The sequence below is a fragment of the Hymenobacter sp. BT188 genome (genome assembly GCF_014333585.1).
In the GTDB taxonomy this organism is placed as follows: Bacteria; Bacteroidota; Bacteroidia; order Cytophagales; family Hymenobacteraceae; genus Hymenobacter.
On record NZ_JACSCW010000001.1, the window covers coordinates 749,729 to 806,401 of the forward strand.

A 56,673-nucleotide genomic window follows, 5' to 3' on the forward strand; every position below is an offset into this window, starting at 1 on the left:
CTCAGACCGTTACTGAAAGGCCAAATCACACTGCACTCCATCCCCCATCGAGTGGCATAGCAATACCGGTGATCGTCGCCGCCTGCTCGGACGCTAAAAACAGGGCCGTCTGAGCAATAAGCTCCACGGGGATGAAATCCTTGATAGCCTGCTTCTCCAACATTACCTTCGCAATTACGTCCCGTTCGGATAGCTGGTGAACTTTGGCCTGGTCAGCAATCTGCTTTTCTACCAGGGGGTACGGACGTAGCCCGGGCAAATCGCATTGGCCGTGATGCCCAGCGGCGCGCCTTCCAGGGCAATGGTTTTTGTAAAGCCTACAATCCCGTGCTTAGCGGCCACGTAGGCACTTTTGTAAGGGGAAGCGAACAAGCCGTGCGCCGAGGCGATGTTGATAATGCGCCCAAAATGATTCTACTGCATCGTCGGTCATACCGCTTTCGTGAGATGAAAGGCCGCAGTCAGGTTGATGGCCAGAATAGTGTCCCACTTCGCTTCCGGAAATGTTTCAACGGCTGCCACGTGTTGGATACCTGCGTTATGGATGGCGGCCTCTATACTACCAAAAACACCAAGCACCTCGGTTACCATCACGCGAATCGCAGCTGGCTCCATCCTGTTAGCGGGCGAAAACTGGTGATTGACGCCGTACTAGCTGGCCACCCACCTGATGGGCAATCGCCGCACCATCTGACTCCAGGCCATTAAACACTAGATTGTAGCCCTGGGCGGCAAAGGCTTGGGCACTGCCTAACCCGATGCCGCTGGTGCTATCGGTGATTAAAGCCGTTTTAGTTATAGGACACAGAAGAATTAAGCGACGAACTCGGTGATAGCTCGCACGATTTCCCGGGCTCTTTGCCCATACAGCATGGTTTGATGGTTGTCCCACACTTCCCGGTACTGGTCCTGAGCCAGCAGGCCGACCGTTTCTTGAGCAAATTCCCGGGGGAGCAGGGGCGCGTCGAGGGCGTAATTCTGGGTGCCATTGAGAAGCAAAGCGGTTTGTTGAACAGCTTGGATATACTCGGCTCAGGGCTCGGTGTACACGCCTTGATTCAGACATTCAGCAATATTCTCGGACAGGGAGCGCGGCGTCACGGAGCCGTTGGGGTTTGTTTGTACATCTGCCAGAAAGTAGCCTTCCATGCTCTCATCCCAGATGGTCAGTTAGGGCGCCTGCCGGGCCTGGGCTAGGTAGGCAGCAAAGCTGGGGGCGTTTTGCCCAGGCGGCTCATGGTGGGCACAAGCATCTCGCAGGTCTGCGGATGCAGGCGAGCCGCGGCATCCAGCAATACCAGTTTTGCGATGCGCTGAGGATGTTGGTAGGCCAGGTAAAGGCTCAGCAACGCGCCAAACGAATGGCCCACCAGCTCTGCTTGCGATAAAGCCAGCGCATCGAGCAGACCCAGGATATCCTGCGCGTGCTCGTGCATGGTGTAGCCCGAGGCCGGTTTGTCGCTCAGCCCCCGCAAATCCACGGAAATCACCTGGCGCACCTCACTCAGCCGCTTGGATGAGGCCATCAAACGCATGGGCATTGCCCGTAAGCCCGTGCAACAGCACGAGTGGCGGCTCCGGGCCGGCATGATCGAGGTAATGCAGGCGAATTCCGTTGGTTTGCAGAAAGTGGGAAGTCATAGAAAAGGTGGGGACAAAAATTGCGGTTATAAGGCACTAACCTCCCTTTTTGGGGACGTTTTTGAGGGTAAGTAGAGGCTATCTGGGGGTGAGGAAGCGGGCAATAATAGGCGTTGCCAACACGCTTGCCAAAAGAAGATTGGACTCTAGAAACTGCTTTTGAGAAAAGTCAAGGTCGTATTTAAATTAATTAATTCATTGATAGTCATTGCATTAATGAATGGCTATAAGCTTTGCCTACCTTAAGTCCACCCCAGGTTTATTTGCTGCCTTCTACCGGGCCTACAAGAGCTGGGTACTTTCGGGGTGACCATCAATGCCACCATGCCCAGACTTCAGGATAAAGTCGTCCGGAGCCGTTCGTTCGCGGAGCAGTGGTTTGGTACGACGCCAACGGCGGGCGTGGCCCTGAAGCGCGGGGCGCTATTTCGTGATGACTCTCGTCGCATAAACGGCGAAGTGCAGTACAACAACAATTTCGGTGGCTTCGATGTGGTGATAGGAACGCAGTACCAGCGCGATATGGCCAATAGCAACAACACCTACCTGTTCGATCGGGAATGCGACATCATTATCAACCAAGTGGGGGTGTACACCCAGATCGAAAAAGAGCTGCCGGCTAACTTCAAGGTGATTGCCGCGGCCTCGCGCCGACCAGCACGACCGCTACGGCTTCAACTTTATTCCAAAAGCGGGCCTGGTTTGGACCAAAAATGACCACTCGGCCCGCCTGACCTACGGACGCGGCATCGCGGCCCCTACGATTCTGAACCTTGACGGCTATTTGTTTGGTGGACTTCTGATTGGCAATGCCGAAGGCTACACACTCAGCGATGGCACCGTCATCGACGCACTGCAAGTGGAAACCATTAACTCCGTCGAAATCGGCTACAAAGCTAAGCTGACGCCGAAGTTTTTCTTCGATGGCAACGCCTACTACAACCGGTCGAAAAACTTCCTCAGCCCCGCCATCAACATCGCTACGCAAGGGCGCCGGGTGGTGCAGCGCGGCGACACGCCCATGTCTGAGGTGGTGCCGGGCACGCCTGAAACCGGCGCCGCTACTCTCCTGACTTACGTGAACTATGGTGAGGTAGACACCTACGGCGCCGACTTAGGCCTAAACTACACCTTAACCAACGCTCTGGGCCTGGTGCTAAACTACTCCTGGTTTGGCTACGAATTGGATGAGAGTGACTTAGGCAATGACGGCAACAAAGACGGCAAGGTGCAGCAAGAGATTGACCTGCCCATCAACACGCCTGCTCACAAAGCCAGCCTAGGCATCAACTATAGCCAGAAGAAGCTATTTGGCTCCGTGTTCACCCGTTGGGTTCAAGCCTACGACTTTTTCTCTGGCATCAACGTGGCCGCCGAAGCCAACCCCGACCTGAACCTGCGCGAGAACGCCCGCTTTGGTCGCACCTGGAACTACGGGCCGCTGGGGGGCTTTGTGAACGTGGATGTGAGTGCCGGCTACCGCTTCAACAACTACTTTACAGCCTCGGCCCAGGTCAGCAACTTATTTGATTCGGAAGTGCGCGAGTTCGTCGCGTCACCCTTCATTGGTCGCCTGTATTCCGTGGAGCTAAAAGTGAATCTGCCTGCCATCGGAGGCAACTAAGCTCCCGCTACTTTACCCCACACACGACGCGCCCCGGAGTAGCTACTCCGGGGCGCGATGTGTGTTGAGCCAGCTGCTTTAGGGCTTACTTTTCCTTGTCGGCAACCTGGCTCCGGGCGCGGTGCTCTATGTTTTCCGGCTGGCATTCGTGGGTGAAGCTGGCTCCCAATGCGCTTTGGAAATCGTCAAAAAAAGCCCCCCAGCGTGGGAATCAGGCCACAATAGACTAGCAACGGAGCTTGCTTACTCCGGCGTCGGTTGCCACGGTGTGGAGCCGGCAAAAATCCGGGCCAGGGTATAGCGCCGGGCTTCGCGGGCGCGTAGCTGCCGAGCCCACGGCACGCGTCCGGCAGCGGTAGCGCCTGGCCCTGTAGACTGGTACTCGGCGTAGAAGGCCGTCTGCTCGTTTTTCGGGTCGCGCCAGTTGTCCCAGCCGGCAGCAGTTATGTGGGCGCCTAATTCTGAGTTCAGAAACACGGTGCGCGCGTGCGGCCGCCAGGGCCGGCCCAGGTACACCTTCTGCGCTTCGGGCGCCGCCGTGAGACGGCAGTGCCGGAACACCAGTCCGTAGGCTTGGCGCGGCGTAGTGGAAGCGGCCGTGATGTAAGAGTTGCTTTTGCTGTGAATTACGCAATGGTCAAACACGGCCGTACTGGCGCCAAAAATGAAGTCGGTGGTGCCTTCGATGTAGCAATCCTGGTAGTACTGGCGGCTGTTTTCCACGGCTAGAAACAGCGTGTCCTGATGGCCCAGCATGCGGCAGTGGCGGAACACGGCCCGGTCGCCTTCCACGTGCAGGGCCACAGCCTGCCCGACCCGGCCGGCCGAGTTTTCGAAGGTGATGTTCTCGGCCCAAAAGTCGTTGCCCTGGACGCGAACCGTATGGGACGTGTAGGTGGTATGCCTGGCCGCGTCGCCCGAGTAATCGCCGTAGGTGATAATGACTCCGTCGCGGCTTTCGCCCAGCAGGGTGATGTTCGTTTTCTGAGAGGGTATGACCAGCTTTTCGCGGTAGGTGCCGTTTTTGATGAAGATGGTGGCCCGCACCTGCATGAAGTCGCGCACGGCCATCACCGCTTCCTGAATGGTGCGGTAGTCGCCCGAGCCGTCCGGCGCCACGGTCAGGCGCACAGGCTGCGAAAAGGAGGGAGGCGCGGCGATTTTGGGTGGGGCCACCGGTGGGGCGTTCTGGGCAAACGCGGTTGGTGCACCCAGTAGCAGGCTGCTACCGAACAGCGCGAGAAACAGCCGCAGGCGGCAGGCAGGAGAAAAAAGCGTCGGCACGAACAAGTACAGATTAAGATAAAGCCCCCCGCGCAAGCAGCAGTGGCCCCGTTGCGATGAATTTGCCCCCAGAGGCAGGTTAGCGCCGAGGCGGAAAAACTTTGGTCAGAAACGCGGCCGTATAGGTCAGGGTTGGCTCAAACCAGGGATGAAATAAAGGAAACGTATGAGGTGCCTCGGCAAAGGTGTGCGTCTCGTGGTAGATACCGAAGGCGTCCAGTTTCTTGGTCATGTCGTCGCGGCCCGCGTGCATGCGGTCCACGGAGCTGTTCAGAAACAGGATAGGGGGCGTTTGGGCCGAAACGTGGTTTAGAGCGCCGGCCTGGTGCCACAGGGCCGGATTTTCCGTCTTGGATGCGCCAAACCAGCGTGTGGCGGCAGACAGCCCTTTACTGTCATCGCCTTCTCCCGATTCGGGGTGGATGAAGGCCAGCGTTCCGTCCACGTCAATAATTGCCTGCACGCGGCTGGAGCGGCTCGTCTGACAGGCTTTTCCCTCCAGCTGCGGATTGTCGTTGGTGGTGCCTAGTAACGCTGCCAACTGCCCACCCGCCGAAAAGCCCCACACGGCTATCCGGGTGGTGTCGATGGGGTAGATGCCCGCCTGGGCCCGCAGCCAGCGCACGGCGGCCTTCAGGTCGGTTACGGCGGCCGGGTATCGGGCTTCGGGCGACAGGCGGTAGTCTGCCGTAACCGTCACGTAGCCCCGGGCGGCGAGCTGCTGGGCCATCGGCACGTGATGGGAGCGGTCGCCTGAGCTCCAGCCCCCGCCATGAATCAGCAGCACGGCCGGGTAGCCTGCGGGGCGCTTTGCCTTCGGGTAAAATATATCGAGCTGCAAGGCCCGCCCGCCCACGGTGCAGTAGGTCAGGTTTTGCCGAGCCTGTATGGTAGCGGGAACGGCAGGCCGCGCCAGCGTGACGGTCGGATGCGTTTTGCGGGCTTTGCGCAGGGCGCTGGCCACTGTAAAGGACGTGTCGCGCGGGGCTGGCTGGGCCTGGGCAGCTAGCGGCCATGTTCCTAAAAGCATTAAGACAACAGCGACAACTAAGCGCCGAAGGAACCAGGGAAGATGAAAATGCATCATCGGTGGGCAGTCAAAAAGGAACCTGCGGCCAATATAAGCCCTCGGGGCTTGCATCAAGCTATGATTCCCGCGGCAGTTGCTCCATTGGTTATTCGGCCATCTTCCATTTCGATGATACGGTGCGTCTGGGCCGCGAACTCCTGGTCGTGGGTGACGATGAGCAGAGCCTGGTGGTAGGTTTCGGCCAGCTCCTTGAAAATAGCAAAGACTATCTCACTGTTCTTCTTGTCGAGGTTGCCCGTAGGCTCGTCGCCCATAATGATAAGCGGGTCGTTGATGAGGGCGCGGGCAATGGCTACGCGCTGTTTTTGCCCCCCAGAGAGCTGGTAGGGCTTCTTGAGCGCTTCCCCTTCAATCCCCAGAATTTTCAGCTTCTCGTAGGCCCGGCTTTCGATTTCCGCCCCCGAATACTTGCCCAGCTTTTCTCCCGGCAGCATCACGTTGCGCAGCACCGTGAACTCGTTGAGCAGGTAATGGAACTGGAAGACAAAGCCGATTTTCTCGTTCCGCACCCGGGCCAGTTCGGCTTCCTTTTTCGCGCCCATTTCCACGTTGTCAATCAGGAGCGTGCCCTCGTAGGTCGTGTCCATGGTGGACAGGATGTAGAGCAATGTGGACTTGCCGCAGCCCGATTTGCCCACCACGCTGGCGAACTCGCCGCGGGCCAGTGAAAAGGAAATTTCGCGCAGCACCTGTACCCGCACGGGGTCGTTGAAATACTTGGTGATGAGGCGGGCTTCCAGGGCAGGACTGTCCATCTTATTTGCCGCGAATGATGACGACGGGGTCGATCTGACTGGCCTTACGGGCTGGAAAAAAACCCGCCAGATACGTGGTAATAAGGGAAAAAGCGGCCGCGATGCCGTAGAAAACCGGGTTGAACACCACGGGATAGGTCTTGACCGTGGGCAGGGAGGGCGGAGTGAAGGGCAGCTGGGAAATCAGCGCCGACAGTCCCAGCCCGCAGACCAAGCCCAGAGCTCCGCCAAACAGCCCAATGGACAGAGCCACCATCACAAACAGCCGCCGCACGTCGCGGCCCGAAAACCCGACGGCCTTGAGAATAGCAATGGTGTCCATTTTCTCATAAATCATCATGTTGAGGATGTTATAAATCCCAAACCCGGCCACCGTCAGCAGCGTGATGCCCACGGCATACGAAATCAGGGTGCGGATAAACGTGCCGGTCTCAAAATCTGAATTAGCCGTCTGAATGTCCAGGGCTTGCACCTCGTACAGGGCCGCGTACTCTTTCGCCAAGCGGGGGGCCAGCGTCATGTCGTGAAGCTTCACCTGAAGGTCGGTGACATAGTTATTGGATTCGCCCAGCAGCTTTTGGGCCGTGGCCAGCGACGTGTAGCTCTGCACTTTGTCAATTTCCAGCAGCCCCGACTGGAACAGCCCGACTACCTTGAGCGGCACATGGTCGCCCTTGGGCGTGGTAATCTGAATTACGTCGCCCAGCGTCACCAGCATCAGGTCGGCCGCCCCCTTACCGAGTATAATGCTGTTGGTCACGGTGTTCAGGCTCCGATAATTGCCCCCCACCACGTAGTCGCTGAACGCAAACAAGGCATTTTCCTGCTCTGCCTCAATGCCGCTGATAGTGCCGTTGAGCGTGACCGTTCCTACGTTGTAAAACACCTGCGCCTGAGTTTTGGGGGCTACGCCCCGCACCCGCGGATCGCGGCGCAGAGCGGCCAGGATGGCGCTGCTGTTGTGAATGCGGGGCAGCTCGTTGCGAGGCTTGATGGAGCGGATAAAATTGTGCTGGCGCTGCCCACGGGTGTAACGATCCACGGGCTGCTCGGCGGCAGGCTGCAGTTCGTTGTAGAGGCGAACGTGGGGCGTACGGTTGAGCACCAGCCCATCCAGCAGTTGGTTGAGGCCCGACATAAAGCTGAGCAGGGTGATGAACATGGTGATGCTGAACGTGACGCCGATGGCCGCCACCAGCGTCTGCTTGCCGCGGGCCTGCAGCAGCGCTGCTGCCACGCTATAGAGTAAGGGCATTTTCATGAGCCGGGGGCTTGCAGTTCGTCGTCGGGGGTGAGGCCCGCTACTACTTCCACCATCTGGTAGTCGCGCAGGCCAATCTTTATCCGCACGGCCTGCCCATCGCTTTTCAGCACCGTGGAGTCATTGACCAGCAGGCGGCGCGGAATAAGCAGCGCCCGCGCCTTGGTTTGCAGTACAATATTGGCTTCCACGCTGACGAACGGATACAGCACGGGGGGCTGTTTCGTGAAGTCCGCTTCCACCAGAAAGGTCCGGCTGCTCGTGTTCATCATGGGCGAAACCGTGGTTACCCGGGCGGTAAACACCTGGCCCGGATAGGCGTCCAGGGTTACCAATACTTTCTGGCCAGGCTTGATTTTGACAATATCGGATTCGTCGACTTGCAATTCCAGCACAAATTGCTGGGCATCACCCAACAGGGCCAGCGGCGTCTGCGGGGTAATGGCCTCGCCCGGCTCCTGATACAGCTTATACACCACGCCATTGATCTTGCTGCGCAGGATAAAGTCGCCGGCCTGCTGCTGGGCTATCTGCAGGTTCTTGCGGGTTTGGGCGGCGGCAAAGGCCAGTTCTTTTTTCAGATTCTGGTAGCGCAGCAGCGCCGACTCATACGCCGTTTTCGACTGCTCATACGCCAGCTCCCGCTGCTCGAGGGTCTGGCGGGTGCCAATGGCTTGCTGCCAGAGCCGGCGCTGCCGGGTAAGCTGGAGCAAGTCGTTTTGCATGGTGCGGCGCTGCAGGGCAATTTGGGCCTGAGCTTCCCGCAATTGGCTTTGGTTGGCCCTTATATCGGCGTTTCGGGCTGCCAGGGCCGCATTTTCCTGGTTTAGCTGCGATACTTCGCTGGCAATTGCCAGTAGCGGAGTGCCCACCTTCACTGAGTCGCCTTCCCGCACCTGCACTTCCCGGATGATGCCGCCGACCTTGGCAAACGCCTGATACTGCTGCCCGCTTTTGACGGTGCCGGCCGCGTACACCGACTCAGAAATGGAGGACATTATCGGTTTTATGCGCTCCGTTTTCGGCTGGCAGCTAAGCAGCCCGAGCATGATTAGCAGTGACCAATACATTTCCCTCCATATCCTTCTCCCTGACAAGCCCTGGCCTGCCCTCTGGCGCGGGGCTTTTGAGCAAGACGGCGACAATGGGTGGATGTTCATGGGCACGCAAGAAACAACGTCGGCACTGGTGGCATTGGGTGTGGTGCTAGCCACTCCCCAGCGTCGGGTAACTGCCTCAACAAGTCAGTAGGGATACCCTGTGAATATAAGGCGGCAGCCCCAATTTCTATCGGAGCCGCTTGGTAAGATATGAGCCTGATCAATTGATGTGGTGATTCATGTTACCAGCAGGGCTGGCTTAGCTTCTCGCTGTCATACTAGCCGGAACTTGGACCGGCAGATACAAGGGTATTGTAACTGGTAAAAAAGCCCCCCAGGGGTGTTATAAGCAACCAGCGCACCGCCGAATCTGTCACTGCCTTGTTAGCGAAGCGGCGAGCCGACTCATTGTGTTGGTGGTGAGTTAGGTCCGGCATCACTATTCGGACATTGCCTTGCACAAACCTGGCGGGCAGTGCGTAGCTTTACTAAAACCAGTTGACAGTACTTTTTTTAGTTTAAACTGGCCATTTAATTAGGCTCCGTTCCTGCTGGGCGGTGAGTTATAATTATCTTTCTGAGTACCTGCTGACCAGTCCGCCCACTTTCCTGCTTCACTATGCCCGCAGCGCTAGCGCATTCTGCCCTTTTTATTAAAATTCCTTCCCGACCGATGGCCGCGTCCAGCCTAGTGATGAGTTGGCTGCTGACGCTCCTGCTCTTGCTGCTGAGCGGCGCAGCTACCACGGCTCTCGCACAGGCGACGCCGCCCCCGGAGTGCAGCGAGGATGAGAAGTTTATCAATACCTGGTACTTCGGCCAGCGGGCAGGCCTGGACTTCAACGAAGCTAGGGACACTATTCCGCCCAAAGTGCTGACTGATGGCCGCATGGTGGCACCCGCCGGCTCCGGGGTAATGTCGGATGGCAATGGCAGCCTGCTCTTCTACAGCAACGGCGACACCGTCTGGAGCCGCGACCACAACATCATGCTCAACGGCACTGGCATAGGGGGCAATCGTCTCGCCACCGACGGCCCCCTGGCTATCAAGCGGCCGGGTATAGTTCTTCCGGGCGCGCCAAGGCGCTACCTTATCTTCACCCAAGACGCCATGGGTGGCCCCAAGGGCCTGAGCTACTCGGAAATTGTAATTCCCCCTGCCGGGACTGCAGGACAAGGCGAGGTAGTGGCTGCCACCAAAAACACGCTCCTCACCCGCGGTACAGCCGAAAAGATGACGGGTGTGTTCCACAAAAACGGCTGTGACATCTGGATAATCGTGCACGGCTGGGGCGAGGCAACCTCCGGCACCGAGAACCGCGGCGACTCCTTTCTGGCTTACCGCGTGACGCCGGCCGGCGTGCAGAGCCCGCCCGTTATTTCGACCGTGGGGGCCCGGCACGCGCCGAGCGTTTCGCCTCAGGGCTACCGCGGCCAGATGAAAGTGTCGCCCGATGGCGAGCAGCTGGCTGTGGCCCGCTTCAGCGAAACGTTGGGCGACGCGAGCAGCACCGTGGAGCTGTTTGCCTTCGACGCCGAGACGGGCATAGTTAGCAACCCGCAGATCGTCGACCAAGGGGCCGGTCGCTATTACGGCGTGGAGTTTTCGCCCAGCCGCAACTACCTCTACGCCACAGTGCAGAGTCCGCCCCAGCTGCTGCAATTTGATCTGAGTGCCACCAACATAACAGCTAGCAAGCAGGTTATTCCGCTCAATCAAAATCCCCCAGTTAATCTGGGCTCCATGCAGGCCGCCCCGGACGACAAGATTTACGTGGCCCGCGAAAACGCGCCCGGCCTGGGCTTTATCACCTACCCCGATTCCCTGGGCGCGAAGGCCGCCTACGCCGACGACAGCTTGGCGCTGGGCGGGCGGCGCAGCGGGCTGGGCTTGCCTAATTTCAACCAAAGCTCGTTGCTGCGCGTCGGCATTGGGGCCCAAATCACGGCTTGTCGGGAAATCTCCTTTCAAGCCAGCTTCGCCGTTCAAACCCCCGATCTGGTGTATGCCTGGACTTTCGGCGACGGCACCACTTCCAGTCTAAAAGACCCCGTTCACACCTATGCTACGCCCGGCGACTACACCATTACGCTGCGCATCACCAACGACTGCTTTTGCCGCGAAACCCGGGGCATTATTCGGGTACCGGCCCTGCCGACGCCGGGGAGCATTGGCGCCCCCCAAACGGTGTGCGCGGGAACCGCGCCGGCCCTGCTGACCAGCACGGTAAACGGGGCGAGCGACGCTGGCCTGCCCTTGGTATACCAGTGGGAATCGTCTACGGATAACGCCACCTTCAGCCCCATCCCCGGAGCGACTGGGCCCAGCTTCCAGCCATCCGCCTCGCTACCGGTCGGCACTACCTATTTCCGGCGGCGCGCTCAACTGCTTCTGCCTAGCGGATCCGGTCCTTACTGTACGCCCACCTTTACGGCTTCGGTCGCCATCACCGTAACCCCAGCGTTGACCGCCGGCTCCATCGGGTCCGATCAAGCCGTGTGCGCCGGCAGCGCGGCAGCGCCCCTGACCAGCACGGCCCCGGCCACGGGCGGCACCGGCACGTTTACCTATCAGTGGGAAGTGTCGGCGGACAACGTCACATGGGGGACAATTCCTGGCGCCACCAGCGAAACCTTCGCGCCCGGGCAGCAGACGGCCACTACCTTCTACCGTCGCCAGGTGCGCTCCGGGGCCTGCATCCCCCCGCCCTCCAACGTGGTGAGACTGACTGTAGTGCCGCCCCTGACGGCGGGCCGCATCGGCGCCGATCAGACTCTATGCGCGGGCGCACCGGCTGCTCCCCTCACCAGCGAGACCCCAGGCACTGGGGGTACCGGCGCCGTCACCTACCAGTGGCAGTCCTCGCTGGACAACACCACTTGGACCGACATCGGGGGCGCCACCGGACCTACGTATGCGCCGGGCTCCCTTCCCGCTACCACCTACTTTCGGCGGCAGGCGGGCTCGGGCAGCGCCTGCGCCCCGGCCTTGTCGAATGTCATCACCATCACCGTCGCCCCGGCTCTGACGGCGGGCAGCATCGCCGCTGAACAAACCGTGTGCGCCGGCGCCCCCGTTGCGTCACTCACCAGCACGGCCCCGGCCACGGGTGGAACGGGCACGTTTGCTTATCAATGGGAATCATCTGGGAATAACGCCGGTTGGGAGCCGATTGTCGGTGCTACGGGCGAGACCTTTGCACCCGGTCCACTCACGGTTACTACCTACTATCGGCGCCGGGTCACGTCGGGGGCCTGCGGGTCTGTGTTTACGCCCTCCATCGCCGTTACGGTGTTGCCGAACCTGACGGCTGGTAGCATTGCCGCTAACCAAACCATCTGCGCTGGCGCGACCCCGGCTCCCCTCACCAGTACCAGCGAGGCCGGCGGCGCGGGTAATATCGTCTACCAGTGGCAATCATCCGCGGATAATTCGACGTGGACGCCTTTGGGCGGTGCTACAGCCTCGACCTATACACCGGGCCAACTCACGGCTACTACTTACTTTCGGCGCCAAGCCACTGCCAGCCCTGCCTGCGCTCCGGTCTTTTCCAATGTTGTTACCATCACCGTGCTGCCTGCCCTGACGGCCGGCACCATTGGCACCGACCAGACGCTATGTCCGGGCGCTACTCCCGCCTCCCTCACCAGCACGGCAGGTCCCAGCGGGGGTGCCGGCACGTTCACGTACCAGTGGGAGTCTTCTGGGAATAACGCTGGTTGGGAGCCCATCGTAGGGGCCACCGACGCGGGCTATGCGCCCGGACCGCTCACTACTACCACCTACTATCGGCGCCGGGTCACGTCGGGGGCCTGCGGGTCTGTGTTTACGCCCTCCGTCGCCGTTACGGTGTTGCCGAACCTGACGGCCGGCAGCATTGCTGCTGACCAAACCATCTGCGCTGGCGCGACCCCAGCCCCGCTCACTAGCCCCAGCGCGGCTGGTGGGGGCACCGGCACGTTTGCTTATCAGTGGGAATCATCCTTGGACAACACTACCTGGGGGGCAATTCCCGGCGCTACAAACCCAACTTTCGCGCCCGGCGCGCTCACAGCCACTACCTTTTACCGGCGCCGGGTAACCTCGGGCACCGGTACCTGCGCCACAAATGTGTCCAACGTCGTGACGATTCAGGTGCAGCCCGTAGTGACGCCTAGTGTGAGCCTAGCGCCTCCGCCCGTGCAGTGCGCCGGCACGGCCCTGACCTTTACGGCCGTGGCCACGAATGCCGGCTCCGCGCCGACGTTCAGCTGGCTGGTGAACAATGTAGCCGTTGCCAGTGGGCCCACGTTCACCAGCAGCACCCTGGTCACGGGCGACCAGGTACGGGTGGAGGTAACGCCCACGGCGGGCCTGTGCAGCGCGGCTCCGGCCGTGGCTACGGTCACAGTGACGCGCACGCCGACGCCGCTGCCCACGCTGGCCATTGCTGTACAGCCGGGCGGACCCGTTTGCCTGGGCGCGCCGCTTACGTTTAGCGTGGCCAGTGTAACTGGGGCCGGGCCGGCCCCTGAGTACCAATGGCAGATCAACGGCAATGACGTGAACGGCGCCACCGGCCCGGTCTTTACCAGCACGACGCTACGCGAAGGCCAGACCGTGACCCTGCGCCTGCGCACTATCAACGCCTGTGGTCAGCCAGTTACGGCAGTATCCAACGGTGTGCCGGTGCGCATTCAACCCCCAGTTGACGTGGATGCCGGCCCCGATAAGGAGATTCTGGCCGGCACCTCGGTGATACTGGAAGGCCGCGCCGATGGCACTTACCCCGTGACGTGGACGCCTGCGGCGGGACTGACTATCCCGGCCAACAACCCGCTGCGACCGGTGGCCGCACCCACGGTGACCACAACCTACACTCTCTCGTCCGGGGAAGGGGGCTGCGCCGATAGCGACCAGGTGACGGTGACAGTGCGCCCAGCTATCCGCATTCCCAACGCCTTCACGCCCAACGGTGACGGCCGCGACGACACCTGGCAGATTGAGTTCATCGAGCAATACCCCGACAATACCGTGAACGTGTTTAACCGCTGGGGAAACAAGGTTTTCTCGGCTACTAATTATAGCCGGGCTAATGAGTGGCGCGGTGACATGAACGGCCAGCCTGCGCCGGTTGGCACTTACTACTACGTCGTCGTCACGAAAGGCCCGCTGGGCAAGTCCTATAGCGGGTCGATTACGATTCTATACTAACCAAATGGCCGGCGGCGACCCGCGCTGCCGGACCTTCTTTCTCTTTGCTTGACCCATTAGGCAAACCCTGTTATGAAAAGAGCTTTATCTCTACTGCTGCTGCCGCTGCTGCTACTGGCGGCGCCCGCCCGTGCCCAGCAGCAGGCGCAGTACAGCCAGTACATGAACAATAATTACATCCTGAACCCGGGCGCAACGGGCGTGGAAGATTACATTGACATCAAGTTCAGCTACCGTACCCAGTGGACGGGCCTGGAGGGAGCGCCCAAAACCTACTATGTCAGCGGCAGTTCCTCGCTGGGCAAGTGGCGCACCACTACCAAGCGGACCCTGCGCGACCGGCGGCGGCCGTTTCACGCCCTGGGTGGCCTTGTGTACCGAGACGAAACCGGGCCCACGAGCCGGACCGGCGCCTATGTTTCCTATGCTTATAATCTGGTGCTCCGGCCCGACCTGCGGGCAGCGCTGGGCGCATCGGTCGGCATGCAGCAGTTTGCCGTCGATGGGCAGAAGCTGCGATTCTTCGACCCCACAACCCAGGCAGCCAGCGCCGCCTCGCAGGTGCTGGACGGGTCGGTGGGCTTGTGGGTGTACAGCTCCAGTTTCTACGTGGGCCTGTCCAGCGCGCAGCTGCTAGCCAATAAGCTCGACTTCTCCTACGGGCCCGATCTGCTCGGGGAGGGCGCGCCCGGCAACTCGCTGAAGCGGCACTATTTTGCCACAGCCGGGGTGCGGTTGCCGCTTAGCCGGGAGTGGTCGCTGGTGCCATCAGTGCTGGTGAAGGCCGTGAACCCGGCCCCGCTTTCGGTTGACCTCAACGCCAAGCTTAAGTACCAGGATTTGCTGTGGGTAGGCGTATCCTGGCGCGCCTTCGACTCGGCCGTGGCCATGGTGGGCCTAAGCTACGAGCAGCTCACATTGGGCTACTCCTACGACGCTGGCCTCTCCGAACTGGCTGGCTACCACGGCGGCAGCCACGAAGTGCTGCTGGGATTGCGCCTGAAGAAAAAGGCTCAGACGGTGTGCACCAATCGGTTCTGGTAATATTTGCCCCCCAGTGCCTTCGTGGCAAGATATTCTCGCCGTGCCCGCGCCGTTAGCAGCTCACCGAACCTCATGCTTGTGGAGCGGCCGCAGGTTAGGGTAGGGGAGTAAGAATTCAAGCCTGATGCCACAGACGAAATGGAGATTGAACAGGCAATCAGTTAGAGCCCTCAGGTTCTGACGGCTTGAAAAAAGCCCCCACACCGCTGGCACGGACCGAAAGCTATACTAGTGGAGTAGCCGCAGAACGCGGGAGGTATTAGAATACATAACAAGTTAGGAGGCAGCACACAGGGGCTGATTAATTTTCGGGCAAAAAACGCACCCGGGCACCATTACACTAAAAGCCACCTCTTAGGGTTTAAATGACGCCACGCTGCTGGTGAAAACGGTGGCGGCGAAGTAGGTCTGCACTTACTTGGTGCTTTCAAACGCAGTGAACAACCTGCTACCTTACCGACCGGTGGCCGCATTCCGAGCGGGGGGGCTTTTTTCTTCTGCTGTTAAGCTTTGTCCGCGTAACCAAATGCCATGCTTCCTCCCCTGAACGCCGCGGCATTTCACCGCGCCACCCTGCTTACCCAACTCGCCGGCCAGCTCAACTGGGATTTGATCGTCATTGGGGGTGGCGCCACGGGCCTGGGCGTGGCCCTGGACGGGCTCAGTCGGGGCTACCGGACGTTGCTGCTCGAACGGGTGGACTTTGCCAAGGGAACGAGCAGCCGCAGCACCAAGCTAGTGCATGGCGGCGTGCGCTATCTGGCTCAGGGCGACGTGGGGCTGGTGCGCGAGGCACTAATAGAGCGAGGCCTGCTGCTCCAAAATGCCCCCCACCTGGTTACCAACCAAGCTTTTCTCATTCCTGTCTACTCCTGGATTGATGCGGCCTTCTACACCCTGGGCCTGAAGCTCTACGACTGGCTGGCCGGCCGCCGCAGCCTGGGTTCCTCGGAATTCCTGAGCCGCTCCGAAACACTGCGTCGGCTGGGGAATGTCCGCTCGCGGGACCTGCGCGGGGGCGTGCGCTACCACGATGGGCAGTTTGACGACGCCCGTCTGGCCGTGAACCTGGCCCAGACGGCCATCGAGATGGGTGGTACGGTGCTCAACCACATGGCCGTGCGCGGGTTGCTAAAAAATGCGCAGGGCCGTGTGTGCGGCGTGCAAGCCACCGACGAAGAAACCGGCCAACCCTACGAGCTGCGGGGAACCGTCGTGGTCAATGCTACCGGCATCTTCGTCGATGAAATTCGGCAGCTTGACACGCCCGGCACGCGCCCGCTGGTGCAGCCCAGCCAGGGCGTACACCTCGTAGTAGACCAGGCATTTTTGCCCGGTGACGACGCCCTGCTGATTCCCAAAACCGATGATGGCCGCGTGCTGTTTGCCGTGCCCTGGCAGGGACGAGTGGTTCTGGGAACGACAGACACGCCCCTGAGAGAGCCCAGCTGGGAGCCGCAGGCCCTGGAAGCCGAAGTCGAGTTTATCCTGCGCACCGCTGGCCGTTATCTGGCCCACCCGCCCCAGCGCCGCGATGTGCGGAGCGTGTTTGCGGGCCTGCGCCCCCTGGCTGCCGCGGCCGGCGCCACCCCAACCAAGGACCTCTCACGCAAACACCAAGTTCTGGTTTCTGCCGCGGGCCTTATTACCATCAGCGGCGGCAAGTGGACCACCTACCGCCGCATGGGCCAAGATACGATAGACCAGGCCATTGTAGTAGGAAAGTTGCCCCCGCAACCCAGCCGCACGGCCCAGCTGGCCATTCACGGCGCCCAGGCTACGCCGGACCACGCCCACCACTTCGCCGGCTACGGCAGCGACCGGCCCGCCTTGCAGCGCCTCCTGGAAGAGCGGCCAGCGCTGGGGCAGCGCCTGGTGCCGGAGCTGCCATTCCAACGGGTACAGGTGGTGTGGGCTGCCCGTTATGAGTTGGCCCGCACCGTAGAAGATGTGCTGGCCCGCCGCGTCCGCGTACTTTTTCTCGACGCCGCCGCGGCCGTGCGCTGCGCCCCGGTAGTGGCAGCCCTGCTGGCGGAAGAGCTTGGCCGCGACGCCCAGTGGGAGCAGCAACAGGTGGCCGCGTTTACCGCTCTCGCCCGCTCTTACCAACTCATCACTTAGGAAGTATTTCCATGAATGTAATCTATGCGACGGAGTTAATCGGGACCGGCGTATTCGCCATATCTGGTACGTTAGCCGCTGTACATAAGAAGAAAGACCACGATATTCTTACCTTGTTCATCTTCGCGTTTGTAACTGCGGTTGGCGGAGGCACCCTGCGCGACGTCATCATCCACGCCTACCCCGTGACCTGGATCAGTGACCCCAACTACCTGATAGTCATCCTGGTTAGCGTCCTGATTGCCATTGTCTGCCGCCGCTGGTGGTTGGGCATCCTGCAACGCCCCTTGCTGGTGTTCGACACCCTGGGAATCGGAATTTTCACTATTCTGGGCCTAGAGAAAGCGCTGCATGCGGGCGTGAATACGTGGGCGGCGGTTTTGTTGGGTATCGTTTCGGCGCTGTTTGGCGGCGTTATCCGCGACACGCTCGCCAATGAGGTTCCCTTGGTATTTGAGCGGCAATTGTATGCTACTCCCTGCCTGACCGGCGCACTTCTTTACGTTATGGCCCTCAGACTACACGTAGACCCAACCGTTGCTTTTCTGGTGTCGGTTGCCGTGATTACGGGCTTCCGACTACTAGCCGTGAAGAAAGGCTGGTCGTTGCCGCCAATTCGGGTGTAACGTGCCGTCTACTACTGTTTTATCTTCTGAAGCCAACAGCCAACCTATTAGGTAGAAGGGGAGACGTTCGTGGCCTCTTACCGCGCGGCCCATATGATGCATGGGGGGCTTTTTCAGGATACCCATAGCTGCTTAACCTTGGCTAATAGGCCCTCCATAGGTACACTATATTTTCTGCAACTGGTTTACGTCCCTTTTTGCCTAACCCGGGAGATGCAGCTGGGTAACGATCAGTAGGCCTAGTTCCGCTCCCATCAGGAAGAGCCCACTCGAAAGTGCCCACTAACACCATCAGCAAGGAAGGAGAAGCCACAACGAAATCGAGAAAATAAGGTAAGACTGGTGGGTCGCAGGCAACTGCGCGTCGGCACCGTCGACGGTTCAACTTCCGGTAGGCAATACATACGGCGGCGAATCACCAGTGCTGAGAGCCCTGTAAGTCCACCGATAGCACCCAGCGCGGCGGGTAAGCCGAGCGTGTCAGCCAGCACGCCAGTGAGCAGAGCCCCCACGGCATAGCCCGCGTCGCGCCAGAGACGGAAAATGCCCAGGCTGCGGGCCCGTTGGGCGGTGGGGGCGTACTCAGCAATGGCGGCCAGGAAAGTGGGATACACCAACGCTGTACCCGCTCCGAGCAGGCCGGCCAGCAGTACAAACACCGGGTAGGAAGAAATGAAGAGCATAGCTAGCAGCACTGCCCCCTGCAGCAGCATGCCCCAAAACAGCAGGTCTTTTTTGCAGAGCCGATCAGATAAGGGGCCAGTTACCAACTGGCCCACGCCCCATACCGCCGGGTACACTGCGGCTACTGTGCCAATCTGCGTCAGCGTGTATCCTTTGCTGGCCAGCAGCAGGGGCAGCAGGCCCCAGACCATACCATCGTTGAGGTTATTGACTAGGCCGGCCTGCGTGACCGAGCCTAGATTGGGGTGGCGCCAGGTGATGTCACAGAAGGAAAGGGGCGGCCCTGCCAGCCCAGCTGGGGTCTGAGCGGCTTCCAGGGCCACGTGGGCGTGGGTATCGCGTACGAAGAGAGAACTCAAGAGTCCTAGTGCCGCTAGCGCGATGCCAAGGTAGAACGGGTAAGGGCGTAGGCCGTACTCAGTGGCCAGCCAGCCCGAGGCAAAGGCTGTGGCAGCTACCGCCAAGTAGCCCGCCGACTCGTTCAGGCCCATGGCCAGCCCCCGCTGCCGCGGCCCCACCAGGTCAATCTTCATTACTACGGTGCTCGACCAAGCCAGGCCTTGGTTGAGACCCAGCAGCACGTTGGCGGCAATGACCCAGCTCCAGGAGGGCGCCCAGAGCAAGAGTAATGGCACCGGCAGACCGATAACCCAGCCCAACACTAGCAGGTTTTTTCGCCCCAGCCGCTCTGCCCAAGCGCCGGCGTAGTAATTGGCGGCGGCTTTGGTCAGCCCAAACACCACGATGAAGGACAGAATAGCCGAACGGGCCACCAGATGAAATTCCTGCTCCGCGAGTCGGGGCAGAATCGTGCGCTCTAGGCCTACCATGCCCCCCACGAAGGCATTCACCAAAATCAGGAGGGTAAATTGTCGCCAGTTTTCGCGCAAGCCGAGTCGAGGAGCCATGGGGAACGTAGAAAGAGAGAAAGCCGGCGCGGGTTGGAGGCAGGCGGCCGCGGCCAGATCAAGTTAATGCGGTAGCTTTTCGCGCAGGGCGCTGTAGGTCCAGGTGCCGGCCAACGCGGCCAGAATCAGCACAGCCGCCCCGGCTACCCCACTGCCTAGCTGCGCGAACAGCGGGCCCGGGCAGGCGCCGGTCAGGGCCCAGCCCAGTCCGAAGATGATGCCCCCAATCCAGGTGCCGTGATTGTACTTTTTATCAGCAATAGCGATGGGCTCGCCGTTGAGGGTCTTCAAGTGGTTGCGCTTAATGAGCTGAATGGAAATCAGCCCCACCACAATGGCTGAGCCGATGATGCCGTACATGTGGAAGCTCTGGAAGCGGAACATCTCCTGAATGCGCCACCAGCTGATGACTTCGCTCTTAGTTAGGATGATGCCGAATAATATGCCCAGCACCAGGTATTTCAGATTCTTCATGGAGCAGGACGGTTAAAACATCAAAGGGTAAAACACCCAGGTCATGAGCAGGCCCCCGATAAAGAAGCCGATAACGGCCACCAGCGACACCCACTGCAGGTTGGAGAGGCCCGAAATGGCGTGGCCCGAGGTACAGCCCCCGGCGTAGCGTGTGCCAAAACCGACCAAAAAGCCCCCCAGCACCAAAAATACCCAGCCTTTCCAGTTGGCCAGGTTTTCCAGAGCAAACAGCTCATTGGGTAATAAGCCCGAGAAGTCTGTCAGACCCATTTGAGCTTTCAGATCGCGGACTGTTTCGGGGGAGATAGCAATGGTATCGGGGTGGCCCAGCACCTGATAGCCTAAAAAGCCCCCCACCGCAATTCCGAGCACAAAAAACAGGTTCCAGATTTCAGCCCGCCAATTATAGGTTAGAAAAGGAATGCCGGCAGGCACGCAGGCGGCGCACACGTGGCGCAGGGAGGAGCTGATACCCAGGGCTTTGTTGCCGATGAGCAGCAGCGCGGGCACGGTCAGCCCGATCAGGGGGCCGGCCACGTACCAGGGCCAAGGCTGGCGAAGTAACTCAAGCATAAAGCAAAAAAATCAAAAGGAAAACAGGAAAAAAATGGCCAGGGGCATGGGCTGCCCAGTCCGGCAGGAAAGGAGCCGGGGGCTAGTGAACCAGCTGCTCGGGCCAGTCCATGACGCCGCCCAGCAGGTTGGCTACGGTCGAAAAGCCGGCGCCGGTGAGCTGGGCGGCGGCCGTGGCGGAGCGGGCCCCGCTACGGCAGTACACGTAAGTGGGCTGAGCTTTGTCCAGCGTGGCCACACGCTGGGCAAACTCGGGGCTGGTCACGTCGAGGTTGACGGCCCCGGGCAGGTGGCCGGCGGCAAACTCGTCGGGCCGGCGCACGTCTAGCAGCAGCGCGCCGGTTTGGCGCAAGCCAGCGGCAAACTCGGCCGGTTGTAGGTTCTGGTATGCCTTCGAAGTTGAATTAAAGAGATTAAACATGGTTGGAGTAGGTTAAAAGGGTTAAATGCAGGAAGCTGGCTGCCGCCCCGCCGGTGCCGGACGGCAGCTCACTCCGGCAGAATTAGTGGGCCGCGGCTGCGGTCTGAAAGGCCTTTACGGCCTCGCTTAAGTCCAGCACCTCCGTGCCTGGCAGGGCCGGGGCCACGATGCTGGCCCCAGCAGCCGAGCGGTAGCCGCCGGCGCAGTGCACCACGACGGGCTTGCCGGCTGGGATTTCCTGCACTCGCTCGCGCAGCTCCGGCAACGGAATGTTCAGGGCGCCGTCAAACAGCGGCTCGGCCTGGGCTTCAGAGGCATTGCGAATATCCACGATGGTGTAGGCTTCCGGGTGCTGGCGGAACTGCTCCACGTCCAGTTTCGGCAGGGTTTCGTCTTTGGCAGGCGTACCCACCAGCGCGCCTTTAATCAGGGCCTCGTAGCCGATTTTGGCAGTTTTGCGGATCAGGTCTTCCCGGGTCGCCTCATCGGCGGCTATCAGGTAAAACCTTTCTTCGGGGCCGACAATGGAACCCAGCCAGGTTTCAAATTTGCCCCCCTGTTGAATGTTGAGGGCGCCGGCCGCGTGGCCCTGCTTGAACTCGGCTTCAGGGCGGGTATCCACCACCAGCATGCCGGGCTCCAGTTGACTGCCGGTGGTCAGGCGCGGCACCTGCTGCACACTGGGCGCATAGGCCGGGGCCCCGGCTTTGTTCAGAGCCACATCGTAGCCGAAGTACTTGGGGATGAAGGGCTGATCAGCCAGCAGTTCCTGCACAAAGGCTTCCTCGGTTAAGGGCCGCAGGGCATAGTTGCCGATTTTCTCGGCTCCGATGGTGCTGCTGTTAGCCCCGCTCAGGGCTTTGCCGCAGAGCGAACCAGCGCCGTGGGCCGGGTACACCAGCACGTCATCGGCCAGCACCATCAGCTTGTCGCGCAGGCTGTGATACATCTGCTTGGCCAGCTCTTCGCGCTTAGCCATGATATTGCCGGCCTTTTCGCGCAGGTCGGGGCGGCCCACGTCGCCGATGAACAGAGTATCCCCGGTAAACACGGCCACATCCTTATTCTCGCGGGAAAGCACGATGCTGATAGAATCGGGGGAGTGACCGGGCGTATTCAGGGCGCGGAAGGTGAGCTGGCCTACCGTGAACGAGTCGCCTTCATCGAAGGCCTCAAAGGCATAATCGGCCCCCAGCAGCTTGCTCACCCGGATGGTAGCCCCGGTTTGCTGGGCAATTTCCAGGTGGGAAGACACGAAGTCAGCGTGCGGGTGCGTTTCGATGACACTGATAATTCGGGCGTCGTTCGCCTGGGCGTAGTCGTAGTAGGGCTGAGGGTCGCGGGCGGGGTCAATGAGCACGATTTCGCGGGCGCACTCACTAAGAATAGCATAGGAGAAGTGGGCCAGGCCCTTGTCTTCAAACTGTTCGATTTTCATAATAAGAGTAGTTGGGAGGTGAGGAAAGCAGATGAAAAAGCGGTGAAGGCAGAGTATGAAGAGGCATCCGGAAAAGCAGCGCGAAAGAAACTTAGGTAGTAAAAACCAGCTCCCGCAGCAGAATAAACGTGCCCATGGCCAGGGTAAACCAGCCGAAAGCCGGCTTGAGTCTGGCGCCAGGGATGTAGCGAGCCAGGAAGGTGCCCAGCACAATGCCACCCACGGCGAAGGACAGGAAGCCCAGCAGGAAAGTCCAGGCAATGGGAGTGCCAGCGCTCAAATCCCCGGTGAAGCCAATCAGCGAGTTTATGGCAATGATTACCAGTGAGGTACCCACGGCCGTTTTCATGGGCAGGCGGGCAAACAATACCAGCGCGGGAATGATCAGAAAGCCGCCGCCCGCGCCTACAAAGCCCGTGAGCACACCTACCACGGCGCCCACCGTGAGAATAAGCAGGTGGTTGATGTGGTGCTTGTGATGCAGATCATCCGTGAGAATCTCCTCGGCCTGCTTGCTGCGAATCATAGAGGTGGCGGCTACCACCATCAGCACGGCGAAGGCCACCAGCACCAGCAGATCTTTAGTAAAGACAATACTGCCCACCGTAAACAGCTCGTGCGGAATGGCAGGCATCAGGTACTTGCGGGTCATAAATACCGACACCAGCGAAGTGGCCAGAAACACCAGGGCCGTGGGAATGGATACCAAGCCCTTGCGGAAGTAGCCCGAGGCGCCCACCACCGAGGTGGAGCCCACCACAAACAGGGAGTAGGCCGTGCTCAGCACCGGGCTCACGCCCATCAGATACACTAGCACCGGCACCGTCAGAATGGAGCCGCCCCCGCCCATGATGCCGAGGGAAAGGCCGATAAAGATGGCCGCGAAGTAGCCGACGAGGTGTAGCATGGACACTGAGGTAATGTATGTAATTATGAAAGGTTGTTCATGTATTCGGATAAAAAAAGGCCGACTCGCTTACAGGAACGTGCAGCTGGCTAGGCACTGAATCACGTCTACCACTTCGCGCATTTTGAGCGCGTAGTAGATGTTCTTCCCCTCGCGGTGAGAGCTCAGAATGCCCTTAAGCTTCATGCCCGTCAAATGGTGGGAGAGCAAGCTTTGCTCCACGCTGAGCTTTTCGCTGATGTCCGTCACCGACAAGCTTTCCTGATTGGCCAGCAGCTGCACGATGGCAATGCGGGTGGGGTGGGCCGTGGTCTTGAGGATAAAGGCCACCTTCTCCATCTTTTCGGTGGTTAGGTTTAAGTCAGCGGGTGCAGTAGTCGGTATCATAAGGCGATACAAATGTATGATCATTTGTTCATGTATACAAAGGTCCCGGGGGTATTGGTTCCTGAACTTTTATTTTCCTCTCTGGAATGCCGTCAAACCCTCGCAGGAAAAGCCATCGATTCACCACTACTCCCTCTCGCGAGTTTCATTATCCTCGTTTGCGGCATGCACCTGCTGCTACGCTTAGAAGCGTTTGCGGGCCGTGATGTCTTGTGAAGCTCCACTGCGGGCCGTCTTCGGCGAATAAGACGGAGGTGACCCGGCACCAGAAGGGAGTACCATCGGCCCGCAACAAGTAGCTTTCGAGCACACAATGGGGCAGATGGTGGGACCACAAGTCCCCCCGCAACCGGTTCCAGTCGGCCTGATAGTGTGGGTGAACAAAGTCCAAGATAACCCGGCCCAGCAACTCCTCGGGGCTCGCCAGGCCCAACATAGCCGCGATGGCTGGGTTCGCCTGACGGATAGATAAGTCGGAGCCAATGATTTTCTGGCCTAGCGGGGAGGCTTCGAACACACTGTGAAAGCGTACCTGGCTGTGCTGGTAGAGGCCTCCGCCAAGGCCTGATACTCAGCCTAAACGACGCGCTGGGCCTTTAGAAGCACTATTTTGGCCCGCAGGGCTTGGTTTTCGACTTCCAGGGAAGAGCGGTTAGAGAAAGACATGGCAAGACGAAAAGCGACGTCGAGGAAGCCAACGGAAGATAGTAAGTGAAGTGGTACGTAGCTGATAAATGTTCGGCCGCTACTCAAGCATAACTCGAAAATAAAAATGCCATATACGCTCTTTGTGCTAAGCTATTTTAGGCATACACCGGCATCCTTTCTAAGCGAGATGACCTGGAGCTTAGCGTAAAATTCGACTGACGGCTAATCCACAAAGTCCATGGCCGGCATGCCAATGGGAGCTCCGGGGGGCATTTCTGCCGCTGGTGGGCCAGTGAACGTATTTGGGTCGGCCCGGAACTGCTCAATTTGTGATAAGCCAAACAGCAGATTGGCTTGCTGCGGCCCTTTGCCCCGCTTTGCTTCTTTGCGCATCCACTGCTGCAAGTCGTCTACTGCCAGCAGGGCCTGCCCTCGTACACTAGCGGCGGCTCTGGCATCAGCTGCGAGCTGCAACAGGTACTTCAGGGTCAGGTTGTTGACCACTGTTTGAAGGGCACCGGCGTAGCCGGCCTCGGGCTTGGCGCGCCAGGTGCGTTCCAACAACCTCTCTACTACCGGCTGAAACCCTGGCTGCCGACTGTCACGGGCCTGATATTCAATCAGTCGTGCGGCGCGCTGCGGGTTCAGCAGCGAGGCAATGGTGGGACCGGCGGCGGCTTCGGCAGCAGCCAGCGGATCGAAGGTGGGGCCGGTGTAGCCGGCAAATGTTTCCAGCGTCTTGGGGTAGCCCGATGGCCGGGGCGGAATCTTGGCAATCAGCGCCTCGGGCAGTTGGAGCGCGGCCGGCGTGACGGTCGTAAGCAGCGCCTCAAACGCCTGCCATTGCACGGCCGGGTCTACCATCTGGGTCGGAGCCTGTCCGTCGTTTTTTACGGCATGAGTGAAAAATTGCCCCCCAAGCGACTTGGCTACGGCTTCCACCTGGTAGCGGTGCAGCAGATACATAGGTACCAGCACTTCTTCCAGCGTGGCCATGGGCGCTTCCGAGCGGATGGCCTTTTCGGAAAACTGGTCGAGTACGTGGCGACGCACTTTCATCAGCGTGGCTAGCTGGACAATCGGGTCGGTGCCTTCTTCCCACTGGTTGGCGGCCGGGTGCGCGTAGCCGCCAATGTCAGGAATAAAGCGGTGCCCTTGCTGTAGTGTTTCCTGCATGATGCGCTCAAGCGCCTGGTTTTCGTCGGTGCCCTTGGGGAAATCGGCGTAGCCCCACATTACGGCGCGCTTATCCCAGCTGCCGATGCCCACGGCGTAGGCTTGCGATAAGTCAAGGGTGCCGTCGGGCTGCAGGCTGAAGCGCGGAAACGGATAATCCATCACCGAAGCCCGCTCTTTGGTGCTGGCCGTGAAGTTGTGATGCAGCCCCAGGGTGTGGCCGATTTCGTGGGCTGAGAGCTGGCGAATACGGGCCAGCGCCATCTGCTCCATTTTGTCGGATATGGGCTTGCCGTCTTCGTAGGGCTGCAGCAGGCCTTCGGCAATGAGGTAGTCCTGCCGGTGGCGGTCGGCGCCCAGCGACACGATGCCTTTGATGATTTCACCCGTCCGCGGGTCCACGTAATTGGCCCCGTACGAATAGGCCCGTGGCACACCCGACCGGTTAATCCAGTTGACCATGTTGTAGCGGATGTCCATGGGGTCGGCGCCCACGGGCAGCTCCTTGATTTGGAAGGCATCCTTGTAGCCAGCCGCCTCAAACGCCTGATTCCACCAAGCGCCGCCCTCCAGCAGTGCCTTTTTGATGGAAGCCGGGGCGCCCCGGTCGACGTAGTACACAATAGGCTTCACGGCTTCGCTCACGGCCGCCGCAGGGTCCTTTTTTTCCAGGCGATGCCGCACAATGAAGCGCTGCGCCAGCGGTTGGCTCATGGGGGCGGCAAAGTCCAGGTAGCTAAAGTCCTGGAAGCCGGAGCGGGGGTCAAACTTGCGGGGGCGAAATCCCTTTTCGGGCAGCTCTATGAATGCCTGGTGCATTTGCACGGTCACGGCATTCGGGTCGGGCGCGAGCGAGTAGTCGGCGCCCCGGCCGGGCGTGCTCGTGAACGTAATCATGGCCTCAAACTCCGTGTTCTTGGGAAAGTTGCGGGTGTTGTCCAAGTACACTGCCGAGCGCGATTCATCCACTTTGTAGCTGATGGGTTGCCCGCTGCCCGGCCCGCCCATCAGGCTGGCGCCGGGCCCCTGATACCCGCGGCTGCCCAATCCCTCCGCTATTTTCTGGCTGTCGCGCACCAGAAAAGGGGTGAGGTCGATCAGTACTTTGGTACCTTCCGTGGCCACCGGCACAAAGCCCCAGATAACCGATTTGGCAAATGCATTGTCCACGGCCCGCTGCTCGTCGGCGTTGTCGGTCACGGCCCGGTAGTCATAGTTGGGCTCGATCAGCAAAACTTTGCCCCCCACACGGATAAATTTGGCGATGGCCGAGCTGCTCTGGCCCCGCTCGATGCCTTTGCCTACGCTGCTGGCCAGGGAGCCGAAGTACAGAAACTCCTGGTCAAACCTGTCTACTTCCAGCAAGATTTTACCCGTTTTCTGATCATAGTAAAAGGGGAAGTAGCCATCGAATTTCTGCATCCCCTTGATCTGCGCGGCCAGCGAGCCGGCGGGCTTGACGATGGCTGGAGCGCCTTGTTGGGCAAGGGCTGCCGGCCCCTGGAGAGTCAGCAGGCCGATGATTAGGAGTTCAACAGAATTGCGTGTAATATGCTTCATGCAGGAAAGGAAAAAGGTCGCGAGGTAAGGCAGGTAAGGTTACAATAATTTGGGTAAGGAAGCCAATATTCACGTTTGCGACTTACTGGGGGGCAAATTTGCCCCCCCCCCCAGCTCCATTTGCTTTCACCCTCTGGCTATCATTACTTTCTGCCCTGACGCCCGCATAGAGCCATCCTTACTGACATTACTTAATCTGACTGCGGATGAGGCATACGGAGCAACATCGAACCCACCGCATCGGGTGGCTGCGGGCTGCCGTGCTGGGGGCCAATGATGGGATTATCTCTACGGCTAGTCTAGTGGTAGGCGTCGCGGCGGCGCAGGCTTCGCGGGAGAGCGTGCTGGTGGCCGGCGTGGCCGGGCTGGTGGCCGGGGCTATGTCGATGGCGACGGGCGAGTACGTCTCCGTCAGCTCCCAGGCCGATACCGAACGGGCGGATCTGGCCCGGGAGCAGGCCGAGTTGCGTGACGCACCGGAAGCCGAACACGCGGAGCTGGCGGCCATTTACGTGGCGCGCGGCCTGGCGCCCGCCCTGGCCGAGGAGGTAGCCCAGCAGCTCACGGCCCATGACGCCTTGGGCGCTCATGCCCGCGATGAACTGGGCATCTCCGAACTGGTGTCGGCCAAGCCGGTGCAGGCCGCTTTGGCCTCGGCAGGTACGTTTACCGGGGGTGCGGCCCTGCCCCTGCTCGTGATCCTAGTGTCGCCTGAACGCTGGCTGGGCTGGAGCGTGGCGCTCACGTCCCTGCTCTTGCTGGCAGCGCTGGGTGGGCTGGCGGCGTATGTGGGCGGTTCCGGCGTGTGGAAGGCGGCTGGCCGGGTCAGCTTCTGGGGTGTGCTGGCCATGGCCCTGACCGCGGCCGTGGGGGCCTTTTTCAACGTTTCGCCCTAACCTGCCTGGCGGCTTGGCATCTTCTTTACCTTTACTTACTTCTCCAATGAACGGTGCTCATCTTCATCTGCTGCTCAACCACCTGCCTATTCTGGGTAGCCTTTTTGGCTTCGTGCTGCTGCTCGTCGCGCTGGTGAGCCGTCAGCCTTTGTTAGTCCGCGCCGGACTGATCACGTTGCTTGTGGCAGCGGCGCTGGCTATTCTGGCCAATTTGACCGGGGAAGGGGCCGAGGAAGTGGTGGAGCAGTATCCCGGCGTGACGCGCACGCTGATTCACGAGCACGAGGAAGCGGCCGAGCTGGCTATGTGGGCGCTGGAGTTTATCGGCGCCCTGGCCCTGACCAGCCTCCTGCTGCTGAGCCACAACCACGCCCGTGCGACCCTGTTTACCCGCCTGACGCTGGCTAGTGCCTTTGTCAGTTTTGGGATGATGGCCCGCGCCGGTAACCTCGGCGGCCAGATTATGCACCCCGAAACTCGCGGCGACGCTGTGTCAGCTCCCTTAGGAAGCCGCTGATCCAGTCCATTTGTAACGTGCGCTAAGCAGCCCAGCGAGTACCAAAGTGCGAAATATCCAATGACGGCTCGGCCGCCGCGTGGGCCAGTAATCCGGCCGGTCGTTTTTGCCAACACTTACTCTAAAGAGCCTGCACCAACGGCCTGCCTAGGCTGCTACCTGTCCGGGTATGCCCAGGCGCGGCGCATTCGTGACCTCATGCGCTGTCTCGGGCATGATAAGACTGGATTTGGGGTAGGCCAAATTACTGTGGATTGCTGCTCATCATAAGAGTACAGGAGAGTCAACAAGTCAGATTACTGCTCCTTGTACTACCGAACACCGGCATTTGTCGGCGGCTTCTCTTTGTGGCCCATCGTTCCTGCAGCTATGCGCTGGCGTGAGCCATTTGGCCAACCCTAATGCGCGGGCTGAAACATCAGTCACTTTATTTGCTGAACCTGCATGTTACGCTACGCCTTTCTGTTTTTAGTTTTTCTCAACTGTATTAACGCGTCGGCCGCAGCACCTCCGGGGGGCAATTTTAATGTCCGCGACTACGGAGCCAAAGGTGACAGCGCCAGTCTTGATAGCGACGCGATAAACCGAACCATCGCCGCGGCGGCCAAAGCGGGTGGGGGCACGGTATACCTTCCGGCCGGCACTTACCGCAGCTACTCCATCCGGCTGCAAAGCCGCATTTCGCTTTACCTAGATCAGGGAGCAACGCTGCTGGCGGCCACGCCGGTGGGCGACATCGGCTACGACGTCCCGGAGCCGGGCGCGGGCAACAGCTTCCAGGGCTTTGGGCACAGTCACTGGCACAACAGCCTCATCTGGGGCGAAAACCTGACCGATATTTCCATCCTTGGCCCCGGCACCATCTACGGCCACGGCCTGACGCGGGAGGGACCCCATCGGGCCCCGGTGGGCAATAAAGCCATTGCTTTGAAGCTCTGCCGCAATGTGATACTCAAGGACTTTACAGTGCTCTTTGGGGGGCATTTTGCCCTGCTAGCCACCGGCGTCGACAACCTTACCATTGATAATCTGAAGATTGACACCAACCGCGACGCGCTGGATATCGACTGCTGCCGCAACGTACGGATATCGAATTTCACCATCAACTCGCCCTGGGATGATGCTATTTGCCTGAAAAGCTCGTTTGCGCTGGGCTACGCTCGGGCCACGGAAAACGTCACGATTACCAACTGCCAGGTCAGCGGCTACGATCGGGGCACGTTGCTCAATGGCACCTACCAGCGCAAAGAAGCTCACCTGGTACCCGACAAGGAAGGCCCTACCGGCCGCATCAAATTCGGAACTGAGTCGAATGGCGGGTTTAAAAATATTGCCATCACCAACTGCGTGTTTGAGTACTGCCGGGGGCTGGCGCTGGAAACCGTAGATGGTGGCCTGCTGGAAGACGTGACAATCAGCAATATCACCATGCGCGATGTCATTAACGCGCCAATTTTCCTGCGCTTGGGTGGGCGGCTGCGGGCTCCGGCCGGCACGGAGATAGGCAAGTTGCGCCGCATCAACATCAGCAACGTGAACGTCTACAACGCCGATTCGCGATTCGCCACGCTCATAAGCGGTCTGCCGGGCAACGCCATTGAGGACGTACGGCTCAGTAATATCAATATCTGGTACAAGCCTCTGGAAGCGGCTGATGTCAGCAGTATACAGAACGTTGTGCCGGAGCACGAAAAGGACTACCCGGAGCCGCAAAAGTTCGGAATAATACCCGCCTACGGCTTTTTCATTCGGCACGTGAGGAACATTGAGCTGATCAATGTAAACGTGAGGTTTCTGGGTCAGGAAACACGCCCTGCGCTTATGCTCACGGATGTGCAGAACGCAACGCTGCGAAACGTATCGACCCAAAAGCCCCCCACGGCCTCTACGCTGGTCCTTAGCGACGTCAGCAACCTGACAATAGCCGACAGTGAGCACCTGAAAACCCAGAAGCTGCGCCAGGTAAAATCGAAGGCATTGTAACGTAAAATTTGCCCCCCAACTATGAAAACGTATGCTACGCTCGCCTTGCTCAGCTGTGCTGTTTTACTCACCGACGCGGCCCAGGCCCAGATTGGTCGGCGCTTTCCCTCAGAGCGCAAGGTGATAAAAGACCCCGTGACGGGCACCATGCTCACTTTCCTGACCAGCACCCCGGCCGGCGACTCCAAGATTTACCCCACCCACAATCAGTGGACTTCCGATGGGCAGTGGCTGATTTTTCGCTCGGGTAGGGTGGAGGGCGAAGCCATGGCGGTGAATGAGAAAACCGGCGACATGGTGCAGGTCACGGAAGGCGGCTACACGGGCATGCTGAACGTGGCCCGCAATGCCATGAAGCTCTATTTTATGCGGCGTCCGCCCGGCAAGTCTGCGCCCGAGAAAGAGGCTGCGGCGGGTCCGCCTGCGCCCGCGCCTCTGCAAATTGTGGAGGGAGACCTGGCCAAGCTGTTTGCCGACAGCCAGGCCGGCAAAGTGAAGTCGGCCAAAACCTACCAGCGAGTGTGCGGCACCACGCCGGCCGCCATTCAGGCCGGTGGAGACATGGCCCTCGACGGTGATGAAGCCTGGGCTTACTTCCGCGTGGGTAAGGAGGAAGCCGCCCGACACCTGTCCCCCGAAACAAAGCTGGAACCCAACTTTGGCCCCCGCAACATGGGCGCTGGCCCCTCGGGCATTGCCGGCATGAACATCAAGACGGGCGCCATCAAGCACGTCGTGTCGGTGCCGTTTCAAATTGGGCATATTCAAACCAATCCGTGGGTACCGGGCGAGCTGGTTTTTTGCTGGGAAACCGGCGGCAAGTCGCCCCAGCGCACCTGGACGGTGCTGGCCGACGGCACTGGGCTGCGGCCCCTATACCCGGAGTCGGAGTACGAATGGGTGACGCATGAGGCAATCATCTCCAAAGATGAAACGGCCATGGCCATTATGGGCCACCGCAAAATACCGGCCGCTGCCACGGAGGTAGCTGCTGGCACGCCCGTGAGCGGTGCCAATCCGGGCCAGGAAGCCGCTTGGGGCCCATCCGGCACCCGCGAAAGACCAACCGGCCTGGCCATCGTCAACTTTCGCACCCGGGAAGTAATGATTGCCGGCCAAACCCCCAGCGGCAGCGGCCTCTGGCACGTAAGCGGCTCGCCCGATGGTCGCTGGGCCGTGGGCGACGACTTCGCCCGCAACGTCTACCTGATAGACCGTCACACGCGCGAAATGCTGCTGCTCTCCGCCGGCCACAAGCAAACCGCCGCCGACCACCCGCACCCCACCATGAGCCCTGACGGCACCAAGATTGAGATTCAATCAGCTATGCTCTCGGAGGATAACCGCAGCATGAATATCTGCATCATTCCGGTGCCGGAGGAATGGTTGAAACGGCAGTATAAATGAGTCTGGGGGGCTTTTTTTGTATAGTTTAAAAGGCCGTCATGCAGAGCAGCGCGAAGCATCTCGCGTGCTGACGCTGGAGAACTATATACTGACAAACTTATACCGTGGCAGTGCCAGCACTGGCTAAAATTTCCATTGGCAACAAGGTGCTCAAAACGGCCTGGGTATTGAGTTGGAAAGACTAACGAAGCGGGTGCTATGAAAATACGGTACAGTAAAATCATTGCCTATGCTGCGAAAAAAGCTGGCCTGGCGCTACTCCTATGCAGCCTGAGCACCGGAGTTTTCGCGCAGGAAGATCGGGGCTACAAAGTCTACCAGTTTCCGGCCAACATGATTCCCCGCATCGATGGCCAGACCGATGACTGGAACAGCTTCCCCAGCGAGTACATCGTGGGGACCGACCAGCTCTGGGACGATTCCAAACGCTACCCCAAGCCCGACGCTACCAACCTCGACATCAAGGTGCGTGTGGCGTGGGTGAAGAGCCTGAATCGGCTTTATTTCTTGTACGAAGCCTACGATGACTATTGGGATTTCTCCCAACCCGGTCTGCACAACGATACGTTTGAAATTATAGTTGATGGCGACTTATCCGGTGGGCCGCTCATTGCCGAGCACCACCCCAACCAGGATTTGCCGCTGATGGAGCGGTACTTTGCCTTCCATGGCGTGCACGCCCAGAACTACCACATTTTCACGCCGGCTGTGGGCAAAGACTGGGCGCTGGCCTGGGGCAGTCAGCCCTGGATTAAACAGCTACCCTACGCCAACATCGCCTATTCCTATGATTTCAAGCCCGGACAGCCCGGTAAGCTGATTGCCGAGTTCTGGATTACGCCCTTCGATTACGCCGGGGCCGAAGGACCCGCGCGGGCCGTAGAATCGGTGCTGACCGATAACAAGAAAATTGGTCTCACTTGGGCGGTGATTGACTATGACGACGTAAACGACGAGCGTAAAAAAGGCTTTTGGAACCTGTCGAAAAACCACACAATGTACGGCAACTCCAGCCTGGGGACCATTTTTACGCTCCTGCCGCTAGCCGAGAAGTATCAGCCCAAATTAGAAGCTGAGTGGTCATTCAGCGTGACCAATATAGCGCAGCGGCAGGTGACATTCACGGACGAGAGCCGCGGCAGCATCAAGCGCTGGTACTGGGATTTTGGTGACGGCACTACGTCCAAGGAGCAAAGCCCGGTACACCGCTACAAGGAAGCCGGCAAGTATATGGTCGTCCTGAACGTGGAAGGACCAGATGGTAAATCCCGCATGGCAAAGGTGTGGGATGTAGCGGTAAAATAGAGAGGTAGCTGAACGTCGTTCAGCTACCTCTCATATTCAGTCGGTTGAGGATAAAAGCCTCCCTACTTCAACGTCTGCACCGAACTGTCATTGATGCCATACGGGTGCTGCTTGAGGAGCTGAATCGTTTCGGCACCGGCCAGCAGTACGGGGCCGTAGCCATGGGCCGCGTACAGATTCACGGGGCGGTAATAGTAAAAAGCTGGATCGAAGCCCATGCCGGTGCCGACGCAGGTTCCTTCTACCTGGCCTTGGGCATTCACTTTAGTGCTGACCGCGTTCCAAGCCAATAAAGCCATGGGACCGTAGGCTTTCGCGTCGAGCCAGCCCTGGTTGATGGCGTGGGCAATGGCGTAGGCGTAGATGGCGGTGGCGGAGGTTTCGAGGTAGGAGTCGGGGCGGTCGAGGAGCTGGTGCCAGAAGCCGCTGCCGGCTTGTTGGGCGGCAAGGCCGCGGGCGTGGGCGCGCAACAGCTCCAGCACGGCCGGGCGGCCGGGATGGTCGGCGGGCAATACGTCGAGCAATTCAACCTTAGTCAGCAACGCCCAACCGTTGGCGCGGGCCCAGTGAAACTCCGGATGAACCGTCATTTCCTGCACCCAGCCATGCATGTACAGCCCTTTCGACTTATTGAACATGCGGGGGGCAAATTGGGTCACCTGCTTCACGGCCTCATCGTAGTAGCGCCGCTCGCCGGTGAGCTTGCCCATCTGGGCCAGGGCCGGAACACTCATGTACAAATCGTCGAGCCAGAGCGTATTGGGTTGCGGCCGGTTGCGGGCCAGGGTGCCATCGGCTAGGCGAAACTCCTTGGTCATGATGAAGTCCATGAAGTTGTTGATCATGGGGCGCAAGTCGGCCGAAGCGTTGGCGCGCTGGGTCTTAATCATGGCCGCGCACAGCGAGCCGGCATCGTCCAAAGCCTTGGGGTACAGCACCGAGCGCATGGGCGTGGCGGCCTCAGGGTTGGCTTTTTGGTAGGCACTGAAGTAGGAACTCAGCTCGCCCAGAAACTTCAGGCAGCTAACCGTATAGGCGGCGTATTTGGGGTCGCCGGTGGTTTCGCTGGCCCGCAGCATGCCCGCGTACGTTACGCCCCACTCGTAGCTGGTGAGGCGGAAGTCACCGGGCCGTATGTTGGCGTCAGCGTTGAACTTGCGCCGGTCGGTGATGAGGGCGTTCGTCTTTTTATCGACCAGCTCGGCGGGCGTGGCGGTGTTCAGGTAGTTATATATGCGGTCGAGCACCAGCTTTACTTCCTCGGCTTTCACCTGCCCATAGGGTATCGGGTAATCAGGCTTGAGTAGGTGCAGAGGCGTGGTGGTGTCGTTGGTCTTGGGCAGGATAGTTTGCGCCAGCAACGGCGCGGCGCTCAGCAACAACGCCAACAGGGGCAGCTTTCGGGAAAGCGTAGAAGAAAGGCTCATGCAGTTTGGGAAAGCAGATAGCGGAAGAAAAAACCGATTGTTTTGCATTGCTCTGATAACATCCCAACGAAGCCTGGCCAGGCAGGCACGGTCAATTGCAGCTGCCTGGGGGGGGGGTTAACCCAGAGAATGCACTACTGCCGCAGGATAGACAAGAAATACCGGCTAACATACCTGCACCGTACTGTCGCTGCAGATTGGGTCTATCCTGCGGGCACATATTATATGTGCTTTGGTTAAAGCGGAGGGAGAAAAAGACGTACTTATATTGAGGTGCAATCTTCAAGCAGTCCCACCTAGTCACCTTCAAAAGCCCCCCAGCCGTTCTACTCCCATGACTACAATCTCACTAAATGAACTGGCAGGGGTGCTGGCAACCAATACCCAGCCTGCTGAACGCCTGCAGCGTGCCCTCGATCTAGTAGGGCCACATCTGCGTGTGGACCGGTGTTTTCTCTACGTGCGCGACCCGGCGCAGGGGCGTGGCCGCATTGCCTTTGTGTGGCGCAAGAATGCGGATGTGCCCGATCCGCGCCACGACTGGCAGAATGATACCGACGACTTGCCCCAGGAAGATCCACTGTTTCGGGCTGCGCTGGCTGCCCAGCCGTCGGTTTACGTCGAAGATGTCACTCAGGCGGGCCCGGAAGTTCTCAACCAGGACTTTGAGCGGCGCACCTTCGGCCACCGCGCCCTGGTGCACGCCCATATTATAGGAGATGAGCAGCTGTGGGGCATTCTGCAGCCCTGCGTATTCGATGCCCCGCGGCCCTGGACGCTGGCTGATCGGGAGTACATTGAAGGTGCCGTTCCCCTGTTGCTGCCTGTCATTCAGGACTATATACGCTCGCTAGGCAGGGTGTAGCCATATGTTAGGCGCGTGGCTGCAATAGCTTCGCAATGAGGCCCGTCCAGCCCGTTTGGTGGCTGGCGCCTAATCCCTGGCCGGTGTCGCCGTGGAAGTACTCGTGGAAGAGCAGGTAGTCGCGGAAGTGCGGATCCTGTTGCAGGCGAGTGTCCGAGCCCAGGGCTGGACGGATGCCCGCTTCGTTGCGCAAAAAAAGCTGGGTAAGGCGCGCACTCAATGCATCAGCAATTTGAAGCAGAGTGCAGTACTGGCCCGATCTGGTAGGGTATTCCACTTGAAAATCGTCGCCATAGTAGTGGTGGAAGCGCTGCAACGACTCGATGATGAGGAAGTTGATCGGCAGCCAAATTGGCCCCCGCCAGTTGGAGTTGCCCCCATACATGTCCGAGGTTGACTCGCCCGCCTCGTAGCTCACTGTCAGGTCCTGACCGGCGCAGTGAAACTCATAGGGGTGATCCAAGTGGTAGCGTGACAGGGAGCGGATGCCGTACTCTGACAGAAACTCCGCTTCATCCAGAGCCCGGGCCAGCAGGCACTTCATGCGGTGGCCGCGCAGCAGGGAGAGCAAGTGCGTAGCCTGCTGGCCCGGCTCCTGCCAGCGCGACACCAGACTGGCCAATTGGGGCCGATTTTCCAAGAACCAACGGAGCCGGGTCCCAAACTGAGGTAAGGATTGGAGGAGCTCGTCGTCCAGCACTTCCACCGCAAACAGGGGAATAAGGCCGACCAGGGAGCGGGTTTTCAGCAGTTGCAGGCCGTTGCCGGGGGTGTGGAGGGCATCGTAGTAAAACTCGTCCTCCTCGTCCCAAAGGTCCTTATGGGCTTGGTCCATGTTGGTCATGGCGCCGGCGATGTAAAGGAAATGCTCGAAGAACTTGCTGGCTAGATCCTGATAAATCGGGTTGGTGCGGGCCAGCTCCAGGGCCATGCGCATCATGTTGAGGGCGTACATGGCCATCCAGCTGGTGGCGTCGGCCTGTTCGAGGCTGCTGCCCCCCGGCAACGGGGCCGAGCGGTCGAACAAACCAATGTTATCGAGCCCCAAAAAGCCCCCCTCAAAGATGTTGCGGCCGCTGCGGTCCTTGCGGTTCACCCACCAAGTAAAGTTGAGCAGCAGGCGGTGAAACACCGTGGCCAGAAAGTCGGTGTCGCCGGGGCCGCCGCTGTGCTTCTGACACATCTTGTACACGCGCCAGGTGGCCCAGGCGTGCACGGGCGGATTCACGTCGCTCAGGTTCCATTCGTAGGCTGGCAGCTGGCCGTTGGGGTGCATGTACCAGTCCTGACAAAGCAGGCGCAGCTGGCGCTTGGCAAACTCGGGGTCTAGCTGGGCCAGGGGCAGGCAGTGAAAAGCGAGGTCCCAGGCCGCGTACCACGGGTACTCCCACTTGTCGGGCATCGAGATGATGTCGGCATTGTTCAGGTGCGGCCAGCACGCGTTGCGGCCATGTTGGCGCTGGGCGGGTGGGGGAGGCGTGGCCGGGTCGCCTTCCAGCCACTGCGGCACGTCGTAATAATAAAACTGTTTGCTCCAAAGCATACCGGCAAAGGCCTGCCGCTGCACCCGGCGGGCGTCGGCACTCGGTAAGGCAGCCTGCACGACGGCGTAATACTGGTCGGCTTCCTGGCGCCGCTGTTGCAGGAGCTGATCAAAGTCAGCGAAAGGTTGCGTTTGCCCAGTCGGCCCCAACCGTACGCGCACCGACTGCGAGGCTCCGGCCGGAATGGTAAGCGGGTAGTGGGCCGCCGCCTTGGTGCCTACCTGGGCCGGGTTGATAGTGGCCGCTCCGTGCACCAAGTAATCGTTGATGCCATCCTTGAAATGCGCGGTTGGCGCCGTGGGGGGCGTTTTATAGAGGCGCTGGGTGTTTGTTTCGTTGTCGCAGAACAGCAGCGTCGGGTCCTGGTCGCAGTACAGGCACATCTCGTCCAGCTTTTGATGGTGCACCGCAATGGTGCCGCCCGCCGGGTTGGCCGCCAATTGGGGGCGGTAGTCATCTAGGCCCCAGGCCCAGGTATTTCGAAACCAGAGCTGGGGCAGCACGTGCACGGTGGCTGCTACGGGCCCCCGATTGTGCACCGTGATTTGGAGCAGGATGTCATCGGGGGCAGCTTTGGCGTACTCAATGGACACGTCGAAATAACGATTCTCGTGAAAAGCCTCCGTGTCGAGCAGCTCAAACTCGGGCTCGTGGCGACCCCGGCGGGCGTTTTCCTGCACCAGCAACTCGTAGGGAAAGGCCTGCTGCGGATACTTGTACAGCTGCTGCATGTACGAGTGCGTAGGCACGTTGTCGAGGTAGTAGTACACTTCCTTGACGTCCTCGCCGTGGTTGCCCTCCGGGCCGCTCAGCCCAAACAGGCGCTCTTTCAGAATGGGGTCCTGCCCATTCCACAAACCTACGGCGAGGCAGAGCAGCTGCTGGTCATCGGAAACGCCCCCCAGCCCGTCTTCTCCCCAGCGATAGGCGAAGGAGCGGGCCATATCGTGGGTGCAGTATTGCCAGGCCTGGCCGTCGGCCGAATAATCTTCGCGCACCGTGCCCCACTGGCGCTCCGATAAATAAGGCCCCCAGCGGCGCCAGGGGGCGCGGGCCGTCAGGGACGCTGCCAATCGTTCGTGTTCAGCCGTCATACGGATATAAGAAGCGTGCTGAAGGAAAGTTAGAAACAGTCTGAGGAAATCCTGGGCAGGGTGAATGTAGGTAAAAGGCCGTGTTTCTGGGCTCTAACTCCATTATACGCTTTTTACGGCGCTCGAGCGGACTGGGAGCGGACGAAGAATTAGCTACCGCGCCAACTAGGAGACTACTGTTCCAAGCCCGCCCTGCGAGTCTTCTAGCTGAGTATCAGGGTAAACTATTAGAGATGAACTCCAATGATTTGCCTTTTTATTCTTATCTTATAATGACTTTCCCTCCCCATTCTCTGAGCCCCACCCTATGAATATGCTGTTCGGAATTCACCATAAAGCCAAACTGGCGTTTCTATTTCTCGGTATACTGCTGACGATGGTAGGCAGTAGCTTATGGGAAACCCGCCAGCTGCACGACATGAACACCGCCGTCGCCTCCCTCTACCAAGACCGGCTTCAGCCTGCCGCAGGCTTATTTGCCCTCAACGACCGGATGTATGCCAAGCGCCAGTTACTGGAAAGCTATTTGGCCGCGCCGACCCAGGCACATTTCCACGATACCCAGGTTCAGCTGGCAGCTCAAAACAAGGCCATCGACTCCCTGCTCAAGAGCTACCAAGCTACGTACATGGTGGCTGAGGAAGACAGAGTATTTCAGTCCGTGATGACACACCTCACTCGCTATAATTACTTGGAAGACGAGTTGCTGTACGTAGGCGAGCCTGCATCCGGAATCACTGCCCGGGAGCTGGCGCAGCAGTTTAACCGCATTCATGCGGATGTGAGCCATCTCACCCAGATTCAGCTCCAGGTGGGCCAGCAGCTGTCCCGCGGCTCGGCGGTCGCCGATGGACAAGCCACGCTGCTCAGTCAGGTCAAAATCGCGCTGCTGGTGGTTCTCACGCTAGCCATTCTGCAGGCCATAGTGGTGGATAAACAGCCCCTGCTACCCAAAAATCTCAAAAAATTCCGCCTGAACTAAGATAGCTACTGGCCCCGGTGCTTGCCCGACTGGTGGCGCAACACCTGCGCCTCCAGGTAGAAGATGATTTCCTCCGCAATGTTCTTGGCCTCGTCGCCAATGCGGTCGAGCTTACGCACGAGCAGCAGGATCTGCAGAGCTTGCTGCACCTGCCCCGGATGATCCTGAATATAGGCCGCCAGGGCAGCGTGCGCCTGTACATTGTTGTCAGCCAGAACTTTTACCTCCTTGAACATGCGCCGGGCCAGCTGGCTGTCTTCCTGCTCAAAAGCCCCTTGAACCATTTCCAGCAGCATGGTAGCCTCCCGGCACATCTCGTCCAAGCGGCTGATAGCCAGCAAATGAGGATCAAATTTTTCCTCGGCCTTCAGCACAAAGCGCCGGACAAACTGGGCCATGGCTTTGGCCGCATCGCCCACGCGCTCCAGGCTGGTATTAATTTTTAGCACGGCCAACACGAACCGCAGATCAATGGCGACCGGCGTGTGCAGTGCGATGATGCTTTCGCAGTGTCGCTCAATTTTCAACTCCCGGGTATTGATACGCTTCTCCTGCCGCGACACCTCTTTTACCAGCGCTGGATCAGGCGTATGCAATGCCCGCTGGCTGCGCTGCAACTGCTCCAGTACCAGCCCCCACATGACATGGACCTCTTGTTTAAGCTGCTGAATCTCAATTGCTAAGTGAGCCATTTTGGTAGTAAATGATGGAAGCCCTGCGGACTGCGGCGGCTGACGCCAACAAGGAAATCAGCCAAAGCGGCCCGTGATGTAGTTCTGCGTTTGCTCGTGGCTGGGCTGGGTGAAGAGCCGGCCTGTATCGTCGTACTCTATCAGGTGGCCGTAGTTGAAGAAGGCCGTTTTATCGCTCACGCGGCCGGCCTGCTGCATGTTGTGTGTCACGATAAGAATGGTGTACTGCTGCTTCAGGTCATAAATTAACTCTTCAATTTTGGCCGTGGAAATCGGGTCCAGGGCTGAGGCAGGCTCGTCCATGAGCAGAATATGGGGCTCAACGGCCAGCACGCGCGCAATACATAGGCGCTGCTGCTGTCCCCCCGACAAGGCCAGGGCCGACTTGCGCAAATCGTTTTTCACCTCCTCCCAGAGCGCGGCCTGACGCAGTGATTTTTCGACCACCTCATCGAGCACGGCTTTGCTGCGGACGCCCTGCAGCACCAGCCCATACGTGACGTTGTCGTAGATGCTTTTCGGGAACGGATTCGGACGCTGGAATACCATGCCCACGCGCTTGCGCAGCTCCTCTACGGCTTGCTGGGGGGCATATATATCCTGACCCTGAATCAGAATGCTCCCTTCGTAGCGAAAGTCGCTGATGAAGTCATTCATGCGGTTAAACAGCCGCAAAAACGTGGATTTGCCGCAGCCCGAAGGACCAATCAAGGCCGTCACGGTATGGGCTTCAATGGTCATGGAAATGTCCTGCAGCACGTGGTTCGTGCCGTAGTACACATTCACATGCTTAACCTCCAGTTCGGGCATCAGGCAAGGCAGATTAGGGGAAACTAGGGCAAATGCCGCCGCCAGCGGTTACGCAGAAATATAGCTAATCCGTTCAGCCCGAACGTAATGAGCAGCAGCACAATAATAGCGGCGGCGGCGTTGAAACTGAATGCTTGCTGCGGGCGCGAAATCCAGTTAAATATTTGAACGGGCAGCGCGGAAAACTCGTCTAGGGGGCTTTTTGGCGCAAACGGGACGTAAGCCAGCACTCCCAGCACGAGCAGGGGGGCCGTTTCGCCCACCGCCCGCGACAAGGCCAGAATAATTCCCGTGAGAATGCCCCCCATGGAAGCCGGTAGGACCTGATACCAGATAGTTTGCCAGCGCGTCGCGCCCAAGGCAAAAGAAGCTTCGCGCAGCGTTTTGGGTACAGCCCGGATAGCCTCGCGGGTGGCTACAATGAGAATAGGCAGGATGAGCAGGGCCAGCGTGCAGCTGGCGGCCAGCACGCTGCTGCCCATGCGCAGAAAACGGACAAAGATGTTAAGCCCCAGCAAGCCATAAATCACCGATGGGACACCGGCCAGGTTAGTGATATTGATTTCGAGCAAGGCTGACCAGCGACTTTTGCGGCCATATTCTTCCAGGTAAACGCCCGCTGCCAGGCCCACTGGCACCGCAATTAGGGCGGTGAGCACCATAATCCAGACGGTGCCCAGCAGGGCCGTGTAAATGCCCGCTCGCTCGGGAAAGCGCGAAGGAAGAGCGCTTAAAAATTGCCAGTTCAGGCGACCCAGGCCCGTGCGCAGAATATCGAGCAGGAAGACGGCCAGGAGCAGCAAGCCAAGCATTGTAGCCAACAGGCCCACCGCACGGAAGGCGCCGTCGAGCAGGCGGTTGCGGGTCATGTTACTCATATTGCTCCCGGAATTTCTGGCGGAACCAATACCCCACGTTATTCAACACCAGCGTAAGAATAAAGAGGGTGATGCCAGCGGCAAAAATAGTGTCATATTCTAGGGTGCCATAGGCCACATCGCCGGAGCTGACTTGCACGATATAGGTAGTAATGGTCTCGACCGGCACCAGTGGATTTGCCGTCAGGCGAGGTTCCTGTCCGGCCGCAATAGCTACAATCATCGTCTCGCCAACCGCCCGGGAAATGGCCAGTATCACCGAGACGGTAATGCCCGACGAAGCGGCTGGCACCACCACCCTCATGGCCGTTTGCAGGCGCGTAGCCCCCAGCGCGTAGGAGGCTTCGCGTAAGGCACGGGGCACGGCCGTAAGCGCATCTTCACTCAGCGAAGAAACCAGGGGCAGAATCATAATTCCCATTACGCTGCCAGCCGACAGGGCATTGAATCCGGCCATACTGGGTATCAGTCGTTGCAAAAACGGCGTAACCACGGTCAGGGCAAAAAAGCCATAGACTACGGTGGGCACCGCTGCCAGAACTTCGAGCAGCGGCTTAATGACATTACGAAAGCCCACCGTCGCGTACTCATTGAGGTAGATAGCAATGATGAGACCCAGCGGCAGGGCTACGGCGATGGCCACGCCCGTGGTCAGCAAGGTGCCCGCCACCAGCGGCAGAATACCGAAATGTTTGTCGGCAAAGAGCGGTGTCCACTGCGTATCAGTCAAAAACGTGCCCAGCGGCACCTGCCGAAAAAAATGCGCGGCCTCCACGGCCAGCATCACAATAATGCCCCCCGTAGTGAGCACGCTGATGCCCGCGCTCAGCGCCAGCAGGGCTTCGATGAGGCGTTCTCGTTGTTTCATGGCTGGTAGGAGAGATGGGTGAAACGGTTACCGTTGTTGGGCTACAAACTCGTCAAAGCGGGTCTGCTGGCGCCGGTATTCCGTGGCTGGCAGCGGAATATATCCCACCTCACGCGCCAAGTGTGGGGCCTGCACCAAGTAAAAATGGAGAAAGGTCTGCACCTCGGGGCGGCGCGCGGCCACGCTGCTCACGTATAGAAGCAAGGGGCGCGACAGGGGCGCGTACGTATTATTCTTAACGGTTTCGACGGTGGGCGTAACCGGCCCAGTGCCATTGCCGGGCTGCTCGTCGTCGATGGGCACGAGGCGGAGGGCCGCATGGTTGGCCTCGTAGTAGGCGAAGCCAAAGAAGCCTAGGGCCAGTGGATCGGTGGAGACGCCCTGAACCAGCACGTTGTCATCTTCGCTGGCCGTATAATCGCCCCGACTGGCATGGCGCTGGCCCACGATGGCCTGGGTGAAATAATCATAGGTACCAGAGGCGGTTCCAGCCCCAAACAGATGGATTTCAGCCGCCGGCCACTCCGGTCGAATCTGATTCCACCGCAGGATGCGGTGCTGGGCTGCCGGCTCCCACATTTTCTTTAGCTCACTCACTTTCAGACTCTTTACCCACGTATTGCTGGGGTGCACCACCACCACCAATCCATCAAAGGCCACCGTCAGGGGCAGATAATCAATGTCCTGCCTTTGGCAGTCCTGGCCTTCGCGGTCGGTGATGGGCCGCGAGGCGTTGGTCAGGTCAATCTCCCGTCGGCAGAACTTCTGAAAGCCGCCCCCGGTCCCCGAAATGCCCACAGTGATACGCGCCGCTGGGTGTTGCCGTGCATATTCCTCCACTACCGCCTCCGTAATAGGAAATACGGTGCTGGAGCCGTCAATGCTTATTTTTTGACTGGTCGATTTTTCGCCGCATGCCGCTGCCAGCAACGCCAGTAGGAGGGGTGTCCCTTTAAGGAAACCAGACCTGAGCGGATGGGTAGCAGCGTATCCCATGGTCGAAGAAGCACTAGTTACCAAAAAAGCCCCCCAGACCGCTTCGTCGGCGCTCCTAAGGGCAGCTAGGAAGTATGGACATGGACAGTCAACCTTGTAAGGTAGTCATGCCGAGCGGAGCGAAGCATCTCGCCAGCGGGAGTGAGGTTAGTAATCCTGTGTTAGCACGCGAGATGCTTCGCTCCGCTCGGCATGACGTTCTTGTATCAACTGTCCATACACTCTAGAATAAATAAATCAACCTACGTGCGCTCTTAACCAAACGCGTAAGAGGTAGATAGGAATGACGGAGGCCAGCACAGAAAGCCTAAGCTAACCACAAAAATTAAACATATAAAATAATAACTTGTGTTTTAGAGCTTTAAGCCCGAACCTCATCTGCTCCTATACTAGCGCGCGGCGAAGTATTGCCGCATGCCTGGGTGGGGGGCTTTTTTGCGCAGGCTATGACAGACCAACCCGCATCCTCGCTTTTTGCCGACCGCTATGGCGCCCAAATAGCTGAGTTGCTGACCGAACTGACCAGCTTGCGCCAGGATATGGTGAGCGGAACTGAGTTGGCCGGGGGCCGGCTGGCGCAGGTGCACCCCACGTTTCGGGTGAGCGCCCACAACCTATTGCACTACCTGGCGCTGCGCCGCCACGATTTGCGCCCTTTGCAGCAGCGGCTGGCGGCGCTAGGTCTATCGTCTTTAGGGCGCGCCGAATCCCATGCACTGGCCAGCGTTGACGCTGTGCTGGCCGTTTTGCACGAATTGGCTCAGCCCGGTACCTCTCATCAGCTGCCTGCCGATGATATTGCCCCGGACTTTAAGAGTGGGGGGCGTTTGCTGGCGGAGCACAGCGAGGCCGTGCTGGGGCCAGTGCCCGCCACGCGCGACGTCCGTATCATGGTCACGTTGCCCAGCGAGGCGGCCACCGATTACCCGTTGGTGCGGGATCTGCTGCGCCAGGGCATGGACTGCGTGCGTATCAACTGCGCACACGATGATCGGGCGGCCTGGCAGAAAATGATTGACCATCTGCGCCAAGCCGAGCAGGAGATCGGCAAGTCCTGCAAGGTCTGCATGGATTTGGGCGGCGCTAAGCTCCGCACCACTGGCCTGCCCCCGGCACCGGCCGTGCTACGAATCAGTCCCATCCGCGACGAGTTTGGCCAGGTACTGACGCCGGCTCGCCTCTGGCTTACCAGTCGGGAGTTACCGCAGGCGGCGCTGGCGAGCGGGACAATACGCTTGTTCTTCCCCCAAGTGTGGCTGCGGCAGCTAAGCCCCGGCGATGTCATTCGGTTTCGGGATGCAAGGGGCAACAAACGCAAGCTGCGCGTACGCAGCTCGAATGAGCAAGGCTGCTGGGCGGAGCTGCGCAAAACGGCCTATCTGGTGCCCAGCACCCGCTTTCGGGGCCCCGAGGCGAAAGCCACACTAGAGGAGTTGCCCCAGTCAGACTCGTTTATCCTGCTCCGCCCCGGAGACCAGTTGCAGCTTACCCGAGGAGCGCTGCCCACTGCGGTATCCGATGGTATGCCAGGTGCCGGTATACCTCCGGCTGTAATTGGCTGCGCGCTACCGGAAGTGCTTGATTACGTGAATCCGGGTGAGCGAATTTGGTTTGACGACGGCAAAATCGGCGGCGTAGTGGACCGCGTGGAGCCAGACGCCCTACACGTGCGCATCACAGAGGCCCGGGCCAAAGGCGAAAAGCTACGCAATGATAAAGGCATCAACCTGCCCGACAGCAATTTGTCCTTGCCCTCGCTAACGGCAAAAGACCTGGAAGATTTGGCTTTTGTCGCCCAGCACGCCGATATGGTCGGCCTCTCGTTTGTCAGCAAGGCCACCGAGGTAGAGCAGCTGCAGCAGCACCTGACCCGCCTGACGGAGCGAGCCGTCGCTATTATCCTTAAAATTGAAACGCAGCGCGGCTTTGAGCAGCTACCGGCGCTACTGCTCAGCGCCATGCAGGCGGGTAGCTGTGGCGTGATGATAGCCCGCGGCGACCTGGCCGTGGAGTGTGGGTTTGAGCGGCTGGCGGAAGTGCAGGAAGAAATCCTGTGGCTCTGCGAAGCGGCACATGTGCCGGTTATCTGGGCCACGCAGGTGCTGGAAAGCCTGGCCAGCGGCGGCTTGCCTTCGCGGGCCGAAGTGACCGACGCCGCCATGAGCGACCGGGCCGAGTGCGTAATGCTCAACAAGGGTCCGCGCGTGGTGCAGGCCGTGCAAACCCTCGACAGCATTTTGCGCCGCATGCAGGGCCATCAGCGCAAGAAAAGCGCTATGCTGCGCAGTTTACACGTGGCCCAGACCACCTGGCATCTGGAGCGCGCCAGCTCTTAGAATAGCGAAATGTTGTTCCACGCGCGCCCATTTGCATGTAGAATATCTGACTAAAAAAGCCCCCCAGAAATCAGCAGAAAAGTAGGTTACTGGTTTTCCCGGATGCTTTTCAATCCTTTCGTCCAGCGGGCTAATTCCCGGAGCATCGCGTCGAGCGCTTTTTCTGAAATGTCGTTCGGTGCCAAGTGGTCATTTTGGATAAATTCGGTGAAAAAAGGAATGTTTACGGCCTCCACCAGCGGCACTACTCGGTACGAGGAGAGGTCATTTTTGAGCGCATTCCAGGCCCGCGTGCCGGCCGATACCCCGCCGTAGCTGACGATGCCGGCCGCCTTGTAGCCCCACTCCTTCACCAGATATTCCAGCGCGTTCTGCAAGGGTGCGGGGTAGCTGAAGTTGTATTCGGCCGTCACGAAAATGAAGGCGTCGGCCGCCGCTATCTGGGCGCTCCACTGTTTTGTGTGCTCGTGCTCATACTTCTGCTGGGCTGGGTGATGGGGCTCGTTCATCAGGGGCAGGTTGATGGCCTGCAGGTCCAATACCTCTACGTTGAATTCGCCGTGCTTTCTTGCTTTTTCGGCTACCCATTCGGTTACTATGGGCCCCTTCCGGCTAGGTCGTACAGTGGCGGTAATGATTTTCAGGTTGTACATAGAGGGTAGTTTGATTGGTACGGTTAGCGAGAATAAGAAATATTTATTCAAGCATCTGCGTGGGGGCAAATCTACCGGGAATGTTACGCTCTTTCCAGGGCTGCGCGGTCCCAATGGGCCAGGGTTGCGGCGGCTTCGTAGGTGCTTTGCAAAAAACTGAGCACTGCTTGGCGCGGATCGGGAGCCGTGCGTGCGGCTTCGTAGGGCAGCAGAAACTCGCCCATCTCTTGGCTAAAAAAGCCCCCCGCAGGCTGGATAGGCGCGTTGGCCACCTCTGGCAGACTTGGGTAGGCGTAGCTATAAAATGCTGCCTCCTGCCCATTGCCCCCAGGCCACCAGCCGGCGGCAATCTGCTCTTCGGAGTACGACTCGCGGGTTACCCAATCAGCCAGATGAGGAATGCCACCCGGATGGGGAGGCGCGGGCCGGCCCGAAAAGCGCGTGACGGCCAAATCAAAGCTTCCCCAGAAGAAATGCACCGGACTGCATTTGCCCCGAAAGCGACTCCGAAACTCCTGCAGCACTTGGTCGGCACGCAGCAGGATGTCCCAGAAGGTTTCTACAGTGGTGGCGTCGTAGGCACGGTGGATCTGATCCTGGATAAAAGGTGTGGTGTCTTCAATCTCCACCGGCACCGGCCACAACTTTACCGCAATGCCGGCTTCGCGCAGCAGGCCGCGGTAGGCCTGGTAGAAGTCGGCCACGGATCGGGGTTCCAGAGCCAGCTCGTGGGTACGGCCGTCGGAGGTATGCACGCGCAGCTGGTGCGCTCGAAAGTCGAACACTATCTCGCAGCTACCCGCCGCATAGGGCATGGGCCCGGTCGACAGGCCCCGGGGCGTGACGTAGAGGGGTACCTGCCACCAATGGTTGAGCATAGGACTCAGCGCCAGGCGGGTTTTGCCCACAATTTGGGTCCACCGGTGCAGCGTCTCGCGCGTGTCGGTCCAGCTGTCGGCCGGCAAGGCTGGCCAGCGGGAGGCTAAGGTGTTGTCTATCATGAAGAAAAGATAAGATGAACCAACCACAAATCCTCCCTGCGCTGGCGCGATAGCCTAGCTTACGAACTCGGAGTTCATTGAGGATTCAGTAAATACAAAAGCTTTCTGTTGATTGCAGGGGCCGTCTGCTGCGTACCCTTGGTCAGCTTTCCCGTACGTACCCTTATGACTAAAATCGCCTTAATTGTTGGTGCCAGCGGCATCATCGGCAGCAACCTTGCCCGCGAGCTGCTCTCCCAGGGCTGGACCACTTACGGCCTGGCCCGTACTCCCAAAGACGATGTAGCCGGGCTGCGGCCTGTAGCCGCCGACTTGCTCGACCCGGCCAGCCTTGCCACTGCCCTCGCCGACGTAGCGCCCACACATGTCTTTCTCACCAGCTGGATGCGCCAGGATACCGAAGCCGAGAATATTCGCGTGAACGGCGCCATGGTGCGCAATCTGCTGGACGCCCTTTCCCCCAAGCAGTCGGTGCAGCATGTGGCTCTGGTAACGGGTCTCAAGCACTACCTCGGACCGTTTGACTCCTACGCTCGGGCTGGTTCATTGCCGCCAACGCCATTACGCGAGGAGCAGCCGCGGCTACCGATCGAGAATTTCTATTACGCCCAGGAAGATGAGGTGTACGCCGCTGCGGCCCGCGACGGCTTTAGCTGGAGCATTCACCGCCCGCACACCATTATTGGCCAGGCTGTTGGCAACCTGATGAATATGGGTGCCACGCTGGCCGTGTACGCCAGTATCTGCAAGGAAACGGGGCGGCCGTTTCAGTGGCCGGGTTCCGAAGCGCAGTGGAACGGCCTGTCCGATGTGACCGATGCCCGCGTGATTGCCAAGCAACTGGCGTGGGCTGCCACGACGGAAGCAGCAAAGAATCAGGCCTTTAACATTACCAACGGCGACTACTTTCGCTGGAGCTGGCTCTGGCCTCGTTTAGCTGCCTGGTTTGGCGTCGAAGCCAGCGGCTTCGACGGCACGGTGCACCCGCTGGAAGCGGCAATGGCCAATGATGCGCCGCTGTGGCGCGAGATGGCGGCTCGCTACCAGCTAAAAGTGCCTGAACTCAGCCAACTGGCTTCTCCCTGGCACACTGATCTGGACCTGGGGCGACCGATTGAAGTGATGACGGATATGTCGAAAAGTCGCAAGCTCGGCTTTGCAGTGTACCAAGCGACCGAAGATTCCTTCTTCGATTTGTTTGCGCAGCTGCGCGCCGACCGACTCATTCCGTAGACCTTCCTTTTGGCATATAAACATAAATAAGGGAAGTCCTCAGAACAGTGTAGAGACGCATACTTGCGTCTCGTCGTTGTTTACATGAGCAGCACTAAACCCAGGCATAAATCGTTCAACGACAAGACGCAAGTATGCGTCTCTACACTATTCAGCCAGCCAGGGATTCACATAATCAGCTTCGTAGTTTTAATGCGTAGCTGAAAAAGCCTTGCTACACCAAAAAGCCGTTTCCCTCAAGAAACGGCTTTTTGGTGTTATGCGTTGATTTTTAGCTAAATACCAAAGCTATTTTCTCTCAATAAAAGACAGAAGGTAGCTGGCTATGCTTGCTTCATTCCGGCTTCCTCACGTGCTTCCTTTAGCCAAGCTCGCGCTTCCTGTATATCACCAAACATGCGCATTTGCAGGCGCTTGCCAATGCCAATGTGCATAGCCTCCGCTGAAAGTGCCGCCATTGACTCGGGGCTAACTACTTGGGCAAAATGAGTGAGGCCCTGTGCTATGGCACGGGGTGCCCAATCGGTGACAATCCACTCCACGGCGTGGTCCCAGGGGCCAATCACTTGCCGGTTGTCGTTGAGCAAATAAGGGCAAGCGTGAGCTTGAAGAGGGTGCAGGCACGCATCGGCACCGGCAATAATACCAATATAGGTTTGGTAGCCAATCCAATTATTATAGACCCAGCGGTTGACGGCATCGTACTCAATCGTGAGATAAACTTTACCGAAACCGTTAACTATTTCTGTGGGCATGAGGCGATAAATAAGAGGTCAATCTTCTGGGAAAGGCTAGGTAAGCAGGAATAGTCCTGCTATCGGCAAGCCGACTAGAAGGTGGTAGCTTAAAAAGCGCCATAACCCATAGTTCTGGCAAGGTAGACAAAATTGCCCCCCACGACCAAAAGGCTAGGGCAAGTACACCAAAACAAGCTGATTTATACGGCTGGCAAACCGGCGGCCTTACGCTGGGCCAAGCGTTGGCCCGCTAACTGATTGCTGCCCAGAACGATGGTTGCGTAGCCCACGGGAGCTTCGGTGTAGCGCAGCGTCACTTGCTGGCCGAGCCACCAAGAGGTTTGGGCTTGTTCGGGGCTCTTGGAAGGGCCGTATTGGGCGCTGAGCAGCTCACGGATGCCGCGGCAGTTGGCCTCGCCCATCATACGCAGCTCAATGTAATAGAGCTTGTCTTTGTAAAAGCCGTAGGTGATGCCGGTGAGCCTGTGGGGCCCGACTTTGAGGTTGTCGGTGAGGTAGTTATAAAACTGCGTCTGGGTGGCGGGGTCGGTCCTGACCAGCTCTAAGTCGCGGAACTTGCTGATATCGTCGCCGAAAGTAGCTTTGCCGAACCCATTCTGGCTGTCGAGGGCGCGCAACGAAGGCGAGGCAGCGCGCGAAGCCTTTTTGGCTCTAACGCTTTGAGCCTGGCTACTTTGTCCAGACCAAGCTAGTAATCCCAGGAAAATAACCAGCTTTTTCATAGACAGCCCAGTGTGCGAAATGGCAAAAGACCCACGGAGCGGTAAATCTACTATATTCTGCCAGTAGATAGATGTTTTGGGGGGCTTTTTTCAAGCTGAATTTTGCTTTTTTAGCAGGCTTTCAGGTGTTGATTTGGGATTTTACAGGAGGATTGAATTTCCCTTAAACGCTATCTTGTGTTTTTGTAAACAACTGATATATAAATGTATAAGAATACTTTCGGGCGTGTGTTGCTGTACTAAGCTCTTCGGAAGCTATGAAGCTTTCCATTTTCTACCTGTCGCGCTTGCTACTGCTTGGGAGCCGGTAAAGCTGGCGGCATGGGGGCGTCGTCGGGTAGAAGCTCGGCGCTACTGCCAGCATCGGGAGTAATAATTTTCCAGACGGCGCGCTTAAGCTCATCCAAGCGGTGCAGGGCATCCGTGACGCTGTCGTGGTTTTTTATCTTCTCAAAAAAGCCGGTTTTTACGCCCACCTGAATCATTTTTTCCAGCACAAACGGCAAAATCCAGCCCACGACGCTGCTGGCCAGGGCACCGCGCAAACCAATACGCATGAGAAGGCGGGTAGTCATGCGCTTGAGCAAAAGGGCTTTGGCAGCAGGTAGAGCTTTATCGGCGAGAAAGTCGGCTACAAGCTGCGCGTTCCCATTCTTGATTTCGGCGCGCAGTACATCCTGAATCGTATCGAGGGCTGTGCGGGCTACTTTTTGAAATAGCAGGCCGGTTTGCCAAGCGCGAAGCCCAGTGGCCCGAGCGGCGCTGAAGATGGTAGGAAACAGGTTAATTTTTTTCATAGCAAAGCAAAAAAGCCCCGCAGACTAGATAGGAGACCAAGGCAGGCATAAGATACGGCGGGTTTTGGATTGGGTAGGAAAAGTTTGGACAGCCTTTGTGAATTGAAGCGCGTTTACGCTGTAGAGACGGAGTTTTTCAAACACCAACCAACGCAAATGGAATCAGAACACATGAAAGCCATCATCATCGCGCAGGCGGGTGGCCCGGAAGTATTGCATAGTGGACAGCGGCTTCGGCCTCAGCCCGCCGACCACGAAGTGCTGGTGCGCGTGCACGCTGCGGGCGTGAATCGGCCGGATGTGCTGCTGCGCCAGGGCAAATACGCTGGTAACGGCAGTGTGGAAGGGCTGATTCCGGGATTGGAGGTAGCTGGCACCGTAGCTGAATGCGGCGCGGCTGTAACGCGCTGGCGCGAAGGCGACGCGGTGTGTGCGCTGTTGGCGGTGGGCGGCTATGCTGAGTACGTAGCGGTAGATGCCCGCCACTGCTTGCCCGTGCCGGCTGGCTGGAGCTTCGTGGAGGCCGCCTCCTTGCCCGAGACCGTGTTTACGGTGTGGCACAACGTATTTCAGCGCGGCCAGCTTCGGCGTGGCGAAACCCTGCTAGTACACGGCGGCAGTAGTGGCATCGGCATCACGGCCATTCAGCTGGCACACGCGTTGGGCTCCCGCGTATTTGCGACAGCTGGCTCCGACGAAAAGTGCAAGGCTTGCCACGCTCTGGGTGCCGAGCGCTGCATTAACTACAAAACCGAAGATTTTGAGGCTGTACTACAAGCCGCAGGTGGCGTTGACGTTATTCTGGACATGGTGGGCGGCGACTATATCCCCAAAAACCTGCGCCTGCTCCGCGACGATGGCCGCCTAGTGTTCATCAATGCCATGCAGGGCGCCAAAGCCGAGTTCAACGCCCTGGAAATCATGCGTCGTCGCCTCACCATTACCGGCAGCACCCTGCGGCCCCGCAACGCCGACTTCAAGGCTGAATTGGCCGCTGCGGTCGAGGAAAATGTGTGGCCACTGCTCGCTGGGGGGCTTTTTAAGCCGGTTATCTACAAGGTATTCGAGCTAGAGGAAGCCACGGCTGCGCACCAGCTTATGGAAAGCAGCGCGCATATCGGCAAGATTATGCTGCGGGTTATTTAAAGCAACAAGTAAGGCTAAACTAGCTCTGCTTTACGCACTTCGCCGCGTAAAATCTTCGACCACTTGCAGGCAAACGGGCGCGGGCACCTGCACCGATTTGCCGGTAGGCGTGAGCTTACCGGTTTCCCGATCGACGCGGAAGGTGACGATGTTGTTGGTGGCCTGATTGGCTACCAGCACCAGTTGGCCCGTCGGATCGATGGTGAAGTTGCGGGGCTTCTGACCCTGTGTGGGCACGTGCTGCACCAGCGTAAGGCGACCACTCGGAATGTCAATGGCGTAAACTACAAGGCTGTCGTGGCCGCGGTTGGAACCGTAGAGGAATTCACCATTGGGGGATACGTGAATGTCGGCGCAGGAATTTATCCCTTTGAAATCGGGTGGGAGCGTAGTGAGCGTCTGAATTTCCTGAAAAGTGCCGGCGCCTTCATCGTAGCGCAGGGCCGTGATGGTGGAGTTTAGCTCGTTGATGAGGTAAGCCAGCTGGCCGCCGGGGTGAAACGTGAGGTGGCGCGGCCCCGCGCCGGGTGCAGCGGTAAAGGCCGGCATAGCCATCGGTTCGAGAGCGTCCTCTTTCGCGTCGAGCTGGTAGCCATACACCTTATCCGTGCCTAAGTCTACCGCGAAAACGAAACGGTTGGCCGGGTCGGGAAGGATGCAGTGGGCGTGGGGGGCATTTTGGTTTTTGTGAGGGCCGGAACCCGTATGCTGTTGCGTGTCGGCGATAGGCGCAAGCTCGCCATTGGGCTCAATAGGAAGCATGCCTACATTGCCCCCCAAGTAGCTAGCCACCAAGGCGTAGCGGTTCATTTTGTCGAGGCTGATGTAGCACGGTGCCGAACCCAATGCCGACTGCTGATTCAGAAAAGCGAGACGCCCACTTTTCTGATCAATTGCAAAGGCACTGACGGCCCCGCTTGCTTTACCCTGAAAATCAGTGGTTTCGTTAACGGCATATAGGTGCTCACGCCGGGAATCCAGGGTCAGGTAGGAGGGATTTGCGCCGGCTTTGGTGGAGCCCAGGCGGGTAAGGGCGCCGGTGCTTACGTTGAGCTTGTACAGATAAATGCTGTCTTCCTCAGGCTTGGCATACGTCCCGACATACACTAAATATTCTTCCTTACTCTGGGGGCCTTTTTCGGATGTTAACATCGACGCGCAACTAGAGAGTACGAAGGGCATCCCCGCCAATCCTAAACCTGCGACTTGGAGAAAATGACGGCGTGAGTATAGTGGTAAAGACATTGGAGCAGGAAGGTGGGAGTAAGGTTAGCAAGGTAAGAGGTAGTTAATTATAGCCTATAGGTAAAGGCGTAATATTTTGTGTCCCTGCAATTGGTTGCAGTGGTTGTGATTTAGCAATTACTGTGATTTAAATATTGCAATCCACTTGACCGTCATGCAGAGGCAGAGCCGAAGCATCTCGCGTGTTTGGTTGCAATAGTAATTCAACGAAGCGAGCGAGATGCTTCGCTGCGCTCTGCATGACCGCCTTTGATATAGTAACGAAGCCGGAATATGCTTCACTGCTCTCTGTATGACCAGCCAAAGAAGGATAGCGCAATAATTGCTTGCTGCTTCTTTCACAACCCAAACCTTCCCGGAAGCCGACGGGAGCTTGTACCTTTGCGGCGCCGCAACTTTCCCTTTGCCTCGCGAGTTTTCTACCCAGAAAATTGCCCCCCAGATGATGAATAAGATTTATTGCCCCAGCCTCACTGAGTACCAGCGCCGCCTTTCGCGGGAAGTTAAGATTGGCGATGTGCCGCTGGGGGGCAAAAATCCCATCCGCGTGCAGAGCATGACCACCGTGGATACCATGGACACGCTCGGCTCGGTGGAGCAGACGCTGCGCATGGTGGAGGCCGGCTGCGAATACGTGCGCATCACGGCGCCCAGCATGAAGGAGGCCCAGAACCTACTGGAAATCAAGAAGGAGCTGCGTAAACGCGGCTGCGACGTGCCACTTATTGCTGACATTCACTTCACGCCCAACGCCGCTGAGCTAGCCGCCCGCATCGTGGAGAAAGTGCGCGTGAACCCCGGCAACTACGCCGACAAGAAGAAATTCGACTTCATAGAATACACCGACGCTACCTATCAAGACGAGGTAAACCGCATCCGCGAACGGTTCCGGCCGCTGGTCCAGATTTGCAAGCAGTACGGCACGGCTATGCGCATCGGCACCAACCACGGCTCTTTGTCGGACCGTATTTTGAGTCGCTACGGCGACACGCCGCTGGGCATGGTGGAGTCGGCGCTGGAGTTTCTGCGCCTCTGCGAGGAGGAGAATTATTACGATGTGGTGCTCAGCATGAAGGCCTCCAATACCCAGGTGATGGTGCAGGCCTACCGCCTGTTGGTGCAAAAGCTGGACGAAGAAGGTCTGCAACCGTACCCTCTGCACTTGGGCGTGACCGAAGCCGGCGAAGCTGAAGACGGTCGTATTAAGTCGGCCGTGGGCATCGGTACACTGCTGGAAGACGGCATTGGCGACACTGTGCGCGTGTCGCTCACCGAAGCACCCGAAGCCGAAGCGCCAGTCGCTAAAGCCTTGATTGACCGCTATACCAACCGCGCTGCCGAAGCCAAGCCCATTGCGCCCGTGACGGAAGTGCCCATCGACCCGTTCCAGTATCACCGCCGCATCACGCGCGAAGTGCTGAACCTTGGGGGGCAAAATGTGCCGCGCGTCATGGCCGATATTTCGCGGTTGTCGTCGGTGGAGTATGCCGATTTGCGCGCCGTGGGGCAGTTGTATTCGGTGTTTCTGGACAAGTTTCAGATGAATGACTTGGGCGCTGACTATATCTACAGCGGCCAGCGCCCGGTGCCATTTATGCTGCCCAATGGCCTGAAGGAAGTAGTAGACTACCAAGCCTGGCTCGATGCCGGCTGCCGTGCCGACCATTACCCGGTGCTCACTCAGGCTGAATACGCTACCGCCGGCCCGCAGCACACGGAGCTGAATTTCGTATTTCAGAACCTGGAGTCACTCACGCCACCGGCGCTCGAACAGCTTCGCGCCGATGCTACGGCCGTCATTATCCTCTACACCGATAATGCCCACGCGATGCCGGAACTCCGCCGGACTTTTTTCCGACTGATCAATCATGGGGTAACAAACCCGGTGATTATCAACCGCCAATACCCGGTGCTCACGCCCGAGCAAACCCAGCTCTACGCTGCCACCGACGTCGGTGGTTTGCTCTTGGACGGACTTGGTGATGGCATAGTGCTCAGCACCGAATTGCTACCCGAGCGCGCCAAAGCGGATTGGCTGCCCACTATCGACCAGCTCAATCAGCTCTCCTTCGGCATCCTGCAAGCGGCCCGCACCCGCATGAGCAAGGCGGAGTACATCAGCTGCCCGAGCTGCGGCCGCACCCTGTTCGACCTCCAGGAAACCACCGCCATGATCCGTAAGCGCACCGACCACCTCAAGGGCGTCAAAATCGGCATTATGGGCTGCATTGTGAACGGCCCCGGCGAAATGGCCGACGCCGACTATGGCTACGTGGGCGTGGGCAAAGGCAAGATCGCCCTCTACCGCGGCCAGGATGTAATCAAGAAAGCCGTACCCGAAGAACTCGCCGTGGATGAGCTAATTGAGCTAATGCGTGAAGACGGCCGCTGGATTGAGCCCGTACGGCTAGAGGAGCCGGTAGGGGCGTAGGTGTGAATAATGGGAGCAATTCATTTTGTGTTCACCTGCTTCTATTGCGCAGCTTCCCGAGGGCTAAATTCACTCACTACAGCCTGTGCAGGCATGGGTATTTTTGTAGGAATATGCGTGCTTAACTTAATTGAATTGCATTGTGTCCTAATTGGGTATGAACAGCATTTAGAAGCACTGCCTCTCTTGTCAATAGTATTAGTGCCATGTTTTCTTTCATGGGCACTACTGGAGAGGATGTACAGTAAAAAGTATAGAAATGTCGCTGGACAAGCTCGCAAAATATATGGTCTGCAACGTCTGATGTATGGTTTACTTGGCTTTGGGTATATAATGGGGGCTGCGATGCTAATGGCTGTGTTGAGACTTTATTAGTAGTATATTCTTGCGTTTGGCATGCTGAGCTGGGCGAAGCATATCTACTAGGCGTCTGGCTATTGTTTGGGAGATATGCTTCGCCCAGCTCAGCATGACAGTTTTATTGACTCAAATGGATGCTAAGTGAATCAGCGCTTTTACAAAAGGTCCGTTATTTGCTTTCTGGTTCGGCTCGACTAGAAACCATGAAGAACCTATTTGCATTGATCCTGGTGTGCCTGCTGGGCACTACCGCTGCACAGGCCCAAGATATTCAGTCCATCGGCAAGGATAGAAAGGCCATCAAGAAGGACGTGCGCAAGCGTGACAGGAAATACAAGAAGCTGCGCGTGGACATAGCCGCAGACGGCAGTGACATAGAATGGTATCAAGCCGGTGACAAGAACCCGGACAATGCCACGATTGGCTTTGGGTATCGCAATGATGTTTGTGTGACTACGCTGACGGCTTTGGCAGACTCAGTTAGCCTTTTGAAAATGCAAACCAAACTGAATGCCCGCAACGAGCAAACCGATGAAGCCGTCTGGGATTCAAAAGACGGGAAGTACCGCACAAACATCACCACTAGCCCCGGTCAGTACTACGTGATTACACGGCGGCGTAAAGAGTAACAATGCTGGTCTTCTGAGCAGAACAGACGACCTACTCTACGTACAAGCTAGAAGAAGGACCCGGAAGGCAGTAGTTGTCATTCGGGTCCTTTTGGTTTCGGTGGGGGGCATTTTTAGTTAACTGCCTTGTTGCTTAAAATATCTTGCGTGGCTGAACGTCTACCGCTGCATGAAGATCAGAG

Annotated in this window: 50 protein-coding genes and 2 pseudogenes (1 of these 52 running past the window's edge); 20 read left to right on the plus strand and 32 right to left on the minus strand. The window is 58.7% G+C overall.

Annotated elements, in window-relative coordinates; genetic code table 11:
- Nucleotides 1–25: 25 nt before the first annotated feature.
- The 5 genes and pseudogenes from H8B13_RS21115 to H8B13_RS20975 form a co-directional block, all read right to left on the minus strand.
- Nucleotides 26–259, minus strand: coding sequence for an SDR family oxidoreductase (locus tag H8B13_RS21115; RefSeq protein WP_261990203.1), 234 nt, complete (start codon nt 257–259; stop codon nt 26–28).
- Nucleotides 229–615: pseudogene (locus tag H8B13_RS21120) on the minus strand (SDR family NAD(P)-dependent oxidoreductase). The gene H8B13_RS21115 and the pseudogene H8B13_RS21120 overlap by 31 nt, the downstream one beginning before the upstream one ends.
- Nucleotides 616–813: 198 nt before the next feature.
- On the minus strand, nt 814–999 hold the full coding sequence (locus H8B13_RS21125) for a hypothetical protein (protein ID WP_261990204.1): 186 nt from the start codon (nt 997–999) through the stop codon (nt 814–816).
- Between the two features lie 194 nt (nt 1,000–1,193).
- Nucleotides 1,194–1,526, minus strand: coding sequence for an alpha/beta fold hydrolase (locus H8B13_RS20970; RefSeq protein WP_222841317.1), 333 nt, complete (start codon nt 1,524–1,526; stop codon nt 1,194–1,196).
- Nucleotides 1,501–1,641: an alpha/beta fold hydrolase gene (locus tag H8B13_RS20975; RefSeq protein ID WP_222841318.1), complete on the minus strand. Its 141-nt coding sequence runs from the start codon at nt 1,639–1,641 to the stop codon at nt 1,501–1,503. Before H8B13_RS20975 ends, H8B13_RS20970 begins: the two co-directional genes overlap by 26 nt.
- A 324-nt stretch (nt 1,642–1,965) precedes the next feature.
- Here H8B13_RS20975 and H8B13_RS02945 point away from each other — a divergent pair, with 324 nt between their 5' ends.
- Complete coding sequence (locus tag H8B13_RS02945; protein ID WP_187309317.1) at nt 1,966–2,358, plus strand: hypothetical protein; 393 nt, start codon at nt 1,966–1,968, stop codon at nt 2,356–2,358.
- On the plus strand, nt 2,276–3,265 hold the full coding sequence (locus H8B13_RS02950) for a TonB-dependent receptor domain-containing protein (RefSeq protein ID WP_187309318.1): 990 nt from the start codon (nt 2,276–2,278) through the stop codon (nt 3,263–3,265). The genes H8B13_RS02945 and H8B13_RS02950 overlap by 83 nt, the downstream gene beginning before the upstream one ends.
- Before the next feature lie 243 nt (nt 3,266–3,508).
- Here H8B13_RS02950 and H8B13_RS02955 read toward each other — a convergent pair whose 3' ends face one another.
- From H8B13_RS02955 to H8B13_RS02975, 5 genes are all read right to left on the minus strand, one after another.
- The gene (locus H8B13_RS02955; protein WP_315985100.1) at nt 3,509–4,549 is read right to left on the minus strand and encodes a pectinesterase family protein; all 1,041 of its coding nucleotides are present in this window, start codon (nt 4,547–4,549) and stop codon (nt 3,509–3,511) included.
- A gap of 79 nt (nt 4,550–4,628) precedes the next feature.
- Nucleotides 4,629–5,579 carry an alpha/beta hydrolase gene (locus tag H8B13_RS02960; RefSeq protein ID WP_261990205.1) on the minus strand — a complete coding sequence of 317 codons (951 nt, stop codon included), beginning with the start codon at nt 5,577–5,579 and terminating at the stop codon, nt 4,629–4,631.
- Nucleotides 5,580–5,689: 110 nt separating this feature from the next.
- A complete protein-coding gene (locus tag H8B13_RS02965; RefSeq protein WP_187309319.1) occupies nt 5,690–6,394 on the minus strand; it encodes an ABC transporter ATP-binding protein in 705 nt (234 codons plus the stop codon).
- A gap of 1 nt (nt 6,395) precedes the next feature.
- Nucleotides 6,396–7,655 carry an ABC transporter permease gene (locus H8B13_RS02970; RefSeq protein WP_187309320.1) on the minus strand — a complete coding sequence of 420 codons (1,260 nt, stop codon included), beginning with the start codon at nt 7,653–7,655 and terminating at the stop codon, nt 6,396–6,398.
- Entirely contained in the window at nt 7,652–8,653 is a 1,002-nt protein-coding gene (locus tag H8B13_RS02975) for an efflux RND transporter periplasmic adaptor subunit (protein ID WP_187309321.1), read from the minus strand. Before H8B13_RS02975 ends, H8B13_RS02970 begins: the two co-directional genes overlap by 4 nt.
- Here H8B13_RS02975 and H8B13_RS02980 point away from each other — a divergent pair.
- From H8B13_RS02980 to H8B13_RS03000, 5 genes are all read left to right on the plus strand, one after another.
- Complete coding sequence (locus H8B13_RS02980) at nt 8,643–8,906, plus strand: hypothetical protein (RefSeq protein ID WP_187309322.1); 264 nt, start codon at nt 8,643–8,645, stop codon at nt 8,904–8,906. The genes H8B13_RS02975 and H8B13_RS02980 overlap by 11 nt on opposite strands.
- A 522-nt stretch (nt 8,907–9,428) precedes the next feature.
- Nucleotides 9,429–13,949, plus strand: a complete 4,521-nt coding sequence (locus tag H8B13_RS02985) for a gliding motility-associated C-terminal domain-containing protein (RefSeq protein WP_187309323.1) — start codon at nt 9,429–9,431, stop codon at nt 13,947–13,949.
- A 72-nt stretch (nt 13,950–14,021) separates the two neighbouring features.
- On the plus strand, nt 14,022–14,993 hold the full coding sequence (locus H8B13_RS02990) for a type IX secretion system membrane protein PorP/SprF (protein ID WP_187309324.1): 972 nt from the start codon (nt 14,022–14,024) through the stop codon (nt 14,991–14,993).
- A gap of 531 nt (nt 14,994–15,524) precedes the next feature.
- Complete coding sequence (locus tag H8B13_RS02995) at nt 15,525–17,114, plus strand: glycerol-3-phosphate dehydrogenase/oxidase (protein WP_187309325.1); 1,590 nt, start codon at nt 15,525–15,527, stop codon at nt 17,112–17,114.
- Nucleotides 17,115–17,125: 11 nt separating this feature from the next.
- Entirely contained in the window at nt 17,126–17,740 is a 615-nt protein-coding gene (locus tag H8B13_RS03000) for a trimeric intracellular cation channel family protein (protein WP_187309326.1), read from the plus strand.
- Between the two features lie 254 nt (nt 17,741–17,994).
- Here H8B13_RS03000 and H8B13_RS03005 read toward each other — a convergent pair whose 3' ends face one another.
- The 9 genes and pseudogenes from H8B13_RS03005 to H8B13_RS03045 form a co-directional block, all read right to left on the minus strand.
- A complete protein-coding gene (locus tag H8B13_RS03005; protein ID WP_187309327.1) occupies nt 17,995–19,332 on the minus strand; it encodes an MFS transporter in 1,338 nt (445 codons plus the stop codon).
- Between the two features lie 63 nt (nt 19,333–19,395).
- Nucleotides 19,396–19,806 carry a DUF6691 family protein gene (locus tag H8B13_RS03010; RefSeq protein ID WP_187309328.1) on the minus strand — a complete coding sequence of 137 codons (411 nt, stop codon included), beginning with the start codon at nt 19,804–19,806 and terminating at the stop codon, nt 19,396–19,398.
- A gap of 12 nt (nt 19,807–19,818) precedes the next feature.
- A complete protein-coding gene (locus H8B13_RS03015; RefSeq protein ID WP_187309329.1) occupies nt 19,819–20,379 on the minus strand; it encodes a YeeE/YedE family protein in 561 nt (186 codons plus the stop codon).
- An 82-nt stretch (nt 20,380–20,461) separates the two neighbouring features.
- Nucleotides 20,462–20,800, minus strand: a complete 339-nt coding sequence (locus H8B13_RS03020) for a rhodanese-like domain-containing protein (RefSeq protein WP_187309330.1) — start codon at nt 20,798–20,800, stop codon at nt 20,462–20,464.
- An 82-nt stretch (nt 20,801–20,882) separates the two neighbouring features.
- A complete protein-coding gene (locus H8B13_RS03025) occupies nt 20,883–22,238 on the minus strand; it encodes an MBL fold metallo-hydrolase (protein ID WP_187309331.1) in 1,356 nt (451 codons plus the stop codon).
- 91 nt (nt 22,239–22,329) lie between these two features.
- A complete protein-coding gene (locus H8B13_RS03030; RefSeq protein ID WP_187309332.1) occupies nt 22,330–23,145 on the minus strand; it encodes a sulfite exporter TauE/SafE family protein in 816 nt (271 codons plus the stop codon).
- A gap of 69 nt (nt 23,146–23,214) precedes the next feature.
- Complete coding sequence (locus tag H8B13_RS03035) at nt 23,215–23,532, minus strand: ArsR/SmtB family transcription factor (protein WP_261990206.1); 318 nt, start codon at nt 23,530–23,532, stop codon at nt 23,215–23,217.
- A gap of 148 nt (nt 23,533–23,680) precedes the next feature.
- A pseudogene (locus H8B13_RS03040) lies at nt 23,681–24,061 on the minus strand (PAS domain S-box protein); the annotation flags it as partial.
- A 341-nt stretch (nt 24,062–24,402) separates the two neighbouring features.
- The gene (locus tag H8B13_RS03045; RefSeq protein ID WP_187309334.1) at nt 24,403–26,916 is read right to left on the minus strand and encodes a zinc-dependent metalloprotease; all 2,514 of its coding nucleotides are present in this window, start codon (nt 26,914–26,916) and stop codon (nt 24,403–24,405) included.
- A 206-nt stretch (nt 26,917–27,122) separates the two neighbouring features.
- Between H8B13_RS03045 and H8B13_RS03050 the strand changes: the two genes are divergently transcribed.
- From H8B13_RS03050 to H8B13_RS03070, 5 genes are all read left to right on the plus strand, one after another.
- On the plus strand, nt 27,123–27,812 hold the full coding sequence (locus H8B13_RS03050) for a VIT family protein (protein WP_187309335.1): 690 nt from the start codon (nt 27,123–27,125) through the stop codon (nt 27,810–27,812).
- A 46-nt stretch (nt 27,813–27,858) separates the two neighbouring features.
- Nucleotides 27,859–28,329 carry a hypothetical protein gene (locus tag H8B13_RS03055; protein WP_187309336.1) on the plus strand — a complete coding sequence of 157 codons (471 nt, stop codon included), beginning with the start codon at nt 27,859–27,861 and terminating at the stop codon, nt 28,327–28,329.
- A gap of 444 nt (nt 28,330–28,773) precedes the next feature.
- A complete protein-coding gene (locus H8B13_RS03060) occupies nt 28,774–30,312 on the plus strand; it encodes a glycoside hydrolase family 28 protein (RefSeq protein WP_187309337.1) in 1,539 nt (512 codons plus the stop codon).
- Nucleotides 30,313–30,333: 21 nt separating this feature from the next.
- Nucleotides 30,334–31,719, plus strand: a complete 1,386-nt coding sequence (locus H8B13_RS03065; RefSeq protein ID WP_187309338.1) for a hypothetical protein — start codon at nt 30,334–30,336, stop codon at nt 31,717–31,719.
- A 198-nt stretch (nt 31,720–31,917) separates the two neighbouring features.
- The gene (locus H8B13_RS03070) at nt 31,918–33,024 is read left to right on the plus strand and encodes a PKD domain-containing protein (protein ID WP_187309339.1); all 1,107 of its coding nucleotides are present in this window, start codon (nt 31,918–31,920) and stop codon (nt 33,022–33,024) included.
- Nucleotides 33,025–33,086: 62 nt separating this feature from the next.
- On the opposite strand, the gene H8B13_RS03075 is transcribed toward H8B13_RS03070, so the two are convergent.
- Nucleotides 33,087–34,451 carry a glycoside hydrolase family 105 protein gene (locus H8B13_RS03075; RefSeq protein ID WP_187309340.1) on the minus strand — a complete coding sequence of 455 codons (1,365 nt, stop codon included), beginning with the start codon at nt 34,449–34,451 and terminating at the stop codon, nt 33,087–33,089.
- 334 nt (nt 34,452–34,785) lie between these two features.
- Here H8B13_RS03075 and H8B13_RS03080 point away from each other — a divergent pair, with 334 nt between their 5' ends.
- Nucleotides 34,786–35,316 (plus strand): GAF domain-containing protein, encoded by a 531-nt coding sequence (locus H8B13_RS03080; protein ID WP_187309341.1) that lies wholly within the window; start codon nt 34,786–34,788, stop codon nt 35,314–35,316.
- A 7-nt stretch (nt 35,317–35,323) separates the two neighbouring features.
- Here H8B13_RS03080 and H8B13_RS03085 read toward each other — a convergent pair whose 3' ends face one another.
- Nucleotides 35,324–37,954 (minus strand): MGH1-like glycoside hydrolase domain-containing protein, encoded by a 2,631-nt coding sequence (locus H8B13_RS03085; protein WP_187309342.1) that lies wholly within the window; start codon nt 37,952–37,954, stop codon nt 35,324–35,326.
- A 307-nt stretch (nt 37,955–38,261) separates the two neighbouring features.
- On the opposite strand from H8B13_RS03085, the gene H8B13_RS03090 reads away from it, so the two are divergent.
- A complete protein-coding gene (locus tag H8B13_RS03090; protein ID WP_187309343.1) occupies nt 38,262–38,936 on the plus strand; it encodes an MCP four helix bundle domain-containing protein in 675 nt (224 codons plus the stop codon).
- Between the two features lie 5 nt (nt 38,937–38,941).
- Here H8B13_RS03090 and phoU read toward each other — a convergent pair whose 3' ends face one another.
- The 5 genes from phoU to H8B13_RS03115 are packed head-to-tail and all read right to left on the minus strand — an operon-like array spanning nt 38,942 to nt 43,180.
- The gene (gene phoU / locus H8B13_RS03095) at nt 38,942–39,628 is read right to left on the minus strand and encodes a phosphate signaling complex protein PhoU (RefSeq protein ID WP_187309344.1); all 687 of its coding nucleotides are present in this window, start codon (nt 39,626–39,628) and stop codon (nt 38,942–38,944) included.
- A gap of 57 nt (nt 39,629–39,685) precedes the next feature.
- Nucleotides 39,686–40,438: a phosphate ABC transporter ATP-binding protein PstB gene (gene pstB / locus H8B13_RS03100; protein WP_187309345.1), complete on the minus strand. Its 753-nt coding sequence runs from the start codon at nt 40,436–40,438 to the stop codon at nt 39,686–39,688.
- 23 nt (nt 40,439–40,461) lie between these two features.
- Nucleotides 40,462–41,316: a phosphate ABC transporter permease PstA gene (pstA, locus tag H8B13_RS03105; protein ID WP_187309346.1), complete on the minus strand. Its 855-nt coding sequence runs from the start codon at nt 41,314–41,316 to the stop codon at nt 40,462–40,464.
- Entirely contained in the window at nt 41,309–42,184 is an 876-nt protein-coding gene (gene pstC, locus H8B13_RS03110; protein WP_187309347.1) for a phosphate ABC transporter permease subunit PstC, read from the minus strand. The genes pstA and pstC overlap by 8 nt, the downstream gene beginning before the upstream one ends.
- A gap of 27 nt (nt 42,185–42,211) precedes the next feature.
- The gene (locus H8B13_RS03115; protein WP_187309348.1) at nt 42,212–43,180 is read right to left on the minus strand and encodes a PstS family phosphate ABC transporter substrate-binding protein; all 969 of its coding nucleotides are present in this window, start codon (nt 43,178–43,180) and stop codon (nt 42,212–42,214) included.
- A 446-nt stretch (nt 43,181–43,626) separates the two neighbouring features.
- Here H8B13_RS03115 and H8B13_RS03120 point away from each other — a divergent pair, with 446 nt between their 5' ends.
- Nucleotides 43,627–45,516, plus strand: a complete 1,890-nt coding sequence (locus tag H8B13_RS03120) for a pyruvate kinase (RefSeq protein WP_187309349.1) — start codon at nt 43,627–43,629, stop codon at nt 45,514–45,516.
- An 86-nt stretch (nt 45,517–45,602) separates the two neighbouring features.
- On the opposite strand, the gene H8B13_RS03125 is transcribed toward H8B13_RS03120, so the two are convergent.
- Nucleotides 45,603–46,169, minus strand: coding sequence for an NADPH-dependent FMN reductase (locus H8B13_RS03125; protein WP_187309350.1), 567 nt, complete (start codon nt 46,167–46,169; stop codon nt 45,603–45,605).
- Nucleotides 46,170–46,252: 83 nt separating this feature from the next.
- Nucleotides 46,253–47,170 (minus strand): DUF5996 family protein, encoded by a 918-nt coding sequence (locus tag H8B13_RS03130; RefSeq protein ID WP_187309351.1) that lies wholly within the window; start codon nt 47,168–47,170, stop codon nt 46,253–46,255.
- A gap of 165 nt (nt 47,171–47,335) precedes the next feature.
- Between H8B13_RS03130 and H8B13_RS03135 the strand changes: the two genes are divergently transcribed.
- Nucleotides 47,336–48,403: an SDR family oxidoreductase gene (locus tag H8B13_RS03135; protein ID WP_187309352.1), complete on the plus strand. Its 1,068-nt coding sequence runs from the start codon at nt 47,336–47,338 to the stop codon at nt 48,401–48,403.
- A 323-nt stretch (nt 48,404–48,726) separates the two neighbouring features.
- On the opposite strand, the gene H8B13_RS03140 is transcribed toward H8B13_RS03135, so the two are convergent.
- From H8B13_RS03140 to H8B13_RS03150, 3 genes are all read right to left on the minus strand, one after another.
- A complete protein-coding gene (locus H8B13_RS03140; protein ID WP_187309353.1) occupies nt 48,727–49,158 on the minus strand; it encodes an STAS/SEC14 domain-containing protein in 432 nt (143 codons plus the stop codon).
- Nucleotides 49,159–49,340: 182 nt separating this feature from the next.
- Nucleotides 49,341–49,883 carry a hypothetical protein gene (locus H8B13_RS03145; protein ID WP_187309354.1) on the minus strand — a complete coding sequence of 181 codons (543 nt, stop codon included), beginning with the start codon at nt 49,881–49,883 and terminating at the stop codon, nt 49,341–49,343.
- Between the two features lie 290 nt (nt 49,884–50,173).
- Complete coding sequence (locus tag H8B13_RS03150) at nt 50,174–50,680, minus strand: hypothetical protein (protein WP_187309355.1); 507 nt, start codon at nt 50,678–50,680, stop codon at nt 50,174–50,176.
- Nucleotides 50,681–50,851: 171 nt separating this feature from the next.
- On the opposite strand from H8B13_RS03150, the gene H8B13_RS03155 reads away from it, so the two are divergent.
- Entirely contained in the window at nt 50,852–51,826 is a 975-nt protein-coding gene (locus H8B13_RS03155; RefSeq protein WP_187309559.1) for an NAD(P)H-quinone oxidoreductase, read from the plus strand.
- Nucleotides 51,827–51,856: 30 nt separating this feature from the next.
- Here the strand turns inward: H8B13_RS03155 and H8B13_RS03160 are convergent, their stop codons facing one another.
- Nucleotides 51,857–52,978 (minus strand): lactonase family protein, encoded by a 1,122-nt coding sequence (locus H8B13_RS03160; protein WP_222841319.1) that lies wholly within the window; start codon nt 52,976–52,978, stop codon nt 51,857–51,859.
- Nucleotides 52,979–53,516: 538 nt separating this feature from the next.
- Between H8B13_RS03160 and ispG the strand changes: the two genes are divergently transcribed.
- From ispG to H8B13_RS03175, 3 genes are all read left to right on the plus strand, one after another.
- Nucleotides 53,517–55,502 carry a (E)-4-hydroxy-3-methylbut-2-enyl-diphosphate synthase gene (gene ispG, locus H8B13_RS03165; protein WP_187309560.1) on the plus strand — a complete coding sequence of 662 codons (1,986 nt, stop codon included), beginning with the start codon at nt 53,517–53,519 and terminating at the stop codon, nt 55,500–55,502.
- A gap of 563 nt (nt 55,503–56,065) precedes the next feature.
- Nucleotides 56,066–56,491: a hypothetical protein gene (locus H8B13_RS03170; RefSeq protein WP_187309357.1), complete on the plus strand. Its 426-nt coding sequence runs from the start codon at nt 56,066–56,068 to the stop codon at nt 56,489–56,491.
- 169 nt (nt 56,492–56,660) lie between these two features.
- A protein-coding gene (locus tag H8B13_RS03175; protein ID WP_187309358.1) for an NAD-dependent epimerase/dehydratase family protein crosses the window boundary here: on the plus strand, nt 56,661–56,673 show its 5' end (the start). It continues 662 nt past the right edge of the window; only the first 13 of its 675 coding nucleotides appear in the window; its start codon is at nt 56,661–56,663; its stop codon lies off the right edge, out of view.

What these genes read in the sequence shown, in the direction of transcription:
- H8B13_RS20970 (WP_222841317.1), bottom strand. Translation starts at nt 1,526, where the DNA reads ATGGCCTCATCCAAGCGGCTGAGTGAGGTGCGCCAGGTGATTTCCGTG.
- H8B13_RS20975 (WP_222841318.1), bottom strand. Translation starts at nt 1,641, where the DNA reads ATGACTTCCCACTTTCTGCAAACCAACGGAATTCGCCTGCATTACCTC.
- H8B13_RS02945 (WP_187309317.1), top strand. Translation starts at nt 1,966, where the DNA reads ATGCCCAGACTTCAGGATAAAGTCGTCCGGAGCCGTTCGTTCGCGGAG.
- H8B13_RS02960 (WP_261990205.1), bottom strand. Translation starts at nt 5,579, where the DNA reads ATGCTTTTAGGAACATGGCCGCTAGCTGCCCAGGCCCAGCCAGCCCCG.
- H8B13_RS02965 (WP_187309319.1), bottom strand. Translation starts at nt 6,394, where the DNA reads ATGGACAGTCCTGCCCTGGAAGCCCGCCTCATCACCAAGTATTTCAAC.
- H8B13_RS02970 (WP_187309320.1), bottom strand. Translation starts at nt 7,655, where the DNA reads ATGAAAATGCCCTTACTCTATAGCGTGGCAGCAGCGCTGCTGCAGGCC.
- H8B13_RS02980 (WP_187309322.1), top strand. Translation starts at nt 8,643, where the DNA reads ATGGAGGACATTATCGGTTTTATGCGCTCCGTTTTCGGCTGGCAGCTA.
- H8B13_RS02975 (WP_187309321.1), bottom strand. Translation starts at nt 8,653, where the DNA reads ATGTCCTCCATTTCTGAGTCGGTGTACGCGGCCGGCACCGTCAAAAGC.
- H8B13_RS02985 (WP_187309323.1), top strand. Translation starts at nt 9,429, where the DNA reads ATGGCCGCGTCCAGCCTAGTGATGAGTTGGCTGCTGACGCTCCTGCTC.
- H8B13_RS02990 (WP_187309324.1), top strand. Translation starts at nt 14,022, where the DNA reads ATGAAAAGAGCTTTATCTCTACTGCTGCTGCCGCTGCTGCTACTGGCG.
- H8B13_RS02995 (WP_187309325.1), top strand. Translation starts at nt 15,525, where the DNA reads ATGCTTCCTCCCCTGAACGCCGCGGCATTTCACCGCGCCACCCTGCTT.
- H8B13_RS03000 (WP_187309326.1), top strand. Translation starts at nt 17,126, where the DNA reads ATGAATGTAATCTATGCGACGGAGTTAATCGGGACCGGCGTATTCGCC.
- H8B13_RS03005 (WP_187309327.1), bottom strand. Translation starts at nt 19,332, where the DNA reads ATGGCTCCTCGACTCGGCTTGCGCGAAAACTGGCGACAATTTACCCTC.
- H8B13_RS03010 (WP_187309328.1), bottom strand. Translation starts at nt 19,806, where the DNA reads ATGAAGAATCTGAAATACCTGGTGCTGGGCATATTATTCGGCATCATC.
- H8B13_RS03015 (WP_187309329.1), bottom strand. Translation starts at nt 20,379, where the DNA reads ATGCTTGAGTTACTTCGCCAGCCTTGGCCCTGGTACGTGGCCGGCCCC.
- H8B13_RS03020 (WP_187309330.1), bottom strand. Translation starts at nt 20,800, where the DNA reads ATGTTTAATCTCTTTAATTCAACTTCGAAGGCATACCAGAACCTACAA.
- H8B13_RS03025 (WP_187309331.1), bottom strand. Translation starts at nt 22,238, where the DNA reads ATGAAAATCGAACAGTTTGAAGACAAGGGCCTGGCCCACTTCTCCTAT.
- H8B13_RS03030 (WP_187309332.1), bottom strand. Translation starts at nt 23,145, where the DNA reads ATGCTACACCTCGTCGGCTACTTCGCGGCCATCTTTATCGGCCTTTCC.
- H8B13_RS03035 (WP_261990206.1), bottom strand. Translation starts at nt 23,532, where the DNA reads ATGATACCGACTACTGCACCCGCTGACTTAAACCTAACCACCGAAAAG.
- H8B13_RS03045 (WP_187309334.1), bottom strand. Translation starts at nt 26,916, where the DNA reads ATGAAGCATATTACACGCAATTCTGTTGAACTCCTAATCATCGGCCTG.
- H8B13_RS03050 (WP_187309335.1), top strand. Translation starts at nt 27,123, where the DNA reads ATGAGGCATACGGAGCAACATCGAACCCACCGCATCGGGTGGCTGCGG.
- H8B13_RS03055 (WP_187309336.1), top strand. Translation starts at nt 27,859, where the DNA reads ATGAACGGTGCTCATCTTCATCTGCTGCTCAACCACCTGCCTATTCTG.
- H8B13_RS03060 (WP_187309337.1), top strand. Translation starts at nt 28,774, where the DNA reads ATGTTACGCTACGCCTTTCTGTTTTTAGTTTTTCTCAACTGTATTAAC.
- H8B13_RS03065 (WP_187309338.1), top strand. Translation starts at nt 30,334, where the DNA reads ATGAAAACGTATGCTACGCTCGCCTTGCTCAGCTGTGCTGTTTTACTC.
- H8B13_RS03070 (WP_187309339.1), top strand. Translation starts at nt 31,918, where the DNA reads ATGAAAATACGGTACAGTAAAATCATTGCCTATGCTGCGAAAAAAGCT.
- H8B13_RS03075 (WP_187309340.1), bottom strand. Translation starts at nt 34,451, where the DNA reads ATGAGCCTTTCTTCTACGCTTTCCCGAAAGCTGCCCCTGTTGGCGTTG.
- H8B13_RS03080 (WP_187309341.1), top strand. Translation starts at nt 34,786, where the DNA reads ATGACTACAATCTCACTAAATGAACTGGCAGGGGTGCTGGCAACCAAT.
- H8B13_RS03085 (WP_187309342.1), bottom strand. Translation starts at nt 37,954, where the DNA reads ATGACGGCTGAACACGAACGATTGGCAGCGTCCCTGACGGCCCGCGCC.
- H8B13_RS03090 (WP_187309343.1), top strand. Translation starts at nt 38,262, where the DNA reads ATGAATATGCTGTTCGGAATTCACCATAAAGCCAAACTGGCGTTTCTA.
- phoU (WP_187309344.1), bottom strand. Translation starts at nt 39,628, where the DNA reads ATGGCTCACTTAGCAATTGAGATTCAGCAGCTTAAACAAGAGGTCCAT.
- pstB (WP_187309345.1), bottom strand. Translation starts at nt 40,438, where the DNA reads ATGCCCGAACTGGAGGTTAAGCATGTGAATGTGTACTACGGCACGAAC.
- pstA (WP_187309346.1), bottom strand. Translation starts at nt 41,316, where the DNA reads ATGAGTAACATGACCCGCAACCGCCTGCTCGACGGCGCCTTCCGTGCG.
- pstC (WP_187309347.1), bottom strand. Translation starts at nt 42,184, where the DNA reads ATGAAACAACGAGAACGCCTCATCGAAGCCCTGCTGGCGCTGAGCGCG.
- H8B13_RS03115 (WP_187309348.1), bottom strand. Translation starts at nt 43,180, where the DNA reads ATGGGATACGCTGCTACCCATCCGCTCAGGTCTGGTTTCCTTAAAGGG.
- H8B13_RS03120 (WP_187309349.1), top strand. Translation starts at nt 43,627, where the DNA reads ATGACAGACCAACCCGCATCCTCGCTTTTTGCCGACCGCTATGGCGCC.
- H8B13_RS03125 (WP_187309350.1), bottom strand. Translation starts at nt 46,169, where the DNA reads ATGTACAACCTGAAAATCATTACCGCCACTGTACGACCTAGCCGGAAG.
- H8B13_RS03130 (WP_187309351.1), bottom strand. Translation starts at nt 47,170, where the DNA reads ATGATAGACAACACCTTAGCCTCCCGCTGGCCAGCCTTGCCGGCCGAC.
- H8B13_RS03135 (WP_187309352.1), top strand. Translation starts at nt 47,336, where the DNA reads ATGACTAAAATCGCCTTAATTGTTGGTGCCAGCGGCATCATCGGCAGC.
- H8B13_RS03140 (WP_187309353.1), bottom strand. Translation starts at nt 49,158, where the DNA reads ATGCCCACAGAAATAGTTAACGGTTTCGGTAAAGTTTATCTCACGATT.
- H8B13_RS03145 (WP_187309354.1), bottom strand. Translation starts at nt 49,883, where the DNA reads ATGAAAAAGCTGGTTATTTTCCTGGGATTACTAGCTTGGTCTGGACAA.
- H8B13_RS03150 (WP_187309355.1), bottom strand. Translation starts at nt 50,680, where the DNA reads ATGAAAAAAATTAACCTGTTTCCTACCATCTTCAGCGCCGCTCGGGCC.
- H8B13_RS03155 (WP_187309559.1), top strand. Translation starts at nt 50,852, where the DNA reads ATGAAAGCCATCATCATCGCGCAGGCGGGTGGCCCGGAAGTATTGCAT.
- H8B13_RS03160 (WP_222841319.1), bottom strand. Translation starts at nt 52,978, where the DNA reads ATGTTAACATCCGAAAAAGGCCCCCAGAGTAAGGAAGAATATTTAGTG.
- ispG (WP_187309560.1), top strand. Translation starts at nt 53,517, where the DNA reads ATGAATAAGATTTATTGCCCCAGCCTCACTGAGTACCAGCGCCGCCTT.
- H8B13_RS03170 (WP_187309357.1), top strand. Translation starts at nt 56,066, where the DNA reads ATGAAGAACCTATTTGCATTGATCCTGGTGTGCCTGCTGGGCACTACC.